The sequence below is a fragment of the Pseudomonas sp. JUb42 genome (genome assembly GCF_024807945.1).
In the GTDB taxonomy this organism is placed as follows: Bacteria; Pseudomonadota; Gammaproteobacteria; order Pseudomonadales; family Pseudomonadaceae; genus Aquipseudomonas.
This window is the reverse complement of record NZ_JANUFD010000001.1, coordinates 287,142-344,812: the sequence shown is the minus strand read 5'-3', so window position 1 is coordinate 344,812 and position 57,671 is coordinate 287,142. Positions and strand designations below refer to the sequence as shown.

Here is a 57,671-nt window from a genome sequence, read left to right as displayed (position 1 = left end):
GTTCGAAGCCTTCACCCTGGCGACCCTGATCTACTTCACCCTGAACATGAGCCTGATGCTGCTCATGCGCCTGGTCGAGAAGAAAGTTGCCGTGCCCGGACTGATCTCCGTGGGAGGTAAATAATGGACTTCAGTGGAATCGTTCCGGCCATCCCGGGCCTGTGGAACGGCATGGTCATGACCCTGCAACTGATGGTCATGGGCGTCGTCGGCGGTATCGTCATCGGCACCCTGCTGGCGTTGATGCGCTTGTCGTCGAACAAGCTGCTGGCCAATATCGCCGGTGCCTACGTCAACTACTTCCGTTCGATCCCGTTGCTGCTGGTCATCACCTGGTTCTACCTGGCGGTGCCGTTCGTGCTGCGCTGGATCACCGGGCAGGACACGCCGATTGGTGCGTTCACCTCCTGCGTCGTGGCCTTCATGATGTTCGAGGCAGCGTATTTCTGCGAAATCGTCCGTGCCGGCGTGCAGTCGATCTCCCGTGGCCAGATGGGCGCCGCCCAGGCCCTGGGCATGACCTACGGCCAGATGATGCGCCTGATCATCCTGCCCCAGGCCTTCCGCAAGATGACCCCGCTGCTGCTGCAGCAAAGCATCATCCTGTTCCAGGACACCTCCCTGGTGTACACGGTCGGGTTGGTGGACTTCCTCAATTCCGCGCGCTCCAGTGGCGACATCATTGGTCGTTCCAATGAGTTCCTGATCATCGCGGGTCTTGTGTATTTCACGATCAGCTTTGCCGCCTCGGTGCTGGTGAAGCGTCTGCAAAAAAGGTTCGCCGTATGATTTCCATCAAGAACGTAAACAAGTGGTACGGGGATTTTCAGGTGCTGACCGATTGCAGCACCGAAGTCGCCAAGGGTGAAGTGGTCGTGGTCTGCGGGCCGTCCGGCTCGGGTAAGTCGACCCTGATCAAGTGCGTCAACGCCCTGGAACCCTTCCAGAAGGGTGACATTGTGGTCGACGGCACCTCCATCGCCGACCCAAAGACCAACCTGCCGAAACTGCGCTCGCGCGTCGGCATGGTGTTCCAGCACTTCGAACTGTTCCCGCACCTGTCCATCGTCGAGAACCTGACCATCGCGCAGATCAAGGTGCTGGGCCGCAGCAAGGCCGAAGCCACCGAGAAGGGCCTGAAACTGCTCGACCGCGTCGGCCTGTCAGCCCATGCCCACAAGCATCCAGGCCAACTGTCCGGAGGTCAGCAGCAGCGCGTCGCTATTGCCCGTGCCCTGGCGATGGACCCGGTAGTCATGCTGTTCGACGAACCGACCTCGGCTCTGGACCCGGAAATGGTCAATGAAGTACTCGATGTCATGGTCCAGCTGGCCCATGAAGGCATGACCATGATGTGCGTGACCCACGAAATGGGCTTTGCCCGCAAAGTGGCCAACCGCGTGATCTTTATGGACAAGGGCCAGATCGTCGAAGACTGCGCCAAGGAAGAGTTCTTCGGTGACGTCAGCGCACGTTCCGAACGCGCCCAGCAGTTCCTCGCCAAGATCCTGCAGCACTGATCTGTGGGAGCGAGGCTTGCCCGCGAAAAGACCAACGAGGTCATTCAGATGTACCCCGTCATGGTTCTTCGCGGGCAAGCCTCGCTCCAACACACCGAAACTTCGTAAGTTTGTGGTTTGTTTGACAAGACACCGGCTCGAAAGAGCCTGCCACCCCGGTGGTCCGTGCAAGGCATTGCACGGGCCGCTGTTCGGGCCAGGATGACTGTGATGAAATGCGACCCTCCTCTCTATCGCGCCACGCCGCCATCACTCGCCGTGAAACCCCGACTGATACGCCACCTGTTTCTGCCGCCGCTGATCCTCCTGCTGATGGTCGCGCTGGGTTATGCCGCCTATCTGGTCAGCGAGCGCAACGGCATCAAGGCCTTGAGCGAAAACGGCGAACGCCAGCTCGAGCTGCATGCCCGCACCCTTGAAAGTGAAATCAACAAATACACCTACCTGCCCAGCGTCCTGGAGCTGGAATCCAGCGTCTCGATGCTGCTCAAGGACCCGACGCCCGAACTGCGCCGCGAGGTCAACGATTACCTTGAAGGCCTGAACCGGCGCAGCCGCAGCCGGGCCATCTACGTGCTGGACACCACCGGCCGGGTACTGGCCACCAGCAACTGGCGCGATGCCGACAGTTATCTGGGTGAAGACCTGTCGTTCCGCGCCTACTTTCAGGACGCCGTGCGCGGCCTGCCCGGTCGTTTCTACGGCATCGGCAGCACCACCGGCGAGCCCGGTTACTACCTGGCCCATGGCCTGGAAGAGCACGGCAAAATCATCGGCGTCGCGGTGATCAAGGTGCGCCTCGAAGCCCTGGAAGAACGCTGGCAACGGGCGCGTCTGGAAGCCTTCGTCAGTGACGAAAACGGCATCATCATCCTTTCCAGCGATCCGGCGCGAAAACTCAAATCGGTGCGCCCGCTGACCCCGGAGATCAAGGAACGCCTGGCGCGCAGCCTGCAATATTACTGGTGGCCACTGAACGAACTGGTGCCACTGGAGCGGGAGGCACTGGCCGAAGGCGCGGAGAAACTGACCTTTCCGGCCAACACCAGCGTTGATACCGAACACACCAGGGTCAGCTACCTGGCTCAGACCCGCCAGTTGAGCGACACGCCCTGGCACCTGACCCTGCTCACCCCCCTTGAAGACCTGCGCCGCGAGGCCGGCAGCCAGGGCATGCTGGTGGCCGTGGCCTGCGCGCTGGTGGCGTTTTTGCTGATTGCCTGGAACGAGCGGCGCAAGGTGCTCTCTACCCGCCTTGCCGCCAGGGAAGCCCTGCAGGCCGCCAACAATGAGCTAGAGCGCAAGATCGCCGAGCGCACCGCCGACCTGCGCGCCAGCAACGAACGCCTCAAGGGGCAGATCCGCGAACGGCGCCAGGCCGAAGACACCTTGCGCCGCGCCCAGGACGAACTGGTCCAGGCCGGCAAGCTGGCAGCCATCGGCCAGATGTCCACCAGCATCGCCCACGAACTCAATCAACCTTTGGCGGCATTGCGGACCCTGTCCGGCAACACCGTACGCTTCATCGAACGCGGCGCCCTGGATACCGCCAGCACCAACCTGCGCACGATCAACGATCTGGTCGACCGCATGGGCCGTATCACCGCCAGCCTGCGCGCCTTCGCCCGGCGCGGCGACGGCAAGGACCATGGCCAGGCCATGCCGGGCAAGGCCGTGGAAGCGGCGCTGGGTCTGCTCGCCGGACGCCTGGAAAGCTTTGGTCTGACCCTGCATCAGGACTTTTCCGACCTTGCCTTGCGCATCGACCAGACGCGCCTGGAGCAGATTCTCGTCAACCTGATCGGCAACGCCCTGGATGCCATGCAGGCCCAACCGCTGCCGGAACTGTGGCTCGAAGGCGCCATCGTCGACGGCCGCTATCGCCTGCAAGTACGCGACAATGGCCATGGCATCGACGCCGAAGCGCGCAAGCACCTGTTCGAACCCTTCTTTACCACCAAGCCCGGCGAGCAAGGCCTGGGCCTGGGCCTGACCCTGTCCGCCAGCCTCGCTGCGGCGGCCGGTGGCAGCCTGAGCGCCGAACACCCGGCCAGCGGCGGCACGGCGTTCGTGCTGTGCCTGCCACTGGTCCAAGCCATATCCGAGCCGCAGACTGGCGAACCGACATGAGTGCAATCCTATGAGCCAATACGGCGAGCTAACCGTCCTCATCGTCGAAGATGACCCCCACGTCCTGCTCGGCTGCCAACAGGCCCTTGCCCTGGAAGATATCCACAGCGAAGGCGTGGGCAGCGCCGAAGAGGCCCTGAGCCGCATCGGCGACAACTTCGCCGGCATCGTCATCAGTGATATCCGCCTGCCGGGCATCGACGGCCTGGAACTGCTGACCCGACTCAAGGCCCTGGACCGCAGCCTGCCAGTGGTACTGATCACCGGCCACGGCGATATCTCCATGGCGGTCAATGCCATGCGCGATGGCGCCTACGACTTCATGGAAAAGCCCTTCTCCCCCGAGCGCCTGGTAGACGTCACCCGCCGCGCCCTGGAGCAACGCGGGCTGGCCCGGGAAGTCTTCGCTCTGCGCAAACAGCTGGCCGAGCGCGATTCCCTGGAAGGCAAAATCATCGGCCGCTCCCCGGCCATGCAGAACCTGCGCGCCCTGATCGCCAACGTCGCCGACACCTCGGCCAACGTGCTGATCGAAGGGGAAACCGGCACCGGCAAGGAACTGGTCGCCCGTTGCCTGCATGACTTCAGCCGCCGCCACACCCAACAGTTCGTCGCCCTCAATTGCGGCGGCCTGCCGGAGAACCTGTTCGAATCGGAAATCTTCGGCCACGAAGCCAACGCTTTCACCGGCGCAGGCAAGCGACGCATCGGCAAGATCGAACACGCGCACAACGGCACGCTGTTCCTCGATGAAGTGGAAAGCATGCCGATCAACCTGCAGATCAAGCTGCTGCGGGTCTTGCAGGAACGCACCCTGGAACGCCTGGGGTCGAACCAGAGCGTGGCCGTGGACTGCCGGGTGATCGCCGCGACCAAGTCCGACCTCGATCAACTCAGCCGCGCCAACCAGTTCCGCAGCGATCTGTACTACCGGCTCAATGTCGTGACTCTGGAACTGCCACCGCTGCGCGAACGCCGCGAAGATATCCTGCAACTGTTCGAACACTTCCTGCAGCTGTCGTCCCTGCGCTTCGACCGCGAACCACAGCCGCTGGATTCGCAAACCATGTCAGCACTCATGGGCCACGACTGGCCGGGCAACGTACGTGAACTGCGCAACGTCGCCGAACGCTACGCCCTGGGCCTGCCCGCCTTCAAGAAAAGCGGCACCCACAGCGAAAGCCACAGCCTGGGCTTTGCCGAAGCGGTGGAGGCCTTCGAACGCAACCTGCTCGGTGACGCCTTGCAACGCAGCGGCGGCAACCTCAGCCAGGCCAGTCAGGAACTGGGGATGGCCAAGACCACCCTGTTTGACAAGGTCAAGAAGTATGGGCTGGGTTGAAGGGCAGCTGTGAGCTACGAGCTGCAAGAAAAAACACCACTTAATCGCTTTTAGCTCGAAGCTCGAAGCTCGCAACTAGAGGCTGCCTCTCTTGGATCTGATTTTAAAGGCACTGCTCGGCGGCGCCGTCGTCGTCATTCTGGCCATGCTGGCCAAGACCAAAAACTACTACATCGCAGGGCTGGTGCCGCTCTTCCCCACCTTCGCCCTGATCGCCCATTACATCGTCGGCAAGGGCCGCTCCCTGGACGACCTGAAGACCACCATCGTCTTCGGCATGTGGTCGATCATTCCCTACTTCGTCTACCTTGCCGCCCTGTACCTGCTGGTCGATCGCCTGCGCCTGGAAATCTCCCTGGCCCTGGCGGCAGTGGCCTGGCTGGTGGCCGCGACGTTGTTGGTGACCATTTGGGTTCGGCTGCATTAACCGTCAACGTTGTTGGAACGAGGCTTGCCCGCGAAGAGAACAACGCGGTTTGCCAGACACCAAGCGTTTTAGCTTCGCGGGCAAGCCTCGCTCCAACGAACAGCTCTCGGCCTGAATACAAAGGCTGGCCCACCCCTTGCATTCACCCCTTCCAGGCCCGCCCGGCCGGCTTTCATATTCAATAAAGCCGGTGTCTGAGCGGGATTGGTACAGGTGAATCCGACCTTTGAACATTCTCGATCTCGACCACAGCCTGACCGCCCAGGCGCCGATCGCGCAGCGTCTGGCCGATGGCCGCGCCACGCGCATCGACTTGCTGGAACTGGGCCCGAAACTGCGCCTGTGGTCCACGGAAAAGAACTACCGACGCTTCGCCCAGCGCCTGCAACAACGCGCCCGGCCCGTAGGTAAGCGACCGGAAATCTACTTTGTCGGCTCGGGTGACTATCACCATCTGACCCCGGCCTTCCTTGCGGATCTGCCGGAACCGGTGACCCTGATCCACTTCGACAATCACCCCGACTGGGTTCAGTTGGCGCCCCGTCGCCATTGCGGCTCCTGGGTCAACCGGGCGCTGAAGATGCCGAATATCAAGCGCATCGTCACCCTCGGCCCGTGCAGCGACGACCTGCATAACCCGCAGTTGCGCGGCGGCAATCTCGGTGCCTTGAAGCGCGGCGACTTGCAGCTGTTTCCCTGGCAGCACGCGCCGTCGAAAGTCTGGGGGTATATCGGCGACGGTCCCGGCCATCAGCAGCGCGACAACCACCTGCACTGGAAGAACCTCGCCGAACAGGACTGGCCGCGCTTTCTCGCCCGGTTGATCGACAGCCTGCCCACCGAGGCCATCTGGATCACTATCGACAAAGACGTGCTGGCCAGCGAAGACGCCGCCACCAACTGGGATCAGGGCGGCATGCGTCTGTCCCATCTGTTGCAGGCGTTGTGCCTGCTGGCGGCGAGAAAGCGGGTCATTGGTGTCGATGTGTGTGGCGAATTCGCCAAACCGGCCTATAGCAACCCGCTCAAACGCTGGGAGGCCAAGTCCGATCAGCCCCCGGCCGAACGCTGGAGCGAGCTGGATATCCTGCGCAATGCGTACACCAATGGCGCCTTGATCGACCTGTTCGAAGAGGTGTTTGCGTGAGCCTGTCCATCATCCTGCTGATCGCTTTTTCCATCCTCCTCGACGTGATCGGTCAACTGGCCTTCAAGCTCGGCCTGGATCGCCTGCCCGAGCAGGACGGCGGCTTTCGCCTGCGCGGTTTCTGGCTGCAACTGATGGCCGCGCCGCTGCTGTGGGCGGGTATCGCGGCCTACATCGTCGAGTTTCTGGTCTGGCTGGAAGTGTTATCCGTCGCTCCGCTGAGCGTGGCGTTTCCGGCGGCCAGCCTGAGTTACTGCGGCGTGGTCCTGGCCGGGCGCCTCGTCCTCGGCGAAACCGTCAGCCGCCGCCGCTGGCTGGGCACGCTGGTCATTACCGGCGGCGTCATGCTGGTCATCGCCACTGGAGGCTGAATGCAATGAACGAAGAATCCATCATGAGCCCTTCCACCACCCATAACTGGCTGGCCAAGCGCAGCACCAGCGTCGCCCTGTGGGCCATGCTGATCACCAGCGAAAGCACCGCACAGATCGCCATGAAGCTGGGCGGCGATGACCTGACCAACATGAACTTCGGCCTGAACTGGCTGATCACCGCCCTGACCACCCCCGCCGTATTGGTCGCGGTGGGCTGTTACGCGGCGTCGTTCCTGATCTGGATGCTGATCCTGCGCAGCACCCACCTGAGCGTGGCCTTCCCCTTGAGTTCGCTGGTGTTCGTCGGCGTGCTGCTCGGCTCCTGGCTGGGCCTGGGCGAGCACATCAGCTGGCTGCACTGGGTGGGGGTGTGGATCATCATTGGCGGGATTGCGCTGTTGGCAGAGGGAGACAACGGATAGCTGTAGTAGCTTTTGTGGGAGCGAGGCTTGCCCGCGAATTGGTTAGTACGTCCGAAAGATCGTCTGAGTCAGAAACATAGCTTTCGCGGGCAAGCCTCGCTCCCACATTAGAACGAGGCTTGCCGTTGGATTACCTGCGCAACAAAAACCCCAACCCATGGGACACCGGCATCACCTTCACCCCCGCCTCACGCTGCTGCTCGTGGATCTGCCGATGAAACGCCTTGACCCTGGTCCAGTGCATTTTCGGCCGGTAGTGGTGTTCGGCGTGGTAGCCGTTGTTCATCCAGATCAGGTTGTACAGCACGCTGTATGAACTCACGCCCCAGGCAATCGGCAGTTCGGGGTTGCCACCCAGGTGTTCGTAATAGCCATTGAGCGACGACAGCGACTGGCCCAGATACCAGAATGGCAACAGCAGCAGGACCGCCTGCCAGTCATAGAAAGCCAGGCCGATGTAGAAGGCGATGGTCAGGTAGATCTCCACCTTGACCCAACGCGCATCGGCCGGGCGCTTGCGCTGCATTTCTTCGTAGAACGCCTTGGGGTCGTCGCGGAACATGCTGAGGAACACGTAACTCCAGAGTGCTTCCGGCTGGCCGTTCCGGCCGTGCTTGTAGATCGACAGCGGGTCGATGGTTTCGCCTTGGGCGTCGGGCAGATCAGAGTTGCCGCGGTGATGGCGATTGTGGATATCGCGATACAGGGTCTGGGAAAAGCCAATGGTCACCGACAGCAGCAGGTCAAACGCGCGGTTCATCCACGGCACGGTGAAGTAGGCATTGTGAATCTGGTTGTGGGAAATGCTGTTGATGCTCCACGACAGGCTCACCGCATACAGCAGTGCCAGGGGCACGATGGCCCACCACGACAGGCTGTGGAAGGCCGCGACCAGCCAGACCACGAAAGCAAAATGCGCCAGGCCCATGGCAATCGGGATCAGGTCCCAGAGCGAATGGGCGAGCCAGCGGTAAACGGGACGAGCCATGAAAAACCACCTCGAAATGATGAGTCTTTCAGGGCCATTGCAAACGTCAGACCAATCTTCAGAAGTGGTAGGCGAGCGCCGCATCCACCTCGCCCTGATCGGCACTGCCGCGCTGTTTGACGATGCTGCTGTCGGCCGCAGAATCAGTCAGGTGAACCCAACTGACACTGGTCAGCAGCGACCAATTCCCCACCAGTGGAAAAGCCGCGCTCTGGCTCAGGGTGATGTCCTGCAGACCGCCGCTGGCGCGGTACGGACGAATGCCCGAGGCCGCCGACTCCTGCTGGCTGACGCCGAAGAAGGTACGGGTCTGCTCGGCATTGGCGTAATGCGCGGTGACTGTCGTACCGCCAAAAATACCCATGTTCTGCGGCCCCAACGGGTAATCCGCCTCGCTGCCAAGCTGTGCCAGCAGGCCGCCCTGACCACTGGCGCCACCGAAGGTGTGGCCAGTGCGGGCAAAGGCGCGCAGGCCTTCGAACGGGCTGTACTCGACGAAGCCACCGACCTCGCCCATCCCCGGCACATTGCGCAGGCCACGCAGCTGATCATCGCCATCGCGGCCCGGCACGTAGTTGACGAACGGCCCGGCGCTCCAGCCGTCGAGCTTGAGGGCGTTCCACGACAGGCCGTCTTCTGAATCGAGGTCAATGCTGCCCAGGCTCAGGTCCAGATAGGGAATCGGCTTGAACTCGTAGTGGCTGGCCGTGGGGTCGTAGGGCCGATAGGCATAGCCCGCGCCCGCCATGCCCTTGAGGCCGCCCAGGCCGAGGCTGTCGAGGGTGTCCGAGACCTCGTCGGCATGGGCAAAAGCGCTGAAAAACAAGGCGCATAGCAATGGCAGCGCGTGTTTGAACGGCGGCATGGACAAGATCTCGGGCAGTTGAACATGACGGCATCAATCACCAAGCGCCCCGCCCTGCGCAAGCACTGATGTTGTTTGTAGCGAGCTACAAAAATTGTAGCTTCGCCGCCTCCATTTCCCCTTCAACCTCGGTAAAGGCCCCGCCCTGCTGGCTTTCAGCCCTTTGGCACAGTCCCTGCTCTACCCCTTCCGACAGCGCAATGAGCGCCTTAATCAACATAGGCAAATGCAGATGATGCACTGGCATATCGTGTGTGATTTCGACGGTACCATCACCCGGACCGACGTGATCGACAGCATCCTTGAAAGGTTCGCTGATCCGAGCTGGGAAGCTATCGAAGAAGAATGGTTGTCCGGCCAGATCGGCTCCCGTGAATGTCTCAGCCGCCAATTGGCGCTGGTCAAGGCATACCCGGCGCAATTGCTCGAACACTTCGACAGCGTGGAAATCGACCCGGCGTTCTCAGCCTTCGTCGATCTGGTCATGGGCCGAGGCGCGACCCTGGATATCGTCAGCGACGGCCTCGAGCAAGGCATCGCGCGCATCCTTTCGCGCAACGACTGCCCGCTGCTGCCGATCATCGCCAACGGCCTGCGCCAGGTCGATCAGGACAGCTGGCGCATCGTCTTCCCCTACGCCAGCGACGCCTGCCGCGCAGCCTCGGGCAACTGCAAATGCAAGTCCACCCCGCAGGGCAAGCGCGTGCTGGTGATCGGTGACGGCAAGTCGGACATGTGCGTGGCCTCCACCGCCGACTTTGTCTTCGCCAAGAACAGCCTGGCCGATTATTGCGAGCGCAATGGCATCCCCCACGCCCGCTTCGACGCCTTCGCCGAACTACCCGCGCTGCTGGCCCTGTTGCCGCAGAGCATCACCCCAGCGGTCACTCGTCTCCCTCTTGAACAGCAGGAACTCTTCCACCATGTCTGATATCCGCATCGCGACCCCCGAAGACCAGATTCTTCTGGAAAAAGAAGCCAAGTACTGCTCCTTCGGCGACACCGTCCACTACATCGACCCGCCGCGCATCTTCAGCCGTTGCGAAGGCTCGTATGTCTATGACACCAGCGACCAGGCCTACCTCGACCTGCAAATGTGGTACTCGGCCGTCAACTTCGGCTACGCCAACCCGCGCCTGAACAATGCCCTGAAACAACAGATCGACACCCTGCCGCAGATTGCCAGCCAGTACCTGCACAAAGGCAAGATCGAGCTGTCGGAACACATCGCGGTGGATGCCAAGAAGAAGTTCGGCCTCGACGGTCGCGTGCACTTCAACGTCGGCGGTTCCCAGTCCATCGAGGACTCGCTGAAAGTCGTGCGTAACGCCAGCAACGGCAAGAGCCTGATGTTCGCCTTCGAAGGCGGCTACCACGGCCGCACCCTCGGTGCTTCGTCGATCACTTCCAGCTACCGCTACCGTCGCCGCTACGGCCATTTCGGCGAGCGCGCGCAATTCATCCCGTTCCCCTACCACTTCCGCGGCCCGAAAGGCATGACCAAGGAAGAATACGGCAGCTACTGCGTCAAGCAGTTCGCCCGGCTGTTCGAGACTGAATACAACGGCGTGTGGGACCCGAAAGTCGGCCAGAGCGAATACGCCGCCTTCTACGTCGAGCCGATCCAGGGCACCGGCGGCTATGTGATTCCGCCGATGAACTTCTACAGCGAGCTCAAGCAGGTCCTCGACCAGCACGGCATCCTGATGGTGGTCGATGAAATCCAGATGGGCTTCTATCGCACCGGCAAGCTGTGGTCCATCGAACACTTCGACGTCAAACCCGACGTGATCGTGTTCGGCAAGGCGCTGACCAACGGCCTCAACCCGCTGGGCGGCATCTGGGCGCGTGAAGAGCTGATCAATCCGAAGATATTCCCGCCAGGCTCGACCCACTCCACCTTCGCGTCCAACCCGCTGGGCACTGCCGTGGGCCTGGAAATGTTCAAGATGACTTCCGAGATCGACTACGGCGCGATGGTCATGGAGAAGGGCAAATACTTCCTGGCCGGCCTGCAGGACCTGCAGAAACGCTACCCGATCATCGGCGACGTCGACGGCCTGGGCCTGGCCCTGCGCTGCGAGATCTGTGGTCCGGACGGCTTCACCCCGGACAAGGCGACCCTGGACTTCATGGTCGACGAAGGCATGAAGGGCGACATCGAAATCGACGGCAAGCGCCTGGGCCTGATCCTCGACGTGGGCGGCTACTACAAGAACGTCATCACCCTGGCACCGTCGCTGGAAATCAGCTACGCCGAAATCGACCTGGGCCTGGCCCTGCTCGACCGCCTGCTGCACCGGGCCATGAAACGATGAACGCGGCCGCGATCGACATGGGCGAAGGCGATGCCGGTTTCGTGCTAGGCGATGGTCGCGTCGCGGTGCTGTTGATCCACGGCCTTACGGGCACCCCGACGGAGTTGCGTCGGGTGGCCCAGGGCCTGGCAGACCGGGGTGGCACGGTATACGTGCCAACCCTGGCCGGGCACTGCGGCAACAACGACGACCTGCAACGCACGGTCTGGACCGATTGGTACGAAAGCGCCCGCCGCGCTTTCGTCGGTATCCGTGCGCGTCACGAGCAGGTGTTCGTTGGCGGGCTGTCCATGGGCGCGGTGATGTCCATGCACATGGCGGCCGAGCATCCGGGGCAGATCGCCGGGCTGCTGCTGTATTCCACCACCCTGCGCTACGACGGCTGGAACATGCCGTTCGCCGCCAAGTTCACCAATATTTTCATGGCGATTCCGTTTGGCGTGCATATCTGCCGCTTCAACGAAAAACCGCCCTACGGCATCAAGAACCCGCGCCTGCGGGCCATTGTCGAACGGCAGATGAAAGACGGCGAAAGCAGCAATGCCGGGCTGTTGACCATGTCCGGGGTCAGCGTGCGCGAACTGCATCGGCTGATTGCGGTGGTCAAGCGACGCATGCCGACGATCACCACGCCGACCCTGGTGCTGCACTCCAGTGAAGACGACATCACCAGCCGCTGGAACGCTGACTACATCGAACGGCGCATTGGCGGCCCGGTGGTCAAGGTGCTGCTGGATAACTGCTATCACATGATCACGGTCGATTTGCAGTACCGCGAAGTAGTGGCCCTGAGCGCCAGTTTCATCGAGACCCGCACCGCTGCCACCCGTCGCGAACCCCATGCCGCACCCTTCCATGAACTGCAGCAACTGGCCTGACCTCCCATGATCACTGCGCAAACATTCGCCAGCATCCAGGACATCGACCGGGAACACTGGAACGATTGCTTCCCTGGCTCCCTGGAAGACTGGGATTACTACCTGGCAGTGGAAAAAGCCGGTATTGCCGAGTTTCGCTGGCGCTACCTGGCGCTGTTTGAAGGACCGTTACTGCTCGCGGTGGCCCCGGCCTTTATCACCCACTACAGCCTCGACACCACCATGCAGGGCGCGGGCAAGCGCCTGACCGAAAAGCTCCAGAACCTGTGGCCCGGCGCCTTGCAGGTGTCGCTGTACTGCATCGGTTCACCCGTGGCCGAGCAATGTAATGCCGGTACTGCCAGCAGCGTGCCTGCGCATCAGCGTCGGCATCTGCTCAGCGAACTGCTGCGACTGGCGCGCCGTGACGCCGACAGCTTTGGCATCGGCTTGCTGGCGGTCAAGGATGCGCCCATTGCCGACGAGCACTGGGTACAGACCTGCCGTGACGCCGGGCTGCAATCGATGCCCAGCCTGCCCAGTTCATCCTTGCCGGTGCAGTTCGGCTCCATCGAGGCGTACCTTGGCTCCCTGGGCAAATCCACGCGCAAGGACCTGCGCCGGATCCTGCGCGGGCCGGCGCCGCGTATCGAGTGGCGACACAACATCGACGACGTGCTGGCGGACATCATGCGCCTGTACGAAGCCACCCTGGCCCGCAGCGACCTGCAATTCGAGCGCCTGGGGCCAGACTATTTCACCGGCATCCTGCAACAGCTCGAAGAGCGAGCGGTCTGTGTGCTGTACTGGGTCGATGAACAACTGGTGGCCTTCAACCTGATGTTGCTGGACGAACGGCGTCTGATCGACAAGTTCTTCGCCCATGACCCGCTGCACACCCGCGGACATAATCTGTACGCCCGCAGTTGGCTGGCCAATGTCGACTACTGTATCCAGCATCGCATTCCCGTTTACGAAGCCGGCCAGGCCGGTTACGCCAACAAGATCCGTTACGGTTGCCGATTTGAGGGCAATATGCTGTTCTTCCGTCATCGCAACTGGCTGCTCAACAACCTGCTCAAGCTGGTCAAACTGATCATCCGCCCCGACCGACACGATCCCGCCATGGCGGCGGCAATAAGCGAACATTGATGACTCAGATTGAGAATCAGACCCGGACCAACGAAACATTTTTCTCCCTGTCGCGCTGGAGCGTGCAACGCAAGCTGGTCCTGGCGTTCTGGCTGGTCAGCGTCATTCCGACCATGATCGCCGCAGAACTGGCGGCGACCACCCTGTCGCAGATTTTCGAAAGCAACGTGCGTATCTGGCTGCAGGAGTCGACGCGCATCGTCGAAGATGAGATCAGCGAGATCCTGCGCGACAACGCCCGGGTCGCGCAGCTGTTCCTGACCTACACCCACCCGGTGGTGCACATGGGCAGCAAGCACGACCGGATGATCGCCGACACCGCCGACGCCATGGGCATCGACGTGGTCGCACTGATCCGCACCAGTGATCACAAAGTGATCTATTCCACAGCGCCCGACGATGTGGTCGCGCAGATCAGCCTGGCGCCCAATGCCGTGCTGCAGACCCTGCAGAACGGCGGCACCCAGGTCGGTGCCGTGGTCTCCACTTTCCACACCAGTGAGGATGGCGTCGATTACGAGCTGCTGATCACCACTTACCTGGACGACAGCTTTCTCACCAGCGTGGCCGACGTGCACTCTCTGGACCTGCGCCTGTACCTGAGCAACAAGGTCGGTTTCGGCGAAGTGTTCTCGACCCAGCGTTTCGAGGATCACCCGGCCCTGGTGCCGCACAAGATCGAGCAGATCCTGCGCGACACCAAGGCCGCCAGCGAACAGTCCACCTCGCGCTACAGCGGCCTGTATTCGCCGATATTCAATGACAGCGGCGAGATGCAGGGCGTGGTGTTCAGCGGCCTGTTGCGCCATTCGAGCCTGGTCGGGCTGGTCAACCAGACCAACCTGTTCCTGCTGATCCTGCTGGTCGGTTCGGCCTTGTCCCTGAGTGTCGGCTGGCTGATTTCCCGGCGCCTGACCCTGCCCCTGCGCGGTCTCTCGGCTGGCGTGCGCGCCGTTACCGCAGGCGACTACCACCAGCAAGTGGAAGTCATCGGCAGCGACGAACTGGCCGAACTGAGCGTGACCTTCAACCACATGACCGAACGCCTGCGCGAGCTGCAACATCTCGAATCCCAGTTGCGCCGCCGCGACCGCCTGCACACCCTGGGCGAAGTGGCCATGGGCTTGGCCCACGAGATCCGCAACCCGCTGGGCATCATCAAGACCGCCACGCAACTGTTGCACCGCCGCGCTGCCCTGCCGGAAACCGATATGCGCCATCTGGAATACGTGATCAGCGAAGTCACCCGGATCAATGACCTGATCACCGACTTCCTCGACTTCGCCCGCCCCAGTGCGCCCATTCGCTCGACACAACTGGCCCGCCCGCTACTCGAAGATCTGCTGGGTTTCTGCGCGCCTGAGCTGGAAACCCATCATGTCGAGGCCAGCATCGTCGAACAGGATCGCAACGCGATGATCTACGTCGATGGCCGCCAGTTGACCCAGGCCTGCCTGAACCTGGTGCTCAACGCCATCGACGCGATGCCCGGCGGCGGGCATCTGACGCTGAGCATCAGCAGCGAAGGGTCTTACACGCTGATCAGCGTCATCGATACCGGTCAGGGCATAGAAGCCGATATGCTGGAACGCATCTTCACGCCTTTTGTCACTACCAAGGCTTCAGGCACCGGCCTGGGCCTGGCCAAGGTCTACTCGATCATGGAAAACCACGGCGGGCGCATCGAATGCGTCAGCGAACCCGGCGCCGGGGCGACGTTCAACCTGTACCTGCCCAGCCATGAACACAGCGATGAAGGAAAGCCCTCATGAGTCATAACGTGCTGGTGGTGGACGACGAGCCCAAGCTCTGCGACCTGCTGGCCTCGGCCCTGAGCCAGAACGGCATCCAGGTGTTCACCGCAGGCAACGGCCTGCACGCGCTGACCGTATTGGAGCGCGAAGAGATCGATCTGGTTATCAGCGACTGGCGCATGCCCGGCATGGACGGCCCGCAATTGCTGGCGGAAATCAAAGTACGCTTCCCGCACTTGCCGGTGATTGTGATGACCGCCTACAGCACGGTGAAAAACGCCGTGCAGTCGATGCGCAACGGCGCCTTCGACTACATCAGCAAGCCCTTCGATATCGACGAACTGGACATCACCGTCAGCAAGGCCCTGCAGTTTCGCGACATCCTGCGCGACAACCAGCGCCTGCGCGCCGAACTCGACGAGCATCAACAGATCGAAAGCCTGGTCGGCGAAAGCCCGGCCTTTCGCCGCGTTTTGCAGGCGGTGGATTCGGTACGAGAAAGCAGCGCCACCATCCTGCTCACCGGCGAAAGTGGCACCGGCAAGGAAATGGTCGCCCGGGCCATCCACAAGTATGGCAACCGCGCCGACAAACCCTTCGTTGCGGTGAACTGTGCGGCCATCCCCGAAGGCCTGCTGGAAAGCGAAATGTTCGGCCATCGCAAGGGCGCCTTTACCGGCGCCGTGGCCGACCGCATCGGGCGCTTCCAGCAAGCGGACAAGGGCACGCTGTTTCTCGATGAGGTCGGCGACATGCCCCTGGCCTTGCAGGCCAAGATTCTGCGCGCCCTGCAGGAACGGGTGATCGAGCCGGTAGGCGACCCACGCGAGCGCAAGGTCGATGTGCGGGTGATTGCCGCGACCAACAAGGACCTGCTCGAAGCCGTTGCGAAAAAGGAATTCCGCGAGGATTTGTACTACCGCCTCAACGTCTTCCCGATCCCCCTGCCCGCCCTGCGCGAGCGGGTCGAAGACATCGCCCCCCTGGCCCGGCATTTCGCCCATATCCTCGGCGCCACGGCGGGTAAACGCATCACCGGCTTCAGCGCCGACGCCCTGCTGACCATGACCAGCTACCCCTGGCCGGGCAATATCCGCGAGCTGCAGAACTGCGTCGAACGAGCCACCATCGTCGCTGCCAGCCATACCATCGAAGAACAGGATTTGCCGGGCTACCTGTTCGGCGCCCGGCCGGTCAGCAACAGCGCCGCCGCGATCCTCAGCGACGGCCCCGGCATCCCCAAGGACCTCGAAGCGGCCCTGGCAGAAGTGGAAAAAGCCTACATCCTCGCCGCCCTGCAAGAAACCAATGGCGTCCAGGCCGCCGCCGCACAACTGATCGGCATCTCCGAACGCAGCCTGTGGTATCGATTGAAGAAGCTGGAGATACATGTGGACAAGATTGCGCGCTGAAAAACGAGCACCGGTCTTATCAAAGACAACACAATCCATTGATTTGTAATGTAGTTTGTGTGGGAGAGCCCGCCCCGTCTACGAAGCCGCGCTGTCGCGCAGCAGACATTAACCGGGGCGCAGGGGGCAAATCTTGTGGGAGCGAATTCATTCGCGAAGAGGCCGGTACATTCGATGCATCTTCATCACCTGGAACACCGCTTTCGCGAATGAATTCGCTCCCACAGAGTCTTTGTGATTCAGTGTGTTGCGCATTGTTTGATCAGAGCGAATAAATTCGCTCCCACCTTGCCCGGTGTTTACTGAGCAATCTCATTTAAGTTCGGGTGCTGAGCGCATTTTTGCTGTCATTTTCACCACCGATAGCAAGACGCCTCTCTTTCTCTTGAGTGAAATTTCCTAGAAAATCCCGAGCCCTTGTTTCGATGAATCCAGGTCTCTACCCTTGCGCGGTCGCTGCAAAATCAGCGATCAGATTTGGTAGATCTGGGTTACTCGACGCGAGGCGTCACCCTTTGCAGGCCGGTGTTCACGGCTCTGTTTTGGTGGCCGTGCGCATGTCGCCTTCGGGCGAGCCGGGTGCCGAGTACCGGTTCTACCAACCTGCGTACGGCCGCCACCCAATCGTTGGTAGCGATGAGGTGTCGGCTTTCTGAAGCCAACTCGGATTTATACACATGGACAAAATCATCCCCGATCCACCCCGCCTCATTGCCCACCCTTCGCTGACTCAGGAACAAGCCCTGAACCACGCTTCCGACATGTTGCGTTGCGTGCAGATCGCCGCCGATGAATTCGGCGAAAGCCTCGACGGCACTGCCCGGCAAAAGATGTTCAGCATCCTGCACCAGATCGAAGGGATTGCTGCGATGGTTGATCATTCGCTGACGGCGCCGTAATACCCGCGCTCGAATTGAAATGGATTCAGGTCACCGTCACCGTCACCAACGCCAACACCTCATCACTCCCCGGTGCCGTCGCAGGCCCGCGTCGGGTCACGGCAATCGCTGCGGCAGCGTTGGCGCGCAAGGCGGCTTGTTCAGCGGAGCAACCGGCCGCCAGGCTCGCCAGCAGCACACCGGCATGGGCATCGCCCGCGCCATTGGTGTCCACCGCCGTCACCGGAAAACCGCTAACCTGGCGGGTCTGGCCTCCTTGCCGCAACCAGCAGCCTTGCGGGCCATCGCGCAGCACAATCAATGCACTTTCCGGCAACCAGGCACTCAGGCGGTCCAGCGCCGTGGCGATATCGGCACAACCGCTGAAGCGCAACGCTTCTTCACGGTTGCTGCTCCACAGGCTGATCAAAGGCAGCAGCGCGCGAATCTGCGCGCTGTCCGGTGAGTTGACCAGCGGCCCCGGATCGAACGCCACACAGGTGCCTTCGGGCAATGCTTTGAGCCACTGCAACAGGCTGTCGACCTTACCTTCATGCAACAGGCTGTAGCCACTGACGTACACGTAGTCCTCGGCCTGCACCGTGACGCCCTGCAGATCCGCCAGGGACAGCCCGCCTTCGGCGCCGACATAGGAAATGAACGAACGCTCGGCGGACGGTTCGATCAGCGCCACGGACAAGCCGGTGTCCTGCCCGGTATCAATGGCGGCGGTGACTTCGATGCCTTCGGCACTCAGCGCCTGACGCGCCAGGTCGCCAAAACGCCCCGTGCCATGGCGGCCCAGGTAGACCACCGGCATGCCATTGCGCGCCGCAGCGGCCATCACGTTGAAACCGCCACCGACTTCGAAACGTGCCGAGCTGGCCAACACGTCGCCGCCCGAGTTGGGCAGGTGGTCCAGGTCCATGACCAGGTCAACCACGACCTGGCCGGTATGCAGCAATCTAGCGGGCATGTTGAATCTCTTCGGCAAACGCCCGGCGATCGCGAGCGCCGCCGAGCATGGCATAAACCCCACCGGCCACCAGGAAGGTCACGATCCAGCCCAGGCCGTTATGGCCCAACCAGGAGTCGGACAGGATCCCGCGAAACAGCACATTGTCGGCGGTGGTAGCGACGGTAGTGAAGCTGAAACCCAAGACGATCGCCAGGGCCCAGGCACCCAGCGCGCGCCATTCGACGCCGCCCTTGTACCAATAGGCGCTGCCGGGCGAGACGTTCATCAGGTCTTTGGGCGAGTAGTAATGGCGATGAATCAGGTCCACCACGAAGATCCCGACCCAGGCGGTGATCGGCACAGCCAGCATCGAGATAAAGGTAATGAACGGACCGTAGAAGCTGTCGGCGATCAGCATGAAGTAAATCGAACCGGCGAAGATCGCCACGATATCGACGATCACCGCGTGCACGCGCTTGATCTTCAGCCCAAGGGTCAGAGTGGTCAGGCCGGCCGAGTACACCGACAGGTTGTTCGACAACAGCAGGCCACCAAAAGCGGTGATCAGGTACGGCACGGCCATCCAGGTCGGCAGCAATTCGCGAATGGCGATGATCGGATCGGTGGCCGAGGCCAGGTCGTTGTTGCCCACCGACAGCAAGCCACCGAGAGTGATCAGCAGAATCAGCGGAATGCCCGCACCGAACGCCGCCGACGCCACCAGGCGTGTGGCCTTGACGCTGCGGTGCTGGTAGCGCGACATGTCGGCCCCGGCGTTGGCCCAGCCGATACCGGTGCCTGCGGCCATGGTGCCGACGCCGATGATCATGGCGCTCAGCGGTGCCGGGGCGGCATTGAATACGGCTGTCCAGTCGATATGGGCGATGAGGAAGCCGCCGACAATCACGTTCAATGCGCCGAAAATATAGGTCGCCCATTTCTGGATGACCAACAGCGTCGCATGGCCCAGGCCCGAGACGGTGAGGGTCAGTAATACGAAGATGGCGATGAACACCAGGGTCAGGCCCGGTGCGCTCTTGGCTTCAACCGGGGTATGGAACAGGATCGAGCACAGCGACAGCAACACGAAGGCGGCCGTGGTGGTGTTGACCGTCTCCCAGCCCAGGCGCGACATCAGCGAGACGATGGTCGGGCCAATATTGCCGCGTACACCGAAGATCGCCCGGGACAGGGTCAGGCTCGGTGCGCGGCCACGGCGGCCGGCGATGGAAATCACCCCGACCACGGCAAACGAGCCTGCCGCGCCGAGGATGGCAACGATGATCGCCTGCCAGATCGACAGCCCGCGAAAGGCCACCAGCGTGGCGCCCAACGGCAAACCGAGAATGCTGATATTGGCAGCAAACCAGACCCAGAACAGTTGCAGCGGATGACCGTTGCACTCGTTTTCCGGAACCGGCTCAATGCCGCGTGTTTCCAGTTGTCCTGCGCTTTGAAGCGAATGGGATGAACTCATGACAAAGGCTCCTGATGCCAATTGTTTTGGTTGTGGGCAGTGCGGAATCCTGTTTCTACGTCCCTGTCATGGGTGGCCGCGGAGGCAGCCGGACGCCTCGCGCCGAACTTTTGGAGTGCGGCGACAGCGTTCTTGCCATGAAGACGCTCAGCGTGAGCGCAGCGTGAGCAACCCTTCGACCAGAGGCTCCAGCTCCAGCGTGTTGACCTTGCGAATCTGTATCAGCAGGCTGGTCGGCCAGACGGCCAGCCCCATGCAGGCACCGAGCATGGCGCCGAGAATCGCCGCGATGGTGTCGGTATCGCCACCCAGGCTTGCGGCCATGCACAGCGCATCGAAGGCCGCCAGACGACCTGCCGCGACCTGACTGGCCAGAGCGAACGCCGCGACCACCGATTCCTGGGACGCCACTGAAGTGCCGATGACCTCGTAGATCAACTCCGGCAACGCCGTCGGCGTACAGTCAGCACACAGACTGCGCGCCCACTGAATACGCGCGCCGATCTGCCCGCCCGCGATCCAGTAACCGTGTTCGGCACCGGCCTGGGCGGCGTGAATGCCCATGTCCAGAGCCTGCTCAATGCCAACGCCATTGATCCCCGCCGAGACCACGGCCGCCACCGCCGCCGCGCTGGAAATCCCCAGGTTGGTGTTATGGGTGACCTGGCAGGCCTGCACCACCGCCGCGATAAACCGCGCCGGGTCGGCGATATCGGCCGCAATACCCACGGGCGTAATGCGCATGGCCGCACCGTTGGTGGTGCCGAAGCGCCCGGCTTCCTCGGGGCTGTGCCCGGCCAGGATCATCTCGATGGCGCGTTTGGTCGACGGCCCGAGCAGATCCTGGGAGCCCTTGGCCTGCATCACCGCCTCCCAGTCGATCAGGCTCTGGGCCAGTGCCGCAGGAGCGATCTGGCCCTGACCGGCAATCAACTGTTCGCCGACCAGAATCGCCTGTTCGGTATCGTCAGTAATGGAGCCTGCGGGCATGTTCGGTGCAATCGGCTGATCGGCATCGGCGGCCATCAGCGTGGTGATGGCGCCAAACCGCTGCTTGATCTGCGCACGGCTGAGGGATTGCGTCGGCATGCCCAGAGCATCACCCAGGGCCAGGCCATAAAACGCCGCGAGGGCGCGATCACGAATATCGACGGACATCAGCAAACACTCCCAAACGCCAGGTGCAGGCGGAAGTGCAGCGGGTCGAGGAGACTTTCCACATGTTCCATGAAGCGTTCCTGACGGTCATAGGTGGTGCGCAAGGCCTTGAGAAACACCGTGCCCGGCTCGCGTCCCAACAACAGCGCATCGTCAATGGTCAAAGGTTCGGCGCCGATCCATTGATCGCCGCGATCACCGATAAAACCGTGGGCGGCCAGAGTGATGGTCAGGGAATTGTCGATCAGCCCGCTGGCGGGCAGATTCTCGAGCCCGGCAATGGCCGGGATCAATGCACGTTCAAGGGAAACCACCACGCCATCAGCGGCGGTACGGCGGCGGTCGAGGGCGACGAATCGGCTGGTGCCGAAGCGGCTGGCCATGTCCGGGCGTTCGACCGCAACCAGACGCAGGATCTCGGTACTGATCCGCGCCCCGCTGTCGGCCAGGGCCTGAGCCCAGCCGCTACGTTGATCGAGGCTGATACCGTCATAGGTCACGATCGAACCGACACCCGATTGGGTGGCGATGTAATTGCGCCGTTTCAGTTCGGACAGGGCTTCACGCAACGTGCCACGGCTTACATCGAATTCCAGAGCCAACTGATGTTCACCGGGCAGCAGATTGCCGGACTCCAATTGGCCAGTTTCGATGCGCCGTGCCAGTTCATCCACCACGCGCTGTTTCTTATCAAATCGAACATGTCTAATCATGTACAAATTGATAACCCAAGCTGTTCATTGGAGCAAGGGATTTTTTTAGGGCGCGTTCAAATTGCCTGACTTGAAATGGGATCCTGTAGGAGCTGCCGAAGGCTGCGAATGGATTTGCCTGACACACTGCTTTCGCAGCCTTCGGCAGCTCCTACAGGTCCGTGTGAGGCATCAGGCTTTCGCTTGCTCACTCAGAATCTGCCGGATAGCCCCGACAAATACGTCCACCGGCTGCCCGCCGGACACCGCGTACTGGTCGTTGAAGACAATGGTCGGCACCGAATTTATGCCGCGGGCGATCCACAGCTGCTCAGCGGTACGTACTTCGAGGGTGTATTCGTCAGAGGCGAGAATGGCCTCGGCACGCACCCGGTCCAGGCCGACTTTCTGGGCGACATCGGCCAACAGGCGATGGCTGGAGGGGTCGGCGTGTTCGCTGAAGTAAGCCGCAAACAGCGCCTCTTTCAATGCTTTTTGCTTGCCCTGAGTCTCAGCCCAATGCAACAGACGATGGGCATCGAAGGTGTTGTAGATACGCTTGTCGCCGTCCTTGAAGGTGAAGCCCAGTTCGGCGCCGCGATCACGGATGTGTTCGCGATTGGCCTTGGACTGCTCCGGGGTCGAGCCGTATTTTTCGAAAATGTGCTCGGCCAGGTCCTGGCCTTCGGCGGGCATGTTCGGGTTGAGTTCGAAGGGCTGGAAATGGATCTCGGCCTGCACTTCATCGCCCAGTTGCTCAAGGGCCTGGTTCAACGCACGCAGGCCGATCACACACCAGGGGCAGGACACATCGGAGACAAAATCGATTTTCAGGGGAGTGCTCATGGCGACCCTCACTCATGTAGAAAAAGCATAGACATTGAGACAGGACTCTCTTGTGGGAGCGAATTCATTCGCGAAAGCGGTATTCAGGCCAAAGGTGAGGGGGTGAGTGTACCGGCCTCTTCGCGAATGAATTCGCTCCCACAGGGTTGCGCCTCATCCTGCTCTCATATCAGTAGAGGTCCAGAATACGCCATTACAACTGCGCCATGGGCCTTCCGTCGTTATGTTGAGCGCGCAAATAAGGCAGTACAGCGGCCAGTAATGGCGCCTTGAACGCCTCCTGAAAGCGATGGGCCAGGCCCGGAATCAGCTTCAACTGGCTGCCTTGCAGGTGGGCGGCGACATGAATGCCGTGCATGACCGGCAGCAACGGATCAGCCGTGCCATGCACCACCAGGGCCGGGACGCGCAGGCGATCCAGCAGCGCAACACGGCTGGGCTCGGCGAGAATCGCCATGATCTGGCGCTTGACGCCTTCCGGGTTAAAGGCGCGATCGTAGGAAATCGCCGCCTGATGCAACAGCACCTGACGATCATCCTTCACCTCCGGGCTGCCCAGGGCCGCGAGCAGATCCGCCTGCTGCTCAATGGCCGCCTCACGGCTCGGCGCGCCCCGCCGGGCCAACAGTTGCAGCAACGCCGGGCTCGGCATCGGCAGGCCGGCGGCGCCGGAACTGGTCATGATCAGGGTCAGGCTCTCGACGCGCTTGGGCGCCAGGTCGGCCAGGTGCTGGGCGATCATGCCGCCCATGCTGGCACCGAGCACATGAAATTGCTCGATGTTCAGGCTGTCCATCAGGCCCAGGGCGTCTTCGGCCATATCAGTCAGGGAATACGGCGCATCCACCGGCAGGCCGAGCTTGAAGCGCAGCACTTCAAAGGTCAGGTTGGCACTGGCCGGGGGCTGCACCCAAGTGCTCAGGCCAACATCGCGGTTGTCATAGCGAATCACCCGAAAACCCTGCTGGCACAGGGCGACCACCACTTCATCCGGCCAATGGATCAGTTGCCCGCCCAGGCCCATGACCAGCAGCAACGTCGGGTCCGTGGCGCGACCAATGCTTTGATAAGCAATGTGCACATCTGTGAGGTTGGCAACTTGGGTTGGAACGTTGACATCGCATCGAGCGGCCGCAAAAGACGGCAGGCCGCACAAAAGTGCGGCCAGGAAAATAAGTACACGCATGGATTACACCAAAAAACAAAATCCCCAGTAGGAAGCGAGTTTGATGATGTTTTGCCTGGCGCGCTGCCACAGTTGCGTGACAGTTTGATGAAGCGGGATCAGCGGTAGCCAATCAACCGGCGTGTCACCCGTAGGAGCTTTAGCCGCGAGAGCATCCTTCCGGCTAAAGCCGGTCCTACAGATCCGGGTACGCGTGAGGTCGAAGATCAGGCTTTGTCAGACGCCAGCCACAGATTATCGCCAAAGCGCTCCTGAGCCCGCTGCAACAACGCCAGCTCACAGGGCCCCGCGAACGACAGCACCTTATAGGTCGGCAGGCGATCCAGCACCGCAGGCAAAGTCTGCGGGGCGCTGACCAGATCGATATGCAGCCCGGCCACCGGCAGGGTTACCGTCACACCGAGGTTGTCGGTCAGGCCGCCACCGGTCACAGCCAGCAGCTTTTGCAGGGGCGAATATTGCAGGATGTGATACGCCCGCTCGAAGGCGTTTTTCCATTCTTGCGCCAGCTCCAGAGCGAGGATCGGCTCGTCGATCTGCACCCACTCCAGGCCTTCAGCAGCGAGGCGACCGAGGACTTCACCGTACAGCGGCAGCAGTTGCTCCAGCAGCTCGAGCTTGTCGAAGCCTTCTTCCTTGACCTTGCCCAACCACAAATAAGTCAGCGGGCCGATGATCGCCGGGCGGATTGTCTGCCCAAGCGCCAGAGCCTGGCCGACTTCGTCGAACAGCGGTTGTTGCCAGTCGAGGGCGAAAGGTTGTTCGCGGCAGAACTCAGGAGGCTGCCCGGCCCAGGCGAACGCATCGCCCCAATTGGCTGCAGATTGCGGGTTGGCGCCAGTCTGGGAAGTGGCAGGCGTGAGGGCCAAGGTCATGATGAAAACTCCCGGTAAAAGATGGCGCAATTATCGACAGTCGGACACACATGAGACAAACTCATTGTATTCGTGTTGATCTTCAATATTTTTCATGGAGCGCCGACGGTGCTGGAAATTCGTCACCTCAAGACCCTGCACGCCCTGCGTGAAGCCGACAGTCTCGTGGAAGCCGCCGAGCGCCTGCACCTGACGCAATCAGCTCTGTCCCATCAGTTCAAAGAGCTGGAAGAGCGCCTGGGCATGCAGTTGTTCGTGCGCAAGACCAAGCCGGTGCGCTTCACCAGTGCCGGGCTGCGCCTGCTGCAATTGGCCGATGTGATGCTGCCGCAATTGCGCGGCGCCGAACGGGATATCGCCCGCTTGGCCGGTGGCGTGGCTGGGCGCCTGCATATGGCGATCGAATGCCACAGCTGCTTCCAGTGGCTGATGCCGACCATCGACCAGTTCCGCGATGCCTGGCCGGAAGTCGAGCTGGACCTGGCTTCGGGCTTCGCTTTCGCTCCCCTGCCGGCCCTGGCCCGTGGCGACCTGGATCTGGTGGTGACCTCCGACCCGCTGGAACTGCCGGGCATCAGCTACGTGCCGCTGTTCACCTACGAAGCCATGCTGGCGGTGGCCAATCAGCATCCACTGGCCAGCAAGCCCTATATCGTGCCTCAGGACCTGAGCAGCGAAACCCTGATCACCTACCCGGTGGAGCGGGACCGTCTGGATATCTTCACGCGCTTCCTGGAGCCGGCCGATATCGAACCGGCCAACGTGCGTACCTCGGAACTGACGGTGATGATGATGCAACTGGTGGCCAGCGGCCGCGGCGTCTGCGGCATGCCGCACTGGGCGCTGCATGAGTACAGTTCACGCGGCTATGTGAAAGGTAAACGCCTGGGCGAAAAGGGCCTGTTTGCCACGCTTTATGCGGCGATCCGCACCGATATGCTCGATGCACCGTACATGCGCGACTTCCTGCTGACGGCCAAGGACACCTCGTTCTCGACCCTGGATGGGGTGAGTGCGGTGAGATAACAGTGGCCTGCCGGCATAAATTTGCCGGTCTGAATTCTGTTGGATGCGAACCCTGTGGGAGCGAATTCATTCGCGAAGAGGCCAGTGCGATCGATGCATTTGTAGCGCCTGATATAAAGACTTCGCGAATGAATTCGCTCCCACAGACGACATTTTCACAGTGAGTTGGGTGTACCGCCCGCTCACGCCAAGGTCAGGCGTCAGCAGCCAACCGCTGGCGATACAACGGCAAAATCAAATCCGCCGTCAACGGCGCCAGTACCTGCTGCAGCGCCTGATCAGGCCCGACCCAGATCACTTCCTCGATCTCCGCCGCAGGCAATACCGGGGCATCGGTGCGTACTTCGAACAACTGACAACGCACTTCAAACCCCGGCTCATTGGCCGCCGGGGCGCTGAATTCACCGAGGAACAGCGCCTGTTGCGGGTCGATGCGCAAACCCAGTTCTTCTTCCAGTTCGCGGACCAGCGCCCGTTCGGCGGTCTCGCCTGCGTCGATCTTGCCGCCGGGCTGCATGAACGCCTGGGTGCCGCGCTTGCGCACCAGCAGCGTGCGCTGGTCCGGGCCGATCAACAGGGCCGCAGCGATGTTGATCCGCTTCACAGGAAAATTTCCGTCTTCAATTGCCGGGCTTCTTGGGCGCGCTCCAGGGCCAGGTTGATCAAGCGCTCAATCAACGCCGGATAGCTCAGGCCTGTCGCCTGCCACAACTTGGGATACATGCTGATCGAGGTGAAACCGGGGATGGTGTTGACCTCGTTGATGATGATCGCAGCAGCGTCGGTGACGAAGAAATCCACCCGCGCCAACCCTGCGCACTCAAGGATTCGGTAGGCGTGCAAGGCCACTTCACGAACCTGCTCACTCACCTGTGGCGCCAGTTGCGCCGGAATGGCGATACGCGCCTGACCGTCGTTGAGGTACTTGGTGTCGTAGGCGTAGAACTCATCGTTGGCGATGACTTCACCGCACACGCTGACTTCGGCCTGGTGGTTGCCCAGCACCGCGCATTCCACTTCACGACCGACGATGCCCTGCTCGATCAGCACCTTGTGATCGAACTCAAACGCCAGGGCCAGGGCTGCGTTGAAACCGGCCTCGTCACTGACCTTGCTCACGCCCACGGAAGAACCCTGGCTCGCCGGTTTGACGAACAGCGGCAGGCCCAGGCGCTCGGCCAGGGTGGCGAATACCGGCACCTGACCGCGACGCACCACTTCAAAAGGTGCCACGGCAATCCCGGCATCGCGCAGCAGGCGCTTGGTCACGTCCTTGTCCATGCAGGCCGCCGAGCCCAATACATCAGGGCCGACAAAGGGAATGGCGAGCAAACGCAACAGGCCCTGAATCGAGCCATCTTCGCCGAACGCGCCGTGAATCAGCGGGAACACCACGTCAATGCGCGGTAGCTCATGGGCAGACTCGACCTCGACAAACTGCCCGCCATGACTGCCCGGCAATAACGCCAGCAGGCGCCCGGAGGTGCTCAGGCGAATCTTCGCAGGGTCGGTGGGGTTGACCAGGTAATCGGCTTCCTCGAAACGCAGCCAGCGGCCGCCCTTGTCGATGCCGATCAGGGTTAATTCGTACAGGTTGCGATCAATCGCATTGATGACGTTGCGTGCCGATTGCAACGACACTTCATGCTCGCAAGATTGCCCACCGAAGACGATGGCGACTGACTTTTTCAAAGCGACCACTCCTGTTTTTCAGGTCGCAGAGTCAAAAGCAATTTGCCCGGTTAGTCCAGTGGCAGACGCCGCCAATTGTCGAAATGACCAGGAAAAACAGGCAAAAAAAAACCACGCTGCGAACGGACCGGGGTTCGTTCACAGCGTGGCGTCTGCACCGCATCATTCAGCGGCCGGGCTGTCTTTTTTCGCGCCGCCGGAGCCAAAGGTGGCGAAGCGCTTGTTGAAGCCGGCGATACGGCCTTCAGTGGTGGTCTTGCGCTGCTGCCCGGTGTACATCGGGTGGGAAGCGCTGGACACATCGAGGGCGACGTAAGGATAGGTCGTGCCATCGGTGTGGGCATGGGTGCGGTCCGTGTCGACCGTCGAACCGATCAGGAAAAACACATCGGCGGCGGTGTCATGGAACAGCACGGTACGGTACGCGGGATGGATATCAGCTTTCATGGTGCCTCCGGGGCTTTGTGTAATTTCGATAGTTATAACATTACACTTCAATGTATCCCGATGACAATCAATCTCATTGATTCAGTGCATTTGCGAGCTTGATCACACCTGACGCTCCGTGGGAGATCCATCTTGTGGGAGCGAATTCATTCGCGAAGAGGCCGGTACATTCGACGCATCTTCATCGCCTGGAACACCGCCTTCGCGAATGAATTCGCTCCCACACAGTCTCTGTGATTCAGTCGGTCGAGGCCTTCGCGGGCTAGCCTCGCTCCAACAGTCTTCGAGCGCAGGCTGGCGATGGCGTCAGGTCAGATAACACACCCGCTGTCTGCCCACCGCCATCGCCAGCCAGCTCCCACAATGTGACTCTCATTTCAATTCAGAAACGAATCACGTCGCTTCCTGAAAATCCATTTCCGGCGGTTGGCGGCTGAAACCGCCAGTCAGCCAGGCCAGGTAGACCACGCCCACCGCCAGCCAGCTCAGGCCGAGGATGATCGCCAGCTTGTCGAGGCTGATCATCAGCCACAGGTCGGCAATCAGGCCGATCAGCGGGAATACCAGGAACAGCACCAACTCGCGCAGGCCGCGTTTCTCGCCGCCTATCCAGTAGTGGAAGATCACCGACAGGTTGACGAGGCTAAAGGCCAGGAAAGCGCCAAAGTTGATGAAGGAGGTCGAGGTAGTGACGTCCAGCTTCAGGGCCAGCAAGGCGACCACGGCGCAGAGCAGGATGCTGTTGACCGGCGTACCGAAACGCTCGCTCAAACCGGCGAAGAAGCTCTTCGGCAGCACGCCATCACGGCCCATGGCATAGAGCAGGCGCGAGCCGCTGGCCTGGGCCGACAGCCCCGAGGCGAACTGGCCGACGATCAGGCCGATGAGGAAGATGCTGACGAACACATCGCCGCCGATATTGCGGGCGATTTCATAGGCGGCTGAGTCGACGTTCTCGAACACGAACGACGGATGGGCCAGCTGCACAAAGTACGACACGCCGACGAAAATCAGGCCACCGATCAGGGTGATCAGCATGATCGCCCTGGGAATGGTTTTGCGCGGATCGCGGGTTTCTTCGGTCAGGGTGCTGACGGCATCGAAGCCAAGGAACGAATAGCAGGCAATCGCCGCGCCGCTCATGATCATCGGCATCTGCATGTCGCCGCTGACGAAAGGCGCCAGGGTCCACAGCGGCTTGCTGACGTCACCGCCGATGTAATGAATGCACAGTGCCACGAAGGCGATCAACACGAGGAACTGCACGATCATCAGCAGTGCGTTAATGGTGTTGGCCAGTTTCAGGCCGACGATATTGATCACGCTGGTGATGACAATAAAGGCCAGGACCCACACTGGTTGCGGAACCGAGGGGAACGCCGAACCCAGGTAAGCCGCGCCGATCAGCCAGATGGCCATGGGCAGGAACAGGTAGTCGAGCAGCACCGCCCAACCGGCGACGAAGCCCAGCTTGGGGCTGATGGCCTTGCGCACATAGCTGTAGGCCGAACCCGCTACCGGGAAGGCCGAGGCCATGTGTCCGTAACTCAACGCGGTGAAGAACATCGCGACCAGCGCCGCCAGATACGCCGCAGGCACCATGCCAGCGGTGGACTGGGCGAGGATGCCGAATGTCCCGAGAACAATGATGGGTGTCATGTAGGCGATGCCAAACAGCACCACCGACCCTAGTGAAAGGGTCCGTTTCAAATGAGCCATGTGCGACTACTCCGGATTTATAGGTTTTATGGCAGAGAAAAGTTCGGCATAACCATGCGGTGAAACACTGCCACGCTGTACGTGGCAAAACCGCTCAGGGCGCTCCGGGTTCGCTCTTGATGGCAAACATCTGAGTCGGGCGCCTCGACTTGTCGGGGGTGAAACTTCAGGGCATCAACAACTCGCGTCGGCCATCGGCGTGCTCGACGACTTCGCCGGCCAGACGCAGGCGCTGGTCGTCCAAATAACGGTAGTCACGACGGGCTGCGGCCAGTTGGGCCAGGTCCAGCTCGACGCTGAACTGGCAGGGCTCGCGCCCGGCTTCATGCAGCAGCGTGCCGAACGGATCGACCAGGGCGCTGCCACCGGCGAATACCAATTGGCCGTCGCCTTCGCCCACCCGGTTGACCATCAGGGCGAATGCCTGATTTTCCTGGGCGCGGGCCATGATCGCGGTGCGATGAGTCGGGCCGTAGGGGTCCATATTGCCGTTGGTGACGATGATCAGCTCGGCGCCCAGTTGTGCCAGGGCCCGGGCCGATTCAGGGAATTCGATGTCGTAGCAGATCAGCACGCCGACGCGCAGGCCGTTCCACTGCGCCGTGACAAAGCGATCACCGGCACTGAACACGCCACGGTCCGACGCCCACAGGTGAGTCTTGCGATAGCGCAGGGCAATCTCGCCCTCGGCGTCGATCAGCAGCGTGGTGTTGTAGAACGTGCCGTTATCGTTTTCCGCCACGCCAACCACGACTGCGATCTTCCTGGCCCGGGCAGCCTGTTGCACCGCTTGTACGGTCGGGCCGTCGAGGGGTTCGGCAATCTGCGCGACGGTGTCGGCGGACGGGAAGCCCATCAGGTGGGTTTCCGGGAAGACAATCAGTTGCGTGTCGCTGGCAGAGGCGGTAATCGCAGCCAGTGCGCTCTTCAGGTTATGGGCAGTGCCATTGTCCTGGCCCGCAAGTTGGGCGAGTTCGACCTTCATGGGTTCTCCTTGTTCGGAACAGGAGCCGGTCCGGCACAATAAATGCTGGCCTGATCATCGGCTCGGCAGGCAGTATGCGCATCAGCAAGTGTTACGGGGTATTACGCAGCTGCGGTAACCCTAAAGGGGTATGAATGAGCATTTCACTACAGGACGTCGCCTGGCACCGTGCTGTCGCGCAATTGATCGAAGCACTGGACCGGCCCAATTTCTGGGCGCAGCTGGTCCGCCTGCTCGGCCAGTACGTGCCGTTCGATAGCTGGGTCGCCCTGCAATTCAGCGCCCGTGAGCGCCCCCAGGTGTTCGCCGAATGCCCTGCCGAAGACGGCAGCCCCGACCAGTTGTTTCAGGACTACCTCAAAGGCCTGTACCTGCTCGACCCCTTCTACATCGCCAGCCGCGAGCACCCGCAGACCGGCCTGCTGCGCCTGGCCGAAGTCGCGCCGGAGCATTTCGAACTCACCGAGTATTACCAGCGCTACTTTCGCCTCAATGTGGTGGCCGACGAAATCCAGTTCAATTGCCAACTGCCGGGTGAGCGGACCTTGTGCCTGTCGCTGGGCTCGACCCAGCGTTTCAGCGCCGAGCACATTGCCCTGCTATCGTTGATCCAGCCGTGGGTGGTGGCATTGTTGCGCCAGCGCCTGCCCTTCGAATTGAACGATCATCCTGTATCGGTGGAACCTGCCACTCAGGATCAGGACTGGCGCAGCCGCCTGGAAACTTCGGTGCAGCAACTCAAGGGCGCGCAACTGACCGCTCGGGAACTGGACGTCGGGCGCCTGATGCTCAGCGGCTGCTCGGGCAAGGAGATCGCCCGCAAACTGGATATTTCGGTGGAAACCGTACGCGTGCACAAGAAACACATGTACAGCAAACTGGGGATCAAATCTCAATCCGAACTGTTTTCGATTTTCCTTCAGGCGCAAAACGCTTGAAATGACTCAAGGCGTTACTCCCATAAGAAACCCTGGGTAGATGCGGCACAGATCGCCAGACCCTTTGACTACCAACCGCCATTAGCCCTCAGGATTCCGTATGAGCTTGTCTTTACTCAGTCGTTACGCCGTGTTCGTTGGTTGCGTGCTGTTCACCCTGTTAAGCCTGCCATTCTGGCAGCACGAATGGCTCTGGCCGTTCACCCTGATCACCGCCGTACTTAGCCTGGTCGGCCTGTTCGACCTGCTGCAATCGCCCCACTCGGTGCGACGCAATTACCCGATCCTGGGCAATATCCGCTACGCCGTCGAAGCCATTCGCCCGGAGATCCGCCAGTACCTGCTGGAGTCCGACAGCGACGCCCTGCCCTTCTCTCGCGCCCAGCGTTCGTTGGTCTACTCCCGGGCCAAGAACGAATCGGCGGACAAGCCTTTCGGCACCCTGATCGACGTCTACCAGACCGGCTTCGAATTCATCGGCCACTCCATGCGCCCGGCGCCGTTGAGCGACCCTAATTCGTTCCGCGTCACCGTCGGCGGCCCGCAGTGCAGCCAGCCGTATTCGGCGTCGATCTTCAATATCTCGGCCATGAGTTTCGGCTCCCTCAGCGCCAACGCCATTCGCGCGCTGAACCAGGGCGCCAAGCTGGGCAACTTCGCCCACGACACCGGCGAAGGCAGCATCAGCTCCTATCACCGCGAAAACGGCGGCGACCTGACCTGGGAACTGGGCAGCGGCTACTTCGGTTGCCGCAATGCCGACGGCAGCTTCGACCCGCAACGCTTCAGCGTGCAGGCCAGGGACCCGCAGGTGCGAATGATCGAGATCAAGCTGAGCCAGGGCGCCAAGCCCGGCCATGGCGGCATCCTGCCCAAGCACAAGGTCACCCTGGAAATCTCCGAAACCCGCGGCGTGCCCATGGGCGAAGACTGCATCTCGCCATCACGGCACAGCGCCTTCTCCACGCCCATCGAGATGATGCATTTCATCGCGCAATTGCGTGAACTGTCCGGCGGCAAGCCGGTGGGCTTCAAGTTCTGCCTAGGCCACCCCTGGGAGTTCATGGGCATTGCCAAGGCCATGCTGGAAACCGGAATCCTCCCGGACTTCATCGTCATCGACGGCACCGAAGGCGGCACCGGCGCAGCTCCCGTGGAATTCACCGACCACATGGGCTCGCCCATGCGCGAAGGCCTGCTGTTTGTGCACAACACCCTGGTCGGCCTGAACCTGCGCGACAAGATCAAGCTCGGCGCCAGTGGCAAGATCGTCAGCGCGTTTGATATCGCCTGCGTACTGGCCATCGGCGCCGACTGGGCCAACTCGGCACGGGGCTTCATGTTCGCCATCGGCTGCATCCAGTCGCAGAGCTGCCACACCAACAAATGCCCGACCGGCGTCGCTACTCAGGACACCCTGCGCCAGCGCGCCCTGGTGGTTCCGGACAAGGCCCAGCGAGTCTTCAACTTCCACCGCAATACCCTGCATGCCCTGGCGGAAATGCTTGCCGCTGCGGGCCTCGATCAGCCTTCACAACTGGAAGCCAAGCACCTGGTGCGACGCATGTCGGCCACCGAGGTCAAGCTGTTCTCCCAGACCCACGTGTTCCTGCAACCGGGGCAACTGCTCAACGGCATCGTCGACGACAGTTTCTATTCGCGCATGTGGCGCATGGCCCGTGCCGACAGTTTCGATGCCAATGATGTGGATTGATTGAGGCCGATTCAGACAGTTCGCCATCACGGCGAACTGCCTGTATTTCGAGACATCCTGTAATACCCCCGCTTTGCTTTTATCGCCAAATCCCGCCACCCTCCGCGCCGCCGATCAGCCCCTGACCGGCGACACGGAACCTCAGGTCTGCTTGACCTATCTTTTAAATACGACTCAAGAGCCTACCGTTATGACTGACGGACGCGACCCGCGCATCGACTTCTTCCGGGGTCTAGCGCTGATCTTCATTTTCTGGGATCACGTGCCCGACAACCCGCTGGGCCAGTTGACCCTGCGTAACTTCGGCTTCAGTGACGCGGCGGAAGTCTTTGTCTTCCTGGCGGGCTATGCCGCCGTTCTGGCTTATGGCCGCATCCTTCAGCGCGAAGGCTGGCTGGTGGCCTGTATGCGCATCCTGCGCCGCACCTGGGTGTTGTATGTGGTGCATATTTTCCTGCTGACCCTGCTGATGGGCATCGTCTTCATTGCCAACAACCATGTTGAAACCCGGGACATGGTGCAGCAGATGGGCCTGGAGTATTTCGTCGGCAATCCTCAGGCGGCCCTGGCCGATGAATTGCTGCTGCGCTTCAAACCCAACCTGACCGACCCGTTGCCGCTGTACATCCTGCTGTTGCTGGCCTTGCCCCTGGTGCTGCCAGTGTTGATGCGCAAGCCGCTGTTGGCGGTGGCCGGCTCCGTGGCCCTGTACCTGATGGTGCCGCTGCTCGGCTGGAATCTGTCGGCCTCTAACGGCGGCGTCTGGTACTTCAACCCGGTGGCCTGGCAACTGCTGTTCGTGCTCGGCGGTTTTTGCGCCCTGAACGCCCGGCCTCCGAGTGCCTCGCCGAAACGCGCCTTGCGCCAGCAGCCGCTGTTCCTGCTCGCAGCGACCTACGTAATTGCTGCCGGTGTCCTCACCGTCAGCGTCAACTGGCCCGATCTGCATACCGCCCTGATGCCGCACTGGCTGACTCCGCTGATCTACAAGACCGACCTGGCCCCGGCGCGCCTGCTGCACTTCCTGGCCCTGGCTTACTGCACCGCCAGGCTGCTGCCCGACCATCACCGCTGGCTGAATAACTGGCCGGCACACCATACCTGCCGCATGGGCCGCTATTCCCTGGAAGTCTTCTGCTTCGGCGTACTGCTCTCGACGCTGGCCGACGCGGCAAATGCCCTGGCCGGTGATACCTGGCCCATGCAAATCTGCACCGCCCTGCTCGGCGTGCTGCTGATGGGGCTGATGGCCGCGGGCCTGGAGTGGAACAGGCAGCTGAACAAACCGGCGCGGGTGATGACGGTTTGATCAGCCCGCAAACCCGATCCATTGATTGGAAATGGGTTTCGTAGGACCGGCTTTAGCCGGGAGGGGGGGGTTGAAGCTGATGCTCTCCCGGCTAAAGCCGGTCCTACAGAAATAAGGCTTTCGCTCTGCGATAGCAGACAAGAAACCACAATTCCCAGTGCCCGGCCAACCACCGGCTAAGCTGTTAATCAGGTGCGATTAGCCGCTTTAACCGGGCCATTGAATCATGAGCGCATTCGGGCATTCAGATACGCAGCAGGTAGTTGATGCTGACCATGAGGGCCAGGTTTCCTCAGCGAAACCCTCAAGGCGTCGGCGTTATTTCTGGCGTTTTGTCTGGTCGCTGATGCTGATGGCGCTCGCAGGACTGGGCCTTGCCATTTATTCGGAAAGCCGCAGCTCGCGCTTGCAGGCGCAGGAGTTCAGCCGCTATAGCGGGGAGCTGAGTTACACCCTGCAACCCGGTCCCAGCGAGTCGGTGGTCTATCCCGGCGAGGGGCCGTTCGACAAGCGCCTGGGCTATTCCGCACTGGGCGAATTTCTGCCGCGTCTGCTCAAGCGCGACTATCTGATCACCGAACAGACCCGCTTCTCCCCCGCCCTGTTGCGCTACAGCCAGCGTGGCTTCTTCGTGCCCTATCAGGAGAAAGTCCAGGCCGGGCTGCTGATCAACGACTGCCGGGGCGATGCGCTGTACCAGTTCCGCTATCCGCAGCAGTTCTACCCGACGTTCGCTGACATTCCGCCAGTTGTCGTGCAAAGCCTGTTGTTCATCGAAAACCGCGACCTGCTCGACCCGCAGCAGCCCCAGGCCAACCCCGCCGTGGACTGGCCGCGCTTTGCCAAGGCGGCGCTGTCGCAACTGGCCAAGCTGATCGGCCTGCCGGGGCAGTCCGCCGGGGGCAGTACCCTGGCGACGCAACTGGAGAAGTACCGCCACTCTCCCGATGGCCTGACCCAATCGAGCAGCGAGAAGTTGCGCCAGATGATTTCCGCCAGCGTGCGCGCTTATCAGCCTGGCGAGCAGACCCTGCCAACCCGACAGAACGTGGTACGGGACTATCTCAATAGCGTGCCGTTGTCGGCAGTGCCCGGCCATGGCGAAGTGCATGGCATGGCAGAAGGATTGCGGGTCTGGTACGGCGCCGACTTCAACCGCACCAACACGCTGCTGGCGGCCACCGCCGACGATCCGCAAAGTCTCTCCGAGCGCGGTCTGGCATTGCGCGAGGTGTTGTCGTTGATCATCGCCCAACGGCGCCCTTCGCATTATCTGGCCAATGGCCGCAGCGAACTTTCCGACCTGACCGACAGCCATATCCGCCTACTGGCGCAGAATGGCGTGGTCGACTCCCGGTTGGCCGATGCCGCCCTGCTCAGCACCGTGACCTACCGCGACTGGGTGCAGCAGCCGACCATGCAGCCGATCGAAAGCAACAAGGCCATCAATGCCGCCCGCAGTCGCCTGTCGGTGCTGCTCGACCGGCCGTTTTATGATCTGGATCGCCTTGATCTGGTGGCCGACAGCACCCTGCAGGCGCCGCTGCAGGAACGTGTCACCCAGTATCTGCACCAGTTATCGGACCCGACCTTCGCCGCCAGTGTCGGCCTGCTCGGCGAGCGCCTGCTGACCCCGACAACCACCGACAAAGTGCGTTACAGCTTCACCCTGTTCGAACGCGGCGCTGACGGTGCCAGGGTGCGGGTGCAGACCGACAGCACCGATCAGCCCTTCGATATCAACGAAGGCAGCAAGCTGGAACTGGGCTCCACCGCCAAGCTGCGGGTGCTGACCACTTACCTGGAAATCATCGCCGAACTGCATGAGCGTTACGCCGATCAATCCAGTGCCGCCTTGCGCAAAGTGCCGGTCAACGAATCCGATCGCCTGACCCGCTGGGCCGTCGATTATCTGCTGCAGAACAAGGATCACGATCTGGCAAAAATGCTCGGTGCCGCCCTCGACCGCCAGTATTCGGCCAGCCCCGCCGAAAGTTTTTTTACCGGCGGTGGCCTGCACCACTTCAATAACTTTCAGGCCCAGGACAACAGCCGCAACCCGACCCTGCGCGAGGCCCTGCGTGAGTCGATCAACCTGCCGTTCATCCGCCTGATGCGCGACCTGGTGCGCTACAGCACCTATCAGGCACCGAACAACAGCGCCGAACTGCTCAAGGACGACGACAACCCGCGCCGTCAGGAATACCTGGCCCGCTTTGCCGACCGCGAGGGTACGGAGTTCCTGCTGCGCTTCTGGAAACGCTACAAGGACAAGTCCACTGCGGAACGTCTGGATACCTTTCTCGACGGCGTACACCCCAGCGCCGTGCGTCTGGCCGCCGTGCATCGTTACCTGCTGCCCAACGCCAGCCAGGCGAGCTTCAACGCCTTTATTCGGGCCCATTACGTCGGGGAAAAAAGTGGCCCGATGCTCAACGAAAAGCGCCTGAGCGAGCTCTACGGCAAATACGGCCCCGGCGCCTACGATCTGCCGGATCAAGGCTATATCGCACGGGTCCATCCGCTGGATCTGTGGCTGGTGGGTTTCCTTATGCAGCACCCCCAGGCTTCGTTCAAGGATACCGTTGCCGCGAGCCGCGACGAGCGTCAGGAAGTCTACGGCTGGCTGTTCAAGAGCCGCCACAAGAGCGCTCGCGACAGCCGCATCCGTACCATGATGGAGGTGGAGGCGTTCCTTGATATTCATCAGCGCTGGCAGCGCCTGGGCTATCCGTTCGACCATCTGGTGCCTTCCCTGGCCACCGCCATCGGCAGCTCCGGCGACCGTCCTGCAGCGCTCGCCGAGTTGATTGGCATCATCCAGAACGACGGCATGCGCCTACCCGTGCTGCGCATCGACCGGTTGCACTTTGCCGCCGGAACCCCCTATGAAACCCGCCTGAGCGACAACCCTGACCTGGGCAAGCGGGTCTTGCCCAGTGAAGTAGCGGCGGCCATGCGTGAGGCCTTGTCTCAAGTGGTGGAGGGCGGTACGGCCAAGCGCGTGCAAGGCACTTTCAAACTGGCCGACGGCCAGGCGCTGGTCATGGGCGGCAAGACCGGCACCGGCGATAACCGTATCGAAAGCTTCGGCGCAGGCGGGCGACTGCTGGGATCGCGCGCCATCAATCGCACCGCGACCTTCGTGTTCTACCTCGGCGACCACCACTTCGGCACCCTCACCGCCTTCGTCCCCGGCCGCGCTGCCGAAGGCCTGCGCTTCACTTCGGCCCTGCCGGTGCAGGTGCTCAAGGGCATGGCACCGATTCTGGTGCCCTATCTGCAGCCCGGGGAACGGACCGGGTGTCAGGTGCCTCTCACCGTGTCGCTACGCTGATTCGACCACTGTATTGGTTGGAGCGAGGCTTGCCCGCGAAGAGGCCGGTACATCCGATAGAGCTGTAGAGGCTGGCAGATAGCTTTCGCGGGCAAGCCTCGCTCCAACAAATCTCGACCCCCACACAAATGAGAACCGTTCGTCTTTATATCTCTTGCGGGAACGTTTAGATATATCTTAAGGTATATCTAAACGTAACAGGAGATAGAGAAATGCGTGATGACCCTCACCACCGCCACGAGCACCACCATCGCCCCTTCGAAGCGGGCGACAGCCGCGATGGCTTCGAAAAACGTCACGGCCGTGAACGCGGTGGCCGTGGCCCGCGGGTCTTTGCCCCCGGCGATCTGAAGCTTCTGCTGCTGGCCTTGATCGCCGAGCAGCCCTGCCATGGCTACGACCTGATCCGTCAGATCGAAGGCCTGTTCGATGGCGCCTACAGCCCGAGCCCCGGCGTGATCTACCCGACCCTGACCTTTCTTGAAGAAAGCGAGCTGATCCTCGGCGACGCCGACGGCGGCAAGAAGCGCTACGCCATTACCGAGGCCGGTCAGCAATCGTTGCAGGAGCAGGCCATTGCCCTGGACGGCGTACGTATGCGCATCGAAGTCAGCAAGCGTTCGCTGCGTGGCCATGACCGGCCGCCGGAGATTCATGAGGCCGTACACAACCTGCGCCACGCCCTGCAAATGCACCACGGGCGCTGGAGCCCGGAAGAAATCCTGCGGGTTCGCGACCTGCTCAATAACACCGCCAAGGCCATCGTCGATGGTCCTCAAACTGCGTCGGAGAAGTCCGTATGAATTCGCAACAACAAGCTATCCACCGTGTCAGCCACGAAATCAAACGCCGTAAGCTCGAAGTGCTGCGCGTGACCGAAATCACCCCGCTGATGCGCCGCATCACTCTGCACGGCCCGGAACTGGCCGGGTTCATCAGCCTGGGCACCGATGATCACGTCAAACTGCTGTTCGCCCAGACTCCGCAAGAACAGGCGGCACTGGAGAACTTCGGCCCCGGCGCCGAAGGCCCGCGTCCGACCATGCGCGACTACACCCCGCGCCGCTATGACGCTGCCACCGGTGAGCTGGATATCGATTTCGTCCTGCACGGCGAAGGCCCGGCCGCGACCTGGGCGGCCCAGGCGCAACCGGGGCAATTGCTGCATATCGCCGGGCCACGGGGCTCGATGATCGTGCCGGACATGTTCGACAGTTACCTGCTGATCGGCGACGAAACCGCCCTGCCCGCCATCGCCCGGCGCCTGGAAGAACTGCCGGCCAATCGCGCCGCTCTGGTGGTGGTGGAAATCGCCAACCCGGACGAACAGCAGGTGTTCCAGAGCGCGGCCCAGGTCGATGTGATCTGGATCGTGCGCGGTGAGCAGGACCTGGTACAGGTCACGCGCAAACTGGAAATGCCCGAAGGCCGTCTGTACGCCTGGGTCGCCACTGAATCGGCGCTGTCACGCAAGGTGCGGGCGGTGCTGCTTAATGAGTTTGGCCTGGACGAAGCGGCAGTGAAGGCCGCCGGGTATTGGCGCGCGGAGGGTATGCAAGAGTAAATCTGGAAGGGAGAGGATTTTGTGGGACCGGCTTTAGCCGGGAAGGCAATAGGTCAGGCGATGGAAATTCATCGATCATACCCACCTCTTCCCGGCTGAAGCCGGTCCCACATGGGTTCCGCGTCATGCCTTGCGCCGGGCGCTCAAGCGATCAACCAGCAACAGCACCCCGGCCAACGCCACAAACCCCGCCAATATACCCAACGCATTGCGCAGCGCCGGTGGATAACCCAGGGTGCCAATATCAATGAACGGGTAGACATAGTCGCCGAGCATGTCGCCACGCAGCAGCAAATAGGCGAAATAGCCCAAGGGATAGAGCATCCATAACAGGATGTGAACCGGGCGCAAAAACCCTTTGGCCACGTACAGCCACCAATAGAGCAGGAACGCCAGCGGCATGATGTCGTGCAGCAGCTCATCGGCAACAAACTGCCAGCCCTCCGGCTTCCACAGATGGCGCAGCAGCAGGTTGTAGGCGATGCCGACCAGCACGATGCTCACCGTGATCCCGCCACAGACCACCGGATGACGAAAAAACCGATGCCCGGCCGACACACCAGTACTGACCGCACAGGTCAGGGCTGTGGCCGCCAAGGTGTTGCTCAGCACGGTGAAGAAGCTGAAGAACTTGACCAGCCCGCCCAACAGACTGGCGTGGTCGGCCCAGCGCGAATAGAAAATCAGATAGAGCTGGATGGTCAGTCCGACCCAGCCAAGAAATGCTGCGGCAATGACATAGCGACGCTGCGCCGACGTCATCGGCGCGAATCCGCTACCCGGTGTTTCGTTGTACATCTGCTCGATCCCGCCGTTACCAGCCCTTGCTGCGATGCAGCTTCACATACAAGGCTTCGACCTTCTCCCGCGCCCAAGGTGTCTTGCGCAAGAAGGTCAGGCTGGACTTGATGCTCGGATCGCTTTTGAAACAGCGGATATCGATGCGCTCGGCCAACCCCGACCACTCGTAATGCGCCACCAGGGCATTGAGGATCTGCTCCAGCGTCACGCCATGCAGAGGGTTGTCGTTGGGAGTGGTCATGCCGGGCCTTTTCAACTCAAGAAATAGAAGCTGCGCACCTTAGGGTCGTTGCCGTCCAAGCGCAAGCCGCGCCGCTAAATCAACCCGCTTCCTGAACTCTGGACGCACGCGGATGCCTATCAAACAACGCCGCACCAAACTGGCGCCTGCAACCATGCGCGACGTTCTGACCAACGGTTGATTTTGCCTGTCATTCGGCGTCGTCACGAACTAGCGTCAAAAGTACGGCTTAACGGTGTCTGACGCCCCGGCCAAAAGAATAAAGCGACATTCAATTTTTTCGGAGATTCACACTATGAGCACTGACGGTGCCTTGAGTAGAAATCGCCTGCTGCCGACCCTGCTAGGCGTGGTGATCGTGCTGATGGGCCTGGCCTTGCTGGCCCTGGGCATACGCCTCAGCCAACTGGGCGGCTCGCTGTACTACCTGATCGCCGGGATCGGCTTCACGATCAGCGGTGTACTGCTGGTCCTGGGCCGCCGCTCGGCCTTGAGCCTGTATGCCGTGCTGCTGTTCGCCAGCACCGTCTGGGCCTTGTGGGAAGTCGGCCTGGACTGGTGGCAACTGGTGCCGCGCCTGGCCTTGTGGTTTGCCATCGGTGTGGTCCTGCTGCTGCCGTGGTTCCGCCGTCCGCTGCTGATGGGTCAGCCGGGGGGCATGGCCACCGGTGGCCTGACCATAGCGGTCGTACTGGCCGGTGCCGCCGCCGTCGCCAGCCAGTTCACCAATCCCGGTGAGATCAAGGGCCAGCTGGACCGCGATACCGCCGGCACCACCAGCGCTGCCCCGGCCATGCCTGATGGCGACTGGCAATCCTACGGTCGTACCGCCTTCGGTGATCGCTACTCACCTTTGGCGCAGATCACCCCGGACAACGCCCACAAGCTGGTGCCGGCCTGGACCTTCCGCACCGGCGATATCCCCGGGCCCGGCGACCCTGGCGAGACCACGGCGGAGAACACTCCGCTCAAGGTCAACAACATGCTCTATGTCTGTACGCCGCACAGCCAGGTGATTGCCCTGGACCCGGACTCGGGCAAGGAGCTGTGGCGCTACGATCCGAAAATCAGCACTCAAAAGGCTGCCAACTTCAAAGGCTGGGCGCACATGACCTGCCGTGGCGTGGCCTACCACGATGACGCCGCCTACGCCGCTTCGCCTGCCGCTCCAGCGCAAAGCCCGACGGCCACGGCCACCGCCAGCTCGTGCCCGCGTCGTCTGTTTCTGCCTACGGCCGACACTCGCCTGATCGCCCTGAACGCCGATACCGGCAAGGTCTGCGAAGACTTCGGCGACAAGGGCCAGATCGACCTGGGTGCCAATATCGGCACCTTCGCGCCGGGCGGTTACTACTCCACCTCGCCACCGGCTGTCACTCGTGACCTGGTGGTGATCGGTGGCCACGTGACCGATAACGTTTCCAATGACGAGCCGTCCGGGGTCATCCGCGCCTTCGACGTGCACACCGGGCGCCTGGTGTGGAACTGGGACAGCGGCAATCCGGACGACACCACGCCCATTGCGCCGGGCAAGACCTACACACGCAACTCGCCGAACATGTGGTCCATGTTCAGCGTCGATGAAAAACTCGGCATGCTTTACCTGCCCATGGGCAACCAGACACCCGACCAGTGGGGCGGCAATCGCACCCCGGAATCGGAGAAATTCAGTGCTGGCCTGACGGCCCTGGATATCGCCACTGGCCATGTGCGCTGGACGTTCCAGTTCACTCATCATGACTTGTGGGACATGGACGTTGGTGGTCAGCCTACCCTGATCGACATGAAGACCGCCGACGGCGTGAAACCGGCGGTCATGGCTTCGACCAAGCAAGGCAGCATCTATGTGCTGGACCGCAGCACCGGCCAGCCGATCGTGCCGATCAACGAAGTGCCGGTGCCCCAGGGCGCGGTCGCCGGTGATCACACGTCGCCGACCCAACCCAAGTCCGACCTCAACTTCATGCCGCCGCCGCTGAAGGAACGCGACATGTGGGGCGTCACACCTTTTGATCAGGCCCTGTGCCGTATCGACTTCAAGTCACTGCGCTATGACGGCGCCTTTACCCCGCCGTCGCTGCAAGGCTCGATCGTCTATCCGGGCAACTTCGGCGTGTTTGACTGGGGCGGTATTTCGGTCGATCCGGTGCGCCAGATCGCCTTCGTCAACCCGGACTACATGGCCTTCCGTTCGAAACTGGTACCGGCCGCTGAGGTCGAGGGCGGACCAGGCCGCAAGAGCGAAACCGAAGGCGTGCAGCCGAACAAGGGCACGCCTTATGGCGTGATCCTCGAAGCGTTGCTGTCGCCACTGGGCCTGCCTTGCCAGGCGCCAGCCTGGGGCTATGTTGCCGCCGTGGACCTGACCACTCACCAGACCCTGTGGAAACACAAGAACGGTACGGTGCGTGACAGCTCTCCCGTGCCCCTGCCCCTGACCATGGGCGTACCGAGCCTTGGCGGGACGTTCACCACTGCTAGTGGCGTAGGTTTCATGAGCGGCAGCCTGGACCAGTTCCTGCGCGCTTATGACCTGCGCAACGGCAAACAACTGTGGGAAGGCCGCCTGCCTGCGGGCGCCCAGACCACGCCAATGACCTACACCGGCAAGGACGGCAAGCAGTACGTGCTGGTCGTGGCCGGTGGTCATGGGTCGCTTGGGACCAAACAGGGTGACTACGTGATGGCGTTCAAACTGCCGGATTGAGCCAGGGTTGAACAACAAAAAACGGCCATCGATTGATGGCCGTTTTTTTGTGGGTGCTATACGTCAGTCCGTTGGAGCGCGGCTTGCCCGCGAATGATTCAACGTGGTCTGTCTGGTCCACCGTGGCGTCTGGTTCGCGGGCAAGCCTCGCTCCAACGGGGTTACTTATGAATAACATCCCCCCGCATCGGCGCCAGCCGTGCGATCAAACGGTTCTGCACCGGCACCGGGATGTTCTGCGCGTTCATCGAGTCGATCAGGTCTTCCACCAGGGCGTTGAAGTCGCTGGGGGTCAACTTCTGGCCCTTGTGTGCTTCGGCCATATCGCTGCCGGTATAGCGGCAAGGGCCGCCTGCTTCGACGCAGAACTGTTCGACCAGTTTGTCACGCAGGCGCTCGATATCGATCTTGCGAAAGCGCTCGACGATACGTTCGTCCCTGGCAATGTTCAGCAGCATGCCTTCGACGATGCGCTGGATGCCGGCACGCTGGCCGAGGTCTTGATACAGGCTGTCATCCTTGGGCGGTTGCTGGGCGCAGGCGGCCAGCAGGGCCAGGAGCAGGCAAGGCAACAGACGCAGGGCACGCATCAGAAACTCCCCTGAACGGACAGATAAGTGCCGTTCTGGTTATCCAGGGTGGCGATCTCACCCAGGCGCGCGTAGGCCAGGACAAAAGAAACGTGTTTGTTGGGGAAGTAGCCGACGAACAGATCGACCCAGTCGCTTTCTCCGGCAAAAGACAGGTTGTCGGGCTTTTCCCGATAATCCATGCCTAAGGCCCAGTGCGGGTTGAACAGCACGGCCACGCCGCCTTCCTTGAGCAGGCTGCGGCTGTCGCGGCGGTCACCGCCGAAGCCCAGCAAGCCGGTTTCATTGGCCCGGCTGTAGCGCACGCCGCCGTTGACCACGACGTTGTAGCCAAAGGCCGCGCCCATGAACAGACGGCTGGCGGTCAGGTAGCCTTCCACATCCGAGTCACGCTTGGCGCCGACCAGGCTGGGAATCAGGAAGTCGTTCTGATGCTTGTATTCCAGACCCAGGGAAACCTGAGGCAGGTTGTCGTAGATCAGGTCGCCGAACAGGCGCACCTTGACCCCGAAGATGTCCTGGGAAAGGTTGTCATCCGGCAGGCTGAGCTTGTGCACCAGAGTGCCCAGATCAAATCGCTGATGGGCGTAGGAGAGTTCCACACGGTTACCGTAGGACGCCGCCATACCGGCCACATCCAGGGTGTAATCCGGCAGATTGACGTGAGTCGCGAATGCGCTCGCGCCCCATTCGCCTTCATCGCCATAACCGGTCAGCACGGCCCAGGGAATAACCCCGCCGCCGGCACCGCCTTCAATACTGGTCGCGCCACCGGTAGCGATCAGTCGGCCATTATCAGCCTCGGCCAAGGGTGTCGAGATTCCCAACACACAGCCCAACAACAACGGGAGTTTGTACTGCATAACCAAGCGTCCTGTTTCAAAAATAGGCGTTCCCCTCGACGAAGGGGTCTGTCACCGCCTTACTGCATTAAAACCTTCCAGACTTGCCGTGCTAATGCACCATCATGCTCGGTGCCGTCAGCGGCTTGGCCATCCAGGCCTCGAACGCGGCAGCGGATAGCGGCCGGCTGATCAGGTAGCCTTGGGCCGTGTCGCAATGCCAGCGCTCCAGCAGACGCAGGCTGTGCTCGTACTCGACACCTTCTGCGACCACTTTAAGCCCCAGGTTGTGGCTCATTTCGATGGTGGAACGAACAATCACCGCGTCCTCGCTGGTTTCATCCAGGTTGCGCACGAATGACTGGTCGATCTTCAGCTCCTGCACCGGCAGGCGCTTGAGGTGTGCCAATGAAGAGTAGCCGGTGCCGAAATCGTCGACGGACAAACTGATGCCGCATTCGCGCAGACGGTTGAGCACCTTGAGGGCCTGCTCCGGCTCGCGCATCACGGCACTTTCAGTGATCTCGAATACCAGTTGTTCGGCCGGCACCCGGTACATCTTGAGCAAACCATTGACCCGATCCGACAGATCGCCGGTCAGCAGGTCATCGGCGGAAATATTCACGGAGACTTGAATCTGTAATCCGCGCCTTGACCATTCGGCCAACTGACGCATGGCCTCTTCGATCACCCAGTTGGTCAGAATCTGGATGCTGCCGGTACGCTCGGCCAGGGTGATGAATTCGGCGGGGGAAACATTGCCGAATTGCGGGTGATTCCAACGCAGCAAGGCCTCGGCCTGACGCACCTGACCCTGGCGGATATCCAGCTTGGGTTGGTAGTGCAGGTGCAGTTCGCCGTTGCGCGCGGCCTTGCGCAGGTCGCGAATCAGCGTGATCTGGCGCTGATGTTCGAGGTCGCGGCCATCTTCGTAGATCTGCAGGCGGCCCGGCAGGTTGCTGGCGTCCTGACGGGCGATGGCGGCGCGCTGCAGCAGTTCCTGAGGCGCATCGCCATTATCCGGGTAACTGACAATGCCGATGCAGGTATCCAGGCTGATGTCGTGGCTTTCGACGCGCTGGATGTCACTGAGCATACGCTGCAACTGGTCAGCCACACCGACTGCGCCTTCGCTGCCGGTCTGATCGAGCAGCAGCAAGAACTCATCGGCGTTCAGGCGCGCCACCGTGTCGCCGGAACGCACCGTGTCTTGCAAGCGCTGACCGACTTCCTGCAGCAAGAGGTCGATGCCCTCGGCGCCGATACCGTCGCGAATGGCGCGGAAATTGTCGATCCCCAGGTACAACAGGGCCACCGGACGCTCGGCGGAAATGGCACTCCCCAGGCGCTCGAGCACCAGGGCACGGTTGGGCAGACCGGTGAGTACGTCATGCAGGGCATTGTGCGCCAACTGGCTTTCGCGAACGGCAATACCGTGTTGCATATGGTTGATGGCACCGGCCAGCATGCCCAGCTCGTCGCTGCGCTTCATGATCACCGGCGTGGCATAGTCGCCATCGCCAATGCGTTTGGCTGCCAGGGCCAGGGCCTGGACCGGCAACGACACGCTGCGCGCCAGCAGCAACGTACCGATCAACGAGGCAATCAAGGCTGCCAGGGTGATCCAGAAAATATTTTCGTCCAGTGGCACGAACGCCTGCAGCGCCTGATCCAGCGGGCTTTGCAGCAAGGCGATGACCTGTTCGCTACCGTCGCTGACCACGTTGGCCAACATCAGCGACTGGCTGAGGAAGTTCAGCTCGCCATGCTCGCTCATCTTCATCTGGCTTTGCGGGGCCTTGAGCATCAACTCGATCAGGCTGTTGTGCAGGGCTTCAGGCAAGGTGCTGATCAATTGCCCCGGATGGGACTTTTCCACCGCCAGGAACGACACCTCAAGGCCGCTGAGCGAGCGCAGTTCCTGGGCGAAATCGACGTCCATGGCAAAACCCATGACCACCCGGCCGATGGGCAGCGGCGCCAGCACCGTACTCTCGACCAACAGGTGCGGCTTGCCCTGCAACGGCACGATCAGCATGGCCTGCTTGTTGTTTTTCGCGTCACGCAGCGGCTTGTCGAAACGAAACCGCGAGCCCTCGGGAATCTCGGCCACAGTACTGGAAATCACTTTGCCATCCATGCCCAGCAGGAACATGTCACTGGCATTGATCCGCGCACCGTGATTGAGCAGCACCGAGCGGATGGTGGCTGAGTCGGCACTGGCCACCGCATCGCGAAATCCGAAATCCGCCGCCAGCAATTGCACCGCATCGCTCAAACGCTTGCCACGGATGTCCAGCAGGCCCTCGAACACACGGGTACCCACGTCCAGTTGCTCGCGGGCCTGACGCTGCACGGCATCGCCGGTTGCGACCTTGACGGCAAAGAACAACGCACCGATGACGACCAGCAACAGGACGATTAGAACGCTGGCAATGCGTGCCTGAAAGCTGGTCCGCAGGTTCATGGCGTGGCAGCTTTCTTGAAGGCATCACCGAAAGCGCTGGGCGCTGGCGCCTTGGGGGTATCGCCGCTCTTGGGTTGAACAGCCAGGCTGAACGTCTGGCTCAGACCCGCAGCCGGGACATCGAACTCGCCCGCAGCGGTGGGTAGCATGTCTGCCACTTGGGGGTGCCACAGGGTCGCGATGTAATGACCGGCCGGAACCTGGTCGAATTTCAGCGCGCCCTTGGCATCGCTGGCGCCGAACCACGGCTCGTCAGTGACATAGATATAGCCGAGCATCCAGTCATGGATATTGCAGCCCAACACTACGATGCCCGCCTTGTCGAATAGCAGCGGGTCCGAAGGCGTGCCTTCGTACAGACGAAGTTCGAAGCGCTTGGCCGGGGAGAAGGAATACACCTGATGGCGAATATTGTCGCTGTTGGGAAACTTGACCTGGGTGCCGGTGTGTACTGCCAGTACGCGCGGGACAAATTCCTTGTCGCGCTGGTCCATGTCGGCCTTGAGCACGAGTGGCGCGGTGCCAGCAGGGCCTTTCAGGGTCAGCACGGCGCCGGACAATGGCTGGCCTTGCTGATCGTTGATCTGGGCATTAAAGGTGGCGGCCGAAGCCGTTGCTGCAGACAGCATCAACAGTCCAGCGAGGTACACCGAGGAAAATGCGTTGATCATCATGAGTTCCAATCCGCAACGGCAAAGCCGGAAATGATAAAGCCAGCCTTGGCGGTGAAAACACTTGGGACCCAGATTAGCTGGCGAAGCAAATAAGTTCACGCTTTATAAAAGTGTCACTAAGCCATTACTGGCAAAAGGTCCGCCTTTGCGTGGGTTTTCGCCAAACTCGTCCCTGTCTTCGATGCTATCGGCAGCGACCATTGAAACCTGAGCATAGTTGCCCCATCTAAGGACCATGTTCAATTATGCAGGTGCCCCATGAGCGACCAGCAAGCAGACTCACAGAATGTGCCCGAAGACGATCACGAGCACGAAGTTACCCTGAGCTCCGACAGCACCTCTCTTGCCCTGCCGGGGCAAAATCTTCCGGACAAGGTCTACATCATCCCGATCCACAACCGGCCGTTCTTTCCCGCGCAAGTGTTGCCGGTGATCGTCAACGAAGAGCCGTGGGCCGAGACCCTGGAACTGGTGAGCAAGTCCGAGCACCACTCCCTGGCCCTGTTCTTCATGGACTCGGCGTCCGACGACCCGCGCCACCTCAACACTGCAGCGATGCCGGAGTACGGCACGCTGGTCAAGGTGCACCACGCCAGCCGCGAGAACGGCAAGCTGCAATTCGTCGCCCAGGGCCTGAGCCGCGTGCGCATTCGCACTTGGCTCAAGCACCATCGCCCGCCTTACCTGGTGGAAGTGGAATACCCGCAGCAGTCCAACGAAGCCACCGATGAGGTCAAGGCCTACGGCATGGCCCTGATCAACGCGATCAAGGAACTGCTGCCGCTCAACCCGCTGTACAGCGAAGAGCTGAAAAATTATTTGAATCGCTTCAGCCCCAACGATCCTTCGCCGCTGACCGACTTCGCCGCCGCCCTGACGTCCGCCAAGGGCACCGATCTGCAGCAGGTGCTCGATTGCGTGCCGATGCTCAAGCGCATGGAAAAAGTCTTGCCGATGCTGCGCAAGGAAGTCGAGGTTGCGCGTCTGCAGCAGGAGATCTCCGCCGAGGTCAATCGCAAGATCGGCGAGCACCAGCGCCAGTTCTTCCTTAAAGAGCAGCTTAAGGTCATCCAGCAAGAGCTGGGCCTGAGCAAGGACGACCGCCAGGCCGATATCGAACAGTTCGAGCAGCGCATGGTCGGCAAGGTCCTGCCGGCCCAGGCGCAGAAGCGCATCGATGAAGAACTGGGCAAGCTGAAGATCCTCGAAACCGGCTCGCCGGAATACGCCGTGACCCGCAACTACCTGGACTGGGCTAGCTCAGTGCCATGGGGCATCTACGGCAAGGACAAGCTCGACCTCAAGCACGCGCGCAAGGTGCTCGACCAGCACCATGCCGGGCTCGATGACATCAAGGCGCGGATCATCGAATTCCTCGCGGTCGGCGCCTACAAAGGCGAGATCAGCGGTTCCATTGTGCTGCTGGTCGGGCCGCCGGGCGTGGGCAAGACCAGTGTCGGACGCTCCATCGCCGAATCCCTGGGCCGGCCGTTCTATCGCCTGAGCGTAGGCGGCATGCGTGACGAAGCCGAGATCAAGGGCCACCGCCGCACCTACATCGGCGCCCAACCGGGCAAGCTGGTGCAGGCGTTGAAAGACGTGGAGGTGATGAACCCGGTGATCATGCTCGACGAAATCGACAAGATGGGTCAGAGCTACCAGGGCGACCCGGCGTCGGCCCTGCTCGAAACGCTGGACCCGGAACAGAACGTCGAATTCCTCGATCATTACCTGGACCTGCGCCTTGACCTGTCGAAAGTGCTGTTTATCTGCACCGCCAACACGCTGGACTCGATCCCCGGCCCGTTGCTGGACCGCATGGAAATCATTCGCCTGTCCGGCTACATCACCGAAGAAAAAGTCGCCATTGCCAAGAAACACCTGTGGCCCAAGCAGCTGGAAAAGGCCGGGGTGGCCAAGACCAGCCTGTCCATCAGCGACGTGGCCCTGCGTACGGTAATCGACGGTTATGCCCGTGAAGCCGGGGTGCGTCAGCTTGAGAAGCAATTGAGCAAGGTGGTGCGCAAGGCCGTGGTCAAGTTGCTGGATAACCCGGACTCGGTGATCAAGGTCGGCCCCAAGGATCTGGAAGCAGCCCTGGGCATGCCGGTTTTCCGTAACGAGCAGGTGCTCTCCGGCACCGGCGTCATCACGGGCCTGGCCTGGACCAGCATGGGCGGCGCGACCCTGCCGATCGAAGCGACCCGCATCCACACACTGAACCGCGGCTTCAAGCTCACCGGTCAGTTGGGTGATGTGATGAAAGAGTCGGCGGAAATTGCCTACAGCTATGTCAGTTCCAATCTGGCGAAATTTGGCGGCGATGCCAAGTTCTTTGACGAAGCCTTCGTACACTTGCACGTCCCTGAAGGTGCTACGCCCAAAGACGGCCCTAGTGCTGGCGTGACCATGGCCAGCGCCCTGCTGTCCCTGGCCCGCAACCAGGCGCCGAAGAAAGGCGTGGCCATGACCGGCGAGCTGACCCTGACCGGGCATGTCCTGCCGATTGGCGGCGTTCGGGAGAAAGTCATCGCGGCGCGGCGGCAGAAGATCAACGAACTGATCCTGCCTGAGCCTAACCGCGGCGACTTCGAAGAACTGCCGGACTACCTCAAGGAAGGCATTACCGTGCACTTCGCCAAGCGCTTTACCGACGTGGCGAAGGTGCTGTTCTAAATAAGGATCTGTGGGAGATCCCGCCCCGTCTACGACGCCGCGTTTTCACGCAGCAAACACTAACCGGGGCGGGGCGCAAATCTTGTGGGAGCGAATTCATTCGCGAAGAGGCCGTTACATTCGACGTATCTTCATCGCCGGAACACCGCTTTGGCGAATGAATACGCTCCCACAGAGCCTTTGTCATTCAGTACGTTACGCGTTGTTTGATGAGAGCGAGGCTTGCCCGCGAAGGCGTCGATGCGGTACATCCGAATTACCGCGTTATATTCTTCGCGGGCAAGCCGCGCTCCCACATGACCGATTTCAGCCCGAACCTCCTCATCGGTTATGCTCCAGCCATCGTTGTCCGCCTGGAGGCTCCATGACCCCATTTCGCCTGATCGCTCCCCTGAGCCTGGCCCTGCTTGCTGCCTGCGCTCAGCAGCCACGGCAGAATGTCACTCTGGAAAAACAGACTGACTGCCCTATCCAGCTCAAAAGCGGGCAAAACCTGATCCTCAGCCTGCCCAGTTCCCCCGCCACCGGTTACCGCTGGGCCATTCAGGACTCGGCGGGCGGCGTGTTGCGCAGCCTCGGCCCTGAGGTCTATCACAACCCGGACGCCTCCGACCTGCTCGGTGCCTCGGGTGTCTCGACCTGGCGTTTCCAGGCCTTTGCCTCCGGCAACGGCCGCCTGCGCCTGACCTACCAACAGCCCTGGGCGCCGGAAGAACCCTCGGCGCAGGTGTTCGACTGCCCGATCAAAGTCGACTGATCATCCGTCAGCATCAGACAGTGCGCGCATCGCCAGATCAATTTGGCTAAAATGCCGCCCTTTCTGATCCATCGCCGGAATCGCCGTGAGCAAAGAACCCGACCGCATATTCGCCCAGCCCCTGGCCCAAGTGCCGGACTTCGCCTTCAACGAAGACGTGGTCAGGGTCTTTCCGGACATGATCAAGCGCTCTGTGCCGGGCTATCCGACCATTGTCGAGAACCTCGGCGTGCTCGCCGCGCAATTCGCCCAGCCGGACACCCTGCTGTATGACCTGGGCAGTTCGCTAGGTGCGGTGACCCAGGCCCTGCGCCGCCATGTGCGTACTGATGGCTGCCGGGTCATCGCGGTGGATAACTCTGCGGCCATGGTCGAGCGTTGCCGCCAGTACCTGAATGCTCAGGATTCGATGTTCCAGGAGCTGCTGCCGGTGGAGGTCATCGACGGCGATATCCTCGCCCTGGAGTTCAAGCCGGCCTCGGTGGTGGCGCTGAACTTCACCCTGCAATTCATCCCGCCGCCACAGCGCCTGGAACTACTCGGGCGGATTCGCCAGTCCCTGGTACCCGGCGGTGCGTTGATCCTCTCGGAAAAACTGCGCTTCAACGATGAACAGGAACATGCCCTGCTCACCGACCTGCATATCGCCTTCAAGCGCGCCAATGGCTACAGCGAACTGGAAATTGCCCAGAAGCGCAGTGCCATCGAGAACGTGATGAAACCTGACAGCCTCGAAGACCACCGGGAACGCCTGCTCACTGCCGGTTTCTCGAAAGTCGTGCCCTGGTTCCAATGCCTTAACTTTGCCTCGTTGATTGCCCTGCCATGATCGATCTCGCTCCTCTGGTCCGCCGTCTGGCGGGCACCCCTCTGGCTGACTGGGCCAAAGGCCTGCAAGCCCAACTCGATGCCAAGATGGACAAGGGCCACGGCGACCTCGAACGCTGGCAAGGCGCACTGGACGCGCTGCCGAACCTGCTGCCGAGCCAGGTTGAGTTGGCTGACAGCTTCACCCTGGATGCGAACTGCGACGGCGAAACCCGCACGCAATTGCGTCAGGCCCTGATGGGGCTGTCGCCATGGCGCAAGGGGCCGTTCAACCTGTTCGGTGTGCATATCGACACCGAATGGCGCTCGGACTGGAAGTGGTCGCGGGTGTCGCCGCACCTCGATCTCAAAGGCAAGCGCGTGCTTGATGTCGGCTGCGGCAATGGCTATTACCAGTGGCGCATGCTCGGCGCCGGTGCCGAGAGCGTGATTGGCGTCGACCCGAACTGGCTGTTCTTCTGCCAGTTCCAGGCCATGCAGCGCTACCTGCCGGATCTGCCCGCCTGGCACCTGCCCTTCGCCCTGGAAGACCTGCCGCCGCGACTGGAAGGGTTCGACACGGTGTTTTCCATGGGCGTGCTGTATCACCGCAAGTCCCCCATCGACCATTTGCTGGCCCTGAAGGACTGCCTGGTCAAGGGCGGTGAGCTGGTACTGGAAACCATGGTGGTGGACGGCGATGTGCACCAGGTACTGGTGCCGGAAGACCGTTATTCGCAGATGCGTAACGTCTGGTTCCTGCCGTCGGTCCCGGCGCTTGAGCTATGGCTGCGCCGCGCCGGGTTTGTTGATGTGCGCTGCGTCGATGTCAGCGTCACCACGGTGGAAGAACAGCGCAGTACCGAATGGATGCGTTATCAATCCCTGGGGGACTTCCTCGATCCTGAGGATCACAGCAAGACCGTGGAAGGCCTGCCAGCGCCGATGCGCGCGGTGATTGTTGGGCGCAAGCCCTGACATATGCCTCTGCAACGGGGTGGCATGAAGCGAGTCATGTCGGATGAATTGTGGGGGCGGGACTCTGTGGGAGCGAATTCATTCGCGAAGAGGCCGGTAAGCCTGATACATCTTCCTCGCTTGGAATACCGCCTTCGCGAATGAATTCGCTCCCACAATATTCGCTCCCACATATTTAAACGCTTACTTTGCAGCCGCCAGAATCAACGCCTTCATCTCGCTCACCGCCGCCTTGAAGCCAACGAACAGCGCGTGGGCCACCAAAGCGTGGCCGATGTTCAGTTCGTTGATGCCCTTGATCGCCGCTACAGCCTCCACGTTGTGGTAATGCAGGCCATGCCCGGCATTGACGATCAGGCCCTGGCTGACGCCGAACGCCACGCCATCGGCAATGCGTTTCAGCTCTCCAGACACTTCAACCGGGGTTTCGGCATCGGCATAGCGGCCGGTGTGCAGCTCGATGGCCGGGGCGCCTACGCGCTTGGAGGCGGCGATCTGGCGTTCGTCGGCATCGATGAACAGCGACACTTCACAGCCGATCTTGCTCAGGCGCTCTACCGCTGCCTGAATCCGCGCTTCCTGCCCGGCCACATCCAGGCCGCCTTCGGTGGTCAGTTCCTGACGGGTTTCCGGAACCAGGCAGACATGCGCCGGGCGAATACGCTCGGCAAAGGCGAGCATTTCTTCGGTCACGCCCATCTCGAAATTCATGCGGGTCTGCAGCACGTCCTTGAGCAGCAGCACGTCGCGCTCCTGGATGTGTCGACGATCTTCACGCAAGTGCACGGTGATGCCATCGGCACCCGCCTCTTCGGCGTCCAGCGCCGCCTTGACCGGGTCCGGGTAGCGAGTGCCACGGGCCTGACGCAGGGTGGCAACGTGGTCGATGTTCACGCCAAGCAGAATGCGGGTGCTTTGAGTCACGGGTGTCTCCTGAAGAGTGATCGGAACAGGTCGCAGAGCATAAAGCTTGCTTACGGCTTGCGAAACAATTCGCGGCTGACTAATGGCCGGCCGCCCAGATGTACAGCCAAGGCCTGGCGCATCAGACGCTTGGCCGCAGCCAGTGCGCCGGGGGCATCCCAGTCGGCTTCGGCCATGGCCTGCAGTTCGACGCCCTGGAACAGACCGGGCTGAACCATATAGACCCGCTCAAGCCCGGCATCCACCTGCAGACGGTAGAGACCATCGGCGGCGAGAGGTTCACCGTTGATGTCCATATCAAGGGCAAAGCTATAGCCCAGGTCGTCGAGCAGACGCCATTCGAACGAACGCAGCAAAGGCTCCAGCGGACGGCCTTCGGCCAAGGCTATGAGCGTCGCGGCATAGTGATCGAATACGGCGGGATGCGGGTCTTCGGCGGGCAGCAGACGAATCAGCAGTTCGTTGAGATAGAGGCCACTGAACAGCGCTTCGCCAACCATCCAGCTGGCCACCCCCGCCGCTTCCATGCGCCCGACGTTTTTCAGTTCGCCACGGCCGCGAAACTCGATTTCCAGCGGCACAAAGGGCCGGGCCAGGCTGCCCGCCTTGCCCTTGGCGCTGCGCAGTACCGCGCGCAGGCGACCTTGCGGCGTGAGGAAATCGACTAGGGCGCTGTTCTCGCGGTATGCCCGGCTGTGCAACACATAGGCAGGTTGGGCGACAGGAGCGCTCATGGTTCGGGCCGATTCGCGAGGAAAGCAGAGGTAGGCCGAAGGACCGCAACGGGTCCCCCGGCCGGATCGGGTTACAGGTCGCCGTAGCCCAGCGAACGCAGGGCGCGCTCGTCATCGGACCAACCGCCTTTGACCTTGACCCAGAGGTTGAGCATGACCTTGGAGTCGAACAGCACTTCCATGTCACGGCGGGCGTCACTGCCGATACGCTTGATGCGCTCGCCCTTGTCGCCAATGATGATTTTCTTCTGGCCGTCACGTTCGACGAGGATCAGCGCATGGATATGCAAGGTGCGTCCCTGCTGCTTGAACTCTTCGATTTCAACGGTGATCTGGTACGGCAGCTCGGCACCCAACTGGCGCATGATCTTCTCACGGACCAGTTCGGCGGCCAGGAAGCGGCTACTGCGGTCGGTGATCTGGTCTTCCGGGAAGAAGTGGTCGTTCTCCGGTAGATGACCGGCGATCAGGCTTTCCAGTGCTTCGAGGTTATGTCCGTGCTGGGCCGAGATCGGCACGATGGAGGCCTTGGGCAGCTGGCTCTGCAGCCATTCCAGGTGCGGCATCAGATCGCCCTTGTCCTCGATGCGGTCGGTCTTGTTGATGGCCAGGATCACCGGGCCTTCAACGTACTGCACACGCTCAAGTACAAGCTGGTCTTCATCGGTCCAGCGAGTGCGGTCAACCACGAAGATCACGACGTCAACGTCTTTCAACGCCGCCGAAGCAGTCTTGTTCATGTAGCGATTGAGCGCTTTCTCGTTGTTCTTGTGCATGCCGGGGGTATCAACGTAGATCGCCTGCACGGCGCCTTCGGTCTTGATGCCCAGCATGTTGTGACGTGTGGTCTGGGGCTTGCGCGAGGTGATCGCCAGTTTTTGCCCGAGAATGTGGTTCAGCAGCGTGGACTTGCCCACGTTGGGACGGCCGACGATGGCAACATAGCCACAGCGTGTTGCGGTTGTATCAGTCATGGCCATTCTCCACGCCAAGGGCAATCAGTGCTGCAGCGGCCGCTACCTGTTCGGCAATACGACGGCTGACACCCTGGCCCCGGCTTTTTTCATTCAATAAGGTCACTTCACATTCGACGAAGAACGTCCGGCAATGCGGTTCACCCTGGATATCGACAACTTCGTAGCGCGGCAGATCGCAAGCCCGGGACTGCAGGAATTCCTGCAGGCGGGTCTTGGGATCCTTGTTGGTATCGACCAGCGTCAGGCTGTCGAACTCGGTGGTCAGCCAGGCCACCACGCGCTCGCGGGCCATTTCCATACCGGCGTCCAGGTAGATGGCGCCGATCAGCGCCTCCAGGGCATCGGCCAGGATCGACTCGCGGCGGAAGCCACCGCTTTTCAGCTCACCGGAACCCAGGCGCAGGTACTCGCCCAGATCGAAGCCGCGAGCCAGCAAGGCCAGGGTCTCGCCCTTGACCAGACGTGCGCGCAGACGCGACAACTGACCTTCGCGAGCCTGGGGGAAGCGCTCGAACAGCGCCTCGCCGGCGACGAAGTTGAGGATCGCATCGCCGAGGAATTCCAGGCGCTCGTTATTGCGACCGGCAAAACTGCGATGCGTCAGGGCCAGGACCATCAGTTCCTGGTCCTTGAAAGTATAACCGAGCTGACGCTCCAGACGACTCAAGGAAACGCTCACGGTTTACCTACGCTGAATTCTTGGTCGAACTTCACCACCAGATCGATATTCTGGATCAGAGGTTCACGCTGTTCATACTGCAAATGGGCGAGGATCTTGTTGTCCTGCGCCGTGACATTTAAAGCCTTTTTCAAATCCACATCCTGAATACCGTTGACCTGCAAGCCCTTGGCCACATAGTCATAAAAGTCACTGGCCGTCATATCGGTCTGATTACGGTCAATGCTGGTGATGATTCTTTTTATCTGCAGGTTCTCCGCGTAATGCGGCCCAACCTTGAATGCCACGTTGATCGCGAACCCGGCCAGGGCAATAAAAACCAGCAGGCCCAGTGCAGACACACCCTTTTGCGAACTTGCGAACGCCATACTCGACCCCAAGGATAGCCCGTGAATTCAGCTGGCAAGGTTTATTGACCGGCGACAGCGCTTCGAGCGACCCGAAATGACATACGGCGCTGTCCAGACAGCGCCGCATTGATTATTTGATTAACCCTACCCGCGAGAAGTTGGGCAGGTGACTCAGTTTCGGCTCGGGCCAGCTCATCCACACGGCAAATGCCTTGCCGACGATGTTCTTGTCCGGAACCATGCCCAGCTCGTCTTTGGGAATGTTGGGATCATCCCAGTAGCGGCTGTCATTGGAGTTGTCGCGGTTGTCGCCCATCATGAAGTAATGCGCGGCAGGCACCGTCCACTCGGAATCAGGCGGCGCACGGTAGCGGCTCATTTCCTGACGGATCAAGTGCTCGACACCACCCAACTGCTCTTTATACAGCTCGGCGCTGCCCAGGGTGCCAGGCTCGGTGCCCAGCAGCTGTTTGGCGACCAGTTGGTCGTTAACGAACAGGCGCTTGTCACTGGTGTAGCGAATCTTGTCGCCCGGCAGGCCGACGACGCGCTTGATGTAGTTCACGCTGGGGTCACTTGGGTAGCGGAACACCATCACATCGCCACGCTGCGGATCACCGACGGGAATCACCTTCTGGTCCAGGACCGGCAGGCGAATGCCGTAGGAGAACTTGTTCACCAGGATGAAATCTCCCACATCCAGTGTCGGCTTCATCGACCCCGAAGGAATCTGGAACGGTTCGACCAGAAACGAACGCAGCACCAGCACGATAAACAACACCGGAAAGAACGACTTGCCGTATTCAACCAGCAGAGGTTCTTTGTTCAATCGCTCGACGACCGCGATATCCGGTTGGCTGACACTGCCCTGGTAAGTCGCTATGGCGGTCCGACGGCGCGGAGCCAGAAAGACCAGGTCAAGCAGCGCCAGCAAACCGCATACGAATACAGCGATGAC

At 61.3% G+C, this 57,671-nt stretch carries 53 protein-coding genes and 1 pseudogene (2 of these 54 cut by a window edge); 28 read left to right on the top strand and 26 right to left on the bottom strand.

Annotation, left to right across the window (positions count from 1 at the left end; all coding sequences use genetic code 11):
- The 9 genes from M2401_RS01615 to M2401_RS01575 all read left to right on the top strand — a co-directional run.
- On the top strand, nt 1-124 hold the final stretch of the coding sequence (locus tag M2401_RS01615; protein WP_259098693.1) for an amino acid ABC transporter permease. The gene continues 623 nt to the left of window position 1, outside the view; 124 of the gene's 747 nt are visible here — the last part of the coding sequence; the start codon falls outside the window, past its left edge; it ends in the stop codon at nt 122-124.
- Complete coding sequence (locus M2401_RS01610; protein ID WP_259099860.1) at nt 121-789, top strand: amino acid ABC transporter permease; 669 nt, start codon at nt 121-123, stop codon at nt 787-789. The genes M2401_RS01615 and M2401_RS01610 overlap by 4 nt, the downstream gene beginning before the upstream one ends.
- Entirely contained in the window at nt 786-1,520 is a 735-nt protein-coding gene (locus tag M2401_RS01605; protein WP_259098691.1) for an amino acid ABC transporter ATP-binding protein, read from the top strand. The genes M2401_RS01610 and M2401_RS01605 overlap by 4 nt, the downstream gene beginning before the upstream one ends.
- Nucleotides 1,521-1,730: 210 nt before the next feature.
- A complete protein-coding gene (locus M2401_RS01600; protein WP_259098689.1) occupies nt 1,731-3,650 on the top strand; it encodes an ATP-binding protein in 1,920 nt (639 codons plus the stop codon).
- Nucleotides 3,651-3,660: 10 nt separating this feature from the next.
- Nucleotides 3,661-4,992, top strand: coding sequence for a sigma-54 dependent transcriptional regulator (locus M2401_RS01595; protein ID WP_259098687.1), 1,332 nt, complete (start codon nt 3,661-3,663; stop codon nt 4,990-4,992).
- A 100-nt stretch (nt 4,993-5,092) separates the two neighbouring features.
- A complete protein-coding gene (locus tag M2401_RS01590) occupies nt 5,093-5,419 on the top strand; it encodes a GlpM family protein (RefSeq protein WP_259099858.1) in 327 nt (108 codons plus the stop codon).
- Between the two features lie 226 nt (nt 5,420-5,645).
- The gene (locus M2401_RS01585; protein ID WP_259098685.1) at nt 5,646-6,566 is read left to right on the top strand and encodes an arginase; all 921 of its coding nucleotides are present in this window, start codon (nt 5,646-5,648) and stop codon (nt 6,564-6,566) included.
- A complete protein-coding gene (locus M2401_RS01580; protein ID WP_259098684.1) occupies nt 6,563-6,937 on the top strand; it encodes a transporter in 375 nt (124 codons plus the stop codon). The genes M2401_RS01585 and M2401_RS01580 overlap by 4 nt, the downstream gene beginning before the upstream one ends.
- 23 nt (nt 6,938-6,960) lie before the next feature.
- A complete protein-coding gene (locus tag M2401_RS01575) occupies nt 6,961-7,362 on the top strand; it encodes an EamA family transporter (protein WP_259099856.1) in 402 nt (133 codons plus the stop codon).
- Nucleotides 7,363-7,492: 130 nt separating this feature from the next.
- Here M2401_RS01575 and M2401_RS01570 read toward each other — a convergent pair whose 3' ends face one another.
- Both M2401_RS01570 and M2401_RS01565 read right to left on the bottom strand, forming a co-directional pair.
- Entirely contained in the window at nt 7,493-8,350 is an 858-nt protein-coding gene (locus tag M2401_RS01570; protein ID WP_259098682.1) for a fatty acid desaturase, read from the bottom strand.
- 58 nt (nt 8,351-8,408) lie between these two features.
- Nucleotides 8,409-9,215 carry a MipA/OmpV family protein gene (locus tag M2401_RS01565; RefSeq protein ID WP_259098681.1) on the bottom strand — a complete coding sequence of 269 codons (807 nt, stop codon included), beginning with the start codon at nt 9,213-9,215 and terminating at the stop codon, nt 8,409-8,411.
- A gap of 232 nt (nt 9,216-9,447) precedes the next feature.
- Between M2401_RS01565 and M2401_RS01560 the strand changes: the two genes are divergently transcribed.
- The 7 genes from M2401_RS01560 to M2401_RS01530 all read left to right on the top strand — a co-directional run bounded on the left by M2401_RS01560 (nt 9,448) and on the right by M2401_RS01530 (nt 17,607).
- On the top strand, nt 9,448-10,146 hold the full coding sequence (locus M2401_RS01560; protein ID WP_259098680.1) for an HAD-IB family phosphatase: 699 nt from the start codon (nt 9,448-9,450) through the stop codon (nt 10,144-10,146).
- Nucleotides 10,139-11,533, top strand: coding sequence for an aspartate aminotransferase family protein (locus M2401_RS01555; RefSeq protein ID WP_259098678.1), 1,395 nt, complete (start codon nt 10,139-10,141; stop codon nt 11,531-11,533). The genes M2401_RS01560 and M2401_RS01555 overlap by 8 nt, the downstream gene beginning before the upstream one ends.
- A complete protein-coding gene (locus M2401_RS01550; RefSeq protein ID WP_259098676.1) occupies nt 11,530-12,411 on the top strand; it encodes a carboxylesterase in 882 nt (293 codons plus the stop codon). The genes M2401_RS01555 and M2401_RS01550 overlap by 4 nt, the downstream gene beginning before the upstream one ends.
- A 6-nt stretch (nt 12,412-12,417) precedes the next feature.
- A complete protein-coding gene (locus M2401_RS01545) occupies nt 12,418-13,542 on the top strand; it encodes a GNAT family N-acetyltransferase (protein WP_259098675.1) in 1,125 nt (374 codons plus the stop codon).
- Nucleotides 13,542-15,314: an ATP-binding protein gene (locus M2401_RS01540; protein ID WP_259098673.1), complete on the top strand. Its 1,773-nt coding sequence runs from the start codon at nt 13,542-13,544 to the stop codon at nt 15,312-15,314. Before M2401_RS01545 ends, M2401_RS01540 begins: the two co-directional genes overlap by 1 nt.
- Complete coding sequence (locus tag M2401_RS01535) at nt 15,311-16,708, top strand: sigma-54 dependent transcriptional regulator (protein ID WP_259098671.1); 1,398 nt, start codon at nt 15,311-15,313, stop codon at nt 16,706-16,708. Before M2401_RS01540 ends, M2401_RS01535 begins: the two co-directional genes overlap by 4 nt.
- Nucleotides 16,709-17,385: 677 nt before the next feature.
- Entirely contained in the window at nt 17,386-17,607 is a 222-nt protein-coding gene (locus M2401_RS01530) for a DUF6124 family protein (protein ID WP_259098670.1), read from the top strand.
- 25 nt (nt 17,608-17,632) lie between these two features.
- On the opposite strand, the gene M2401_RS01525 is transcribed toward M2401_RS01530, so the two are convergent.
- The 7 genes and pseudogenes from M2401_RS01525 to M2401_RS01495 all read right to left on the bottom strand — a co-directional run.
- Entirely contained in the window at nt 17,633-18,562 is a 930-nt protein-coding gene (locus M2401_RS01525; protein ID WP_259098668.1) for a PfkB family carbohydrate kinase, read from the bottom strand.
- Nucleotides 18,552-20,021: a cytosine permease gene (locus M2401_RS01520; protein ID WP_259098667.1), complete on the bottom strand. Its 1,470-nt coding sequence runs from the start codon at nt 20,019-20,021 to the stop codon at nt 18,552-18,554. Before M2401_RS01520 ends, M2401_RS01525 begins: the two co-directional genes overlap by 11 nt.
- Nucleotides 20,022-20,168: 147 nt before the next feature.
- Nucleotides 20,169-21,179 (bottom strand): ADP-ribosylglycohydrolase family protein, encoded by a 1,011-nt coding sequence (locus tag M2401_RS01515; protein WP_259098665.1) that lies wholly within the window; start codon nt 21,177-21,179, stop codon nt 20,169-20,171.
- Entirely contained in the window at nt 21,179-21,892 is a 714-nt protein-coding gene (locus M2401_RS01510) for a GntR family transcriptional regulator (protein ID WP_259098662.1), read from the bottom strand. Before M2401_RS01510 ends, M2401_RS01515 begins: the two co-directional genes overlap by 1 nt.
- A 171-nt stretch (nt 21,893-22,063) precedes the next feature.
- Nucleotides 22,064-22,717 carry a DsbA family oxidoreductase gene (locus M2401_RS01505; RefSeq protein WP_259098660.1) on the bottom strand — a complete coding sequence of 218 codons (654 nt, stop codon included), beginning with the start codon at nt 22,715-22,717 and terminating at the stop codon, nt 22,064-22,066.
- 193 nt (nt 22,718-22,910) lie between these two features.
- Nucleotides 22,911-23,903 carry an alpha/beta fold hydrolase gene (locus M2401_RS01500; protein WP_259098657.1) on the bottom strand — a complete coding sequence of 331 codons (993 nt, stop codon included), beginning with the start codon at nt 23,901-23,903 and terminating at the stop codon, nt 22,911-22,913.
- 221 nt (nt 23,904-24,124) lie between these two features.
- Nucleotides 24,125-24,682: pseudogene (locus tag M2401_RS01495) on the bottom strand (5-methyltetrahydropteroyltriglutamate--homocysteine S-methyltransferase); the annotation flags it as partial.
- A 204-nt stretch (nt 24,683-24,886) separates the two neighbouring features.
- Here M2401_RS01495 and metR point away from each other — a divergent pair.
- Nucleotides 24,887-25,804: a transcriptional regulator MetR gene (gene metR / locus M2401_RS01490; protein ID WP_259098655.1), complete on the top strand. Its 918-nt coding sequence runs from the start codon at nt 24,887-24,889 to the stop codon at nt 25,802-25,804.
- A gap of 193 nt (nt 25,805-25,997) precedes the next feature.
- Here the strand turns inward: metR and M2401_RS01485 are convergent, their stop codons facing one another.
- The 5 genes from M2401_RS01485 to M2401_RS01465 all read right to left on the bottom strand — a co-directional run bounded on the left by M2401_RS01485 (nt 25,998) and on the right by M2401_RS01465 (nt 30,647).
- Nucleotides 25,998-26,408: an NUDIX domain-containing protein gene (locus M2401_RS01485; RefSeq protein WP_259098652.1), complete on the bottom strand. Its 411-nt coding sequence runs from the start codon at nt 26,406-26,408 to the stop codon at nt 25,998-26,000.
- Nucleotides 26,405-27,496: a D-alanine--D-alanine ligase gene (gene ddlA, locus M2401_RS01480; RefSeq protein ID WP_259098651.1), complete on the bottom strand. Its 1,092-nt coding sequence runs from the start codon at nt 27,494-27,496 to the stop codon at nt 26,405-26,407. The genes M2401_RS01485 and ddlA overlap by 4 nt, the downstream gene beginning before the upstream one ends.
- A gap of 162 nt (nt 27,497-27,658) precedes the next feature.
- The gene (locus tag M2401_RS01475) at nt 27,659-27,943 is read right to left on the bottom strand and encodes a type B 50S ribosomal protein L31 (protein WP_259098649.1); all 285 of its coding nucleotides are present in this window, start codon (nt 27,941-27,943) and stop codon (nt 27,659-27,661) included.
- Between the two features lie 393 nt (nt 27,944-28,336).
- A complete protein-coding gene (locus M2401_RS01470) occupies nt 28,337-29,662 on the bottom strand; it encodes an APC family permease (protein ID WP_259098647.1) in 1,326 nt (441 codons plus the stop codon).
- A gap of 166 nt (nt 29,663-29,828) precedes the next feature.
- Nucleotides 29,829-30,647, bottom strand: a complete 819-nt coding sequence (locus M2401_RS01465; RefSeq protein WP_259098646.1) for a carbon-nitrogen hydrolase family protein — start codon at nt 30,645-30,647, stop codon at nt 29,829-29,831.
- Between the two features lie 134 nt (nt 30,648-30,781).
- Between M2401_RS01465 and M2401_RS01460 the strand changes: the two genes are divergently transcribed.
- The 6 genes from M2401_RS01460 to M2401_RS01435 all read left to right on the top strand — a co-directional run bounded on the left by M2401_RS01460 (nt 30,782) and on the right by M2401_RS01435 (nt 39,509).
- Entirely contained in the window at nt 30,782-31,585 is an 804-nt protein-coding gene (locus M2401_RS01460) for a LuxR C-terminal-related transcriptional regulator (protein WP_259098644.1), read from the top strand.
- Nucleotides 31,586-31,685: 100 nt separating this feature from the next.
- On the top strand, nt 31,686-33,299 hold the full coding sequence (locus M2401_RS01455) for an FMN-binding glutamate synthase family protein (protein ID WP_259098643.1): 1,614 nt from the start codon (nt 31,686-31,688) through the stop codon (nt 33,297-33,299).
- Nucleotides 33,300-33,489: 190 nt separating this feature from the next.
- Nucleotides 33,490-34,608 carry an OpgC domain-containing protein gene (locus M2401_RS01450; RefSeq protein ID WP_259098642.1) on the top strand — a complete coding sequence of 373 codons (1,119 nt, stop codon included), beginning with the start codon at nt 33,490-33,492 and terminating at the stop codon, nt 34,606-34,608.
- Between the two features lie 226 nt (nt 34,609-34,834).
- Nucleotides 34,835-37,945 (top strand): transglycosylase domain-containing protein, encoded by a 3,111-nt coding sequence (locus M2401_RS01445; protein ID WP_259098641.1) that lies wholly within the window; start codon nt 34,835-34,837, stop codon nt 37,943-37,945.
- Nucleotides 37,946-38,157: 212 nt separating this feature from the next.
- Nucleotides 38,158-38,748 carry a PadR family transcriptional regulator gene (locus tag M2401_RS01440; RefSeq protein WP_259098639.1) on the top strand — a complete coding sequence of 197 codons (591 nt, stop codon included), beginning with the start codon at nt 38,158-38,160 and terminating at the stop codon, nt 38,746-38,748.
- Nucleotides 38,745-39,509, top strand: a complete 765-nt coding sequence (locus tag M2401_RS01435; protein WP_259098637.1) for a siderophore-interacting protein — start codon at nt 38,745-38,747, stop codon at nt 39,507-39,509. Before M2401_RS01440 ends, M2401_RS01435 begins: the two co-directional genes overlap by 4 nt.
- 123 nt (nt 39,510-39,632) lie before the next feature.
- Here M2401_RS01435 and M2401_RS01430 read toward each other — a convergent pair whose 3' ends face one another.
- Nucleotides 39,633-40,307 (bottom strand): Pr6Pr family membrane protein, encoded by a 675-nt coding sequence (locus tag M2401_RS01430; protein WP_259098636.1) that lies wholly within the window; start codon nt 40,305-40,307, stop codon nt 39,633-39,635.
- A gap of 16 nt (nt 40,308-40,323) precedes the next feature.
- Nucleotides 40,324-40,551 carry a VF530 family protein gene (locus M2401_RS01425; protein ID WP_259098635.1) on the bottom strand — a complete coding sequence of 76 codons (228 nt, stop codon included), beginning with the start codon at nt 40,549-40,551 and terminating at the stop codon, nt 40,324-40,326.
- Nucleotides 40,552-40,846: 295 nt separating this feature from the next.
- Here M2401_RS01425 and M2401_RS01420 point away from each other — a divergent pair, with 295 nt between their 5' ends.
- The gene (locus M2401_RS01420) at nt 40,847-43,258 is read left to right on the top strand and encodes a glucose/quinate/shikimate family membrane-bound PQQ-dependent dehydrogenase (protein WP_259098634.1); all 2,412 of its coding nucleotides are present in this window, start codon (nt 40,847-40,849) and stop codon (nt 43,256-43,258) included.
- Nucleotides 43,259-43,419: 161 nt separating this feature from the next.
- Here M2401_RS01420 and M2401_RS01415 read toward each other — a convergent pair whose 3' ends face one another.
- The 4 genes from M2401_RS01415 to M2401_RS01400 form a co-directional block, all read right to left on the bottom strand.
- Complete coding sequence (locus tag M2401_RS01415; RefSeq protein ID WP_259098632.1) at nt 43,420-43,848, bottom strand: group 1 truncated hemoglobin; 429 nt, start codon at nt 43,846-43,848, stop codon at nt 43,420-43,422.
- A complete protein-coding gene (locus M2401_RS01410; protein WP_259098631.1) occupies nt 43,848-44,711 on the bottom strand; it encodes a DUF3034 family protein in 864 nt (287 codons plus the stop codon). Before M2401_RS01410 ends, M2401_RS01415 begins: the two co-directional genes overlap by 1 nt.
- 91 nt (nt 44,712-44,802) lie before the next feature.
- Complete coding sequence (locus M2401_RS01405; RefSeq protein WP_259098629.1) at nt 44,803-47,157, bottom strand: bifunctional diguanylate cyclase/phosphodiesterase; 2,355 nt, start codon at nt 47,155-47,157, stop codon at nt 44,803-44,805.
- A complete protein-coding gene (locus tag M2401_RS01400; protein ID WP_259099854.1) occupies nt 47,154-47,828 on the bottom strand; it encodes a methylamine utilization protein in 675 nt (224 codons plus the stop codon). The genes M2401_RS01405 and M2401_RS01400 overlap by 4 nt, the downstream gene beginning before the upstream one ends.
- A 261-nt stretch (nt 47,829-48,089) precedes the next feature.
- Between M2401_RS01400 and lon the strand changes: the two genes are divergently transcribed.
- From lon to cmoB, 4 genes are all read left to right on the top strand, one after another.
- The gene (gene lon, locus M2401_RS01395; RefSeq protein ID WP_259098628.1) at nt 48,090-50,507 is read left to right on the top strand and encodes an endopeptidase La; all 2,418 of its coding nucleotides are present in this window, start codon (nt 48,090-48,092) and stop codon (nt 50,505-50,507) included.
- 364 nt (nt 50,508-50,871) lie between these two features.
- On the top strand, nt 50,872-51,264 hold the full coding sequence (locus M2401_RS01390) for a protease inhibitor I42 family protein (RefSeq protein ID WP_259098625.1): 393 nt from the start codon (nt 50,872-50,874) through the stop codon (nt 51,262-51,264).
- Between the two features lie 85 nt (nt 51,265-51,349).
- Entirely contained in the window at nt 51,350-52,093 is a 744-nt protein-coding gene (gene cmoA, locus M2401_RS01385; protein ID WP_259098622.1) for a carboxy-S-adenosyl-L-methionine synthase CmoA, read from the top strand.
- Nucleotides 52,090-53,049, top strand: a complete 960-nt coding sequence (cmoB, locus tag M2401_RS01380; RefSeq protein ID WP_259098621.1) for a tRNA 5-methoxyuridine(34)/uridine 5-oxyacetic acid(34) synthase CmoB — start codon at nt 52,090-52,092, stop codon at nt 53,047-53,049. Before cmoA ends, cmoB begins: the two co-directional genes overlap by 4 nt.
- Nucleotides 53,050-53,232: 183 nt before the next feature.
- Here cmoB and pdxJ read toward each other — a convergent pair whose 3' ends face one another.
- The 6 genes from pdxJ to lepB all read right to left on the bottom strand — a co-directional run.
- Nucleotides 53,233-53,973, bottom strand: coding sequence for a pyridoxine 5'-phosphate synthase (pdxJ, locus tag M2401_RS01375; RefSeq protein ID WP_259098619.1), 741 nt, complete (start codon nt 53,971-53,973; stop codon nt 53,233-53,235).
- A 50-nt stretch (nt 53,974-54,023) separates the two neighbouring features.
- Nucleotides 54,024-54,707: a DNA repair protein RecO gene (gene recO, locus M2401_RS01370; RefSeq protein ID WP_259098618.1), complete on the bottom strand. Its 684-nt coding sequence runs from the start codon at nt 54,705-54,707 to the stop codon at nt 54,024-54,026.
- Between the two features lie 71 nt (nt 54,708-54,778).
- A complete protein-coding gene (gene era / locus M2401_RS01365) occupies nt 54,779-55,681 on the bottom strand; it encodes a GTPase Era (protein WP_259098616.1) in 903 nt (300 codons plus the stop codon).
- The gene (gene rnc, locus M2401_RS01360) at nt 55,674-56,363 is read right to left on the bottom strand and encodes a ribonuclease III (RefSeq protein ID WP_259098615.1); all 690 of its coding nucleotides are present in this window, start codon (nt 56,361-56,363) and stop codon (nt 55,674-55,676) included. Before rnc ends, era begins: the two co-directional genes overlap by 8 nt.
- Nucleotides 56,360-56,731, bottom strand: a complete 372-nt coding sequence (locus M2401_RS01355) for a DUF4845 domain-containing protein (protein WP_259098613.1) — start codon at nt 56,729-56,731, stop codon at nt 56,360-56,362. The genes rnc and M2401_RS01355 overlap by 4 nt, the downstream gene beginning before the upstream one ends.
- A 112-nt stretch (nt 56,732-56,843) precedes the next feature.
- Nucleotides 56,844-57,671, bottom strand: the 3' portion of a protein-coding gene (lepB, locus tag M2401_RS01350) for a signal peptidase I (protein ID WP_259098612.1). Its footprint extends 27 nt past the window's final position; only the last 828 of its 855 coding nucleotides appear in the window; its start codon lies beyond the right edge, outside the window; it ends in the stop codon at nt 56,844-56,846.

What these genes read in the sequence shown, in the direction of transcription:
- M2401_RS01565 (WP_259098681.1), bottom strand. Translation starts at nt 9,215, where the DNA reads ATGCCGCCGTTCAAACACGCGCTGCCATTGCTATGCGCCTTGTTTTTC.
- M2401_RS01530 (WP_259098670.1), top strand. Translation starts at nt 17,386, where the DNA reads ATGGACAAAATCATCCCCGATCCACCCCGCCTCATTGCCCACCCTTCG.
- M2401_RS01560 (WP_259098680.1), top strand. Translation starts at nt 9,448, where the DNA reads ATGATGCACTGGCATATCGTGTGTGATTTCGACGGTACCATCACCCGG.
- M2401_RS01445 (WP_259098641.1), top strand. Translation starts at nt 34,835, where the DNA reads ATGAGCGCATTCGGGCATTCAGATACGCAGCAGGTAGTTGATGCTGAC.
- M2401_RS01355 (WP_259098613.1), bottom strand. Translation starts at nt 56,731, where the DNA reads ATGGCGTTCGCAAGTTCGCAAAAGGGTGTGTCTGCACTGGGCCTGCTG.
- M2401_RS01425 (WP_259098635.1), bottom strand. Translation starts at nt 40,551, where the DNA reads ATGACCACTCCCAACGACAACCCTCTGCATGGCGTGACGCTGGAGCAG.
- M2401_RS01505 (WP_259098660.1), bottom strand. Translation starts at nt 22,717, where the DNA reads ATGAGCACTCCCCTGAAAATCGATTTTGTCTCCGATGTGTCCTGCCCC.
- M2401_RS01520 (WP_259098667.1), bottom strand. Translation starts at nt 20,021, where the DNA reads ATGAGTTCATCCCATTCGCTTCAAAGCGCAGGACAACTGGAAACACGC.
- M2401_RS01435 (WP_259098637.1), top strand. Translation starts at nt 38,745, where the DNA reads ATGAATTCGCAACAACAAGCTATCCACCGTGTCAGCCACGAAATCAAA.
- cmoB (WP_259098621.1), top strand. Translation starts at nt 52,090, where the DNA reads ATGATCGATCTCGCTCCTCTGGTCCGCCGTCTGGCGGGCACCCCTCTG.
- M2401_RS01550 (WP_259098676.1), top strand. Translation starts at nt 11,530, where the DNA reads ATGAACGCGGCCGCGATCGACATGGGCGAAGGCGATGCCGGTTTCGTG.
- M2401_RS01525 (WP_259098668.1), bottom strand. Translation starts at nt 18,562, where the DNA reads ATGCCCGCTAGATTGCTGCATACCGGCCAGGTCGTGGTTGACCTGGTC.
- M2401_RS01460 (WP_259098644.1), top strand. Translation starts at nt 30,782, where the DNA reads ATGAGCATTTCACTACAGGACGTCGCCTGGCACCGTGCTGTCGCGCAA.
- M2401_RS01470 (WP_259098647.1), bottom strand. Translation starts at nt 29,662, where the DNA reads ATGGCTCATTTGAAACGGACCCTTTCACTAGGGTCGGTGGTGCTGTTT.
- M2401_RS01540 (WP_259098673.1), top strand. Translation starts at nt 13,542, where the DNA reads ATGACTCAGATTGAGAATCAGACCCGGACCAACGAAACATTTTTCTCC.
- M2401_RS01535 (WP_259098671.1), top strand. Translation starts at nt 15,311, where the DNA reads ATGAGTCATAACGTGCTGGTGGTGGACGACGAGCCCAAGCTCTGCGAC.
- M2401_RS01500 (WP_259098657.1), bottom strand. Translation starts at nt 23,903, where the DNA reads ATGCGTGTACTTATTTTCCTGGCCGCACTTTTGTGCGGCCTGCCGTCT.
- M2401_RS01415 (WP_259098632.1), bottom strand. Translation starts at nt 43,848, where the DNA reads ATGCGTGCCCTGCGTCTGTTGCCTTGCCTGCTCCTGGCCCTGCTGGCC.
- M2401_RS01430 (WP_259098636.1), bottom strand. Translation starts at nt 40,307, where the DNA reads ATGTACAACGAAACACCGGGTAGCGGATTCGCGCCGATGACGTCGGCG.
- recO (WP_259098618.1), bottom strand. Translation starts at nt 54,707, where the DNA reads ATGAGCGCTCCTGTCGCCCAACCTGCCTATGTGTTGCACAGCCGGGCA.
- M2401_RS01420 (WP_259098634.1), top strand. Translation starts at nt 40,847, where the DNA reads ATGAGCACTGACGGTGCCTTGAGTAGAAATCGCCTGCTGCCGACCCTG.
- M2401_RS01575 (WP_259099856.1), top strand. Translation starts at nt 6,961, where the DNA reads ATGAGCCCTTCCACCACCCATAACTGGCTGGCCAAGCGCAGCACCAGC.
- lon (WP_259098628.1), top strand. Translation starts at nt 48,090, where the DNA reads ATGAGCGACCAGCAAGCAGACTCACAGAATGTGCCCGAAGACGATCAC.
- M2401_RS01400 (WP_259099854.1), bottom strand. Translation starts at nt 47,828, where the DNA reads ATGATCAACGCATTTTCCTCGGTGTACCTCGCTGGACTGTTGATGCTG.
- M2401_RS01595 (WP_259098687.1), top strand. Translation starts at nt 3,661, where the DNA reads ATGAGCCAATACGGCGAGCTAACCGTCCTCATCGTCGAAGATGACCCC.
- M2401_RS01390 (WP_259098625.1), top strand. Translation starts at nt 50,872, where the DNA reads ATGACCCCATTTCGCCTGATCGCTCCCCTGAGCCTGGCCCTGCTTGCT.
- M2401_RS01455 (WP_259098643.1), top strand. Translation starts at nt 31,686, where the DNA reads ATGAGCTTGTCTTTACTCAGTCGTTACGCCGTGTTCGTTGGTTGCGTG.
- M2401_RS01475 (WP_259098649.1), bottom strand. Translation starts at nt 27,943, where the DNA reads ATGAAAGCTGATATCCATCCCGCGTACCGTACCGTGCTGTTCCATGAC.
- M2401_RS01605 (WP_259098691.1), top strand. Translation starts at nt 786, where the DNA reads ATGATTTCCATCAAGAACGTAAACAAGTGGTACGGGGATTTTCAGGTG.
- M2401_RS01410 (WP_259098631.1), bottom strand. Translation starts at nt 44,711, where the DNA reads ATGCAGTACAAACTCCCGTTGTTGTTGGGCTGTGTGTTGGGAATCTCG.
- M2401_RS01545 (WP_259098675.1), top strand. Translation starts at nt 12,418, where the DNA reads ATGATCACTGCGCAAACATTCGCCAGCATCCAGGACATCGACCGGGAA.
- M2401_RS01570 (WP_259098682.1), bottom strand. Translation starts at nt 8,350, where the DNA reads ATGGCTCGTCCCGTTTACCGCTGGCTCGCCCATTCGCTCTGGGACCTG.
- M2401_RS01515 (WP_259098665.1), bottom strand. Translation starts at nt 21,179, where the DNA reads ATGTCCGTCGATATTCGTGATCGCGCCCTCGCGGCGTTTTATGGCCTG.
- M2401_RS01465 (WP_259098646.1), bottom strand. Translation starts at nt 30,647, where the DNA reads ATGAAGGTCGAACTCGCCCAACTTGCGGGCCAGGACAATGGCACTGCC.
- M2401_RS01510 (WP_259098662.1), bottom strand. Translation starts at nt 21,892, where the DNA reads ATGATTAGACATGTTCGATTTGATAAGAAACAGCGCGTGGTGGATGAA.
- M2401_RS01405 (WP_259098629.1), bottom strand. Translation starts at nt 47,157, where the DNA reads ATGAACCTGCGGACCAGCTTTCAGGCACGCATTGCCAGCGTTCTAATC.
- M2401_RS01450 (WP_259098642.1), top strand. Translation starts at nt 33,490, where the DNA reads ATGACTGACGGACGCGACCCGCGCATCGACTTCTTCCGGGGTCTAGCG.
- era (WP_259098616.1), bottom strand. Translation starts at nt 55,681, where the DNA reads ATGACTGATACAACCGCAACACGCTGTGGCTATGTTGCCATCGTCGGC.
- M2401_RS01440 (WP_259098639.1), top strand. Translation starts at nt 38,158, where the DNA reads ATGCGTGATGACCCTCACCACCGCCACGAGCACCACCATCGCCCCTTC.
- M2401_RS01600 (WP_259098689.1), top strand. Translation starts at nt 1,731, where the DNA reads ATGAAATGCGACCCTCCTCTCTATCGCGCCACGCCGCCATCACTCGCC.
- M2401_RS01555 (WP_259098678.1), top strand. Translation starts at nt 10,139, where the DNA reads ATGTCTGATATCCGCATCGCGACCCCCGAAGACCAGATTCTTCTGGAA.